The 56,609-nt window shown below is 71.5% G+C and carries 49 protein-coding genes and 1 tRNA gene (2 of these 50 only partly in view); 18 read left to right on the top strand and 32 right to left on the bottom strand.

Features of this window, described 5'->3' with window-relative positions; all coding sequences use genetic code 11:
- Nucleotides 1-1,002: the end of a transglycosylase domain-containing protein gene (locus ACOKM3_RS22965; protein WP_426902926.1), read on the top strand. The gene continues 1,248 nt to the left of window position 1, outside the view; the window shows 1,002 of its 2,250 coding nt (coding positions 1,249-2,250); its start codon lies beyond the left edge, outside the window; the stop codon is at nt 1,000-1,002.
- 130 nt (nt 1,003-1,132) lie between these two features.
- Here ACOKM3_RS22965 and ACOKM3_RS22960 read toward each other — a convergent pair whose 3' ends face one another.
- Nucleotides 1,133-1,597: a GatB/YqeY domain-containing protein gene (locus ACOKM3_RS22960; protein ID WP_426902925.1), complete on the bottom strand. Its 465-nt coding sequence runs from the start codon at nt 1,595-1,597 to the stop codon at nt 1,133-1,135.
- A gap of 77 nt (nt 1,598-1,674) precedes the next feature.
- Between ACOKM3_RS22960 and ACOKM3_RS22955 the strand changes: the two genes are divergently transcribed.
- Nucleotides 1,675-2,628: a metallophosphoesterase gene (locus tag ACOKM3_RS22955; protein ID WP_426902924.1), complete on the top strand. Its 954-nt coding sequence runs from the start codon at nt 1,675-1,677 to the stop codon at nt 2,626-2,628.
- A 111-nt stretch (nt 2,629-2,739) separates the two neighbouring features.
- Nucleotides 2,740-2,813, top strand: a tRNA-Pro gene (locus ACOKM3_RS22950).
- An 89-nt stretch (nt 2,814-2,902) separates the two neighbouring features.
- Here the strand turns inward: ACOKM3_RS22950 and ACOKM3_RS22945 are convergent.
- The 3 genes from ACOKM3_RS22945 to ACOKM3_RS22935 form a co-directional block, all read right to left on the bottom strand.
- Nucleotides 2,903-3,463, bottom strand: coding sequence for a hypothetical protein (locus ACOKM3_RS22945; RefSeq protein ID WP_426902923.1), 561 nt, complete (start codon nt 3,461-3,463; stop codon nt 2,903-2,905).
- A gap of 174 nt (nt 3,464-3,637) precedes the next feature.
- Nucleotides 3,638-4,051 (bottom strand): DUF5994 family protein, encoded by a 414-nt coding sequence (locus ACOKM3_RS22940; protein ID WP_426902922.1) that lies wholly within the window; start codon nt 4,049-4,051, stop codon nt 3,638-3,640.
- A gap of 62 nt (nt 4,052-4,113) precedes the next feature.
- Nucleotides 4,114-5,115, bottom strand: a complete 1,002-nt coding sequence (locus tag ACOKM3_RS22935; RefSeq protein WP_426902921.1) for an acyl-CoA desaturase — start codon at nt 5,113-5,115, stop codon at nt 4,114-4,116.
- Between the two features lie 1,245 nt (nt 5,116-6,360).
- Between ACOKM3_RS22935 and ACOKM3_RS22930 the strand changes: the two genes are divergently transcribed.
- The gene (locus ACOKM3_RS22930) at nt 6,361-6,750 is read left to right on the top strand and encodes an STAS domain-containing protein (RefSeq protein ID WP_426902920.1); all 390 of its coding nucleotides are present in this window, start codon (nt 6,361-6,363) and stop codon (nt 6,748-6,750) included.
- A gap of 7 nt (nt 6,751-6,757) precedes the next feature.
- Here ACOKM3_RS22930 and ACOKM3_RS22925 read toward each other — a convergent pair whose 3' ends face one another.
- From ACOKM3_RS22925 to ACOKM3_RS22885, 9 genes are all read right to left on the bottom strand, one after another.
- Entirely contained in the window at nt 6,758-7,468 is a 711-nt protein-coding gene (locus ACOKM3_RS22925) for an ANTAR domain-containing protein (RefSeq protein WP_426902919.1), read from the bottom strand.
- Nucleotides 7,469-7,544: 76 nt separating this feature from the next.
- Nucleotides 7,545-8,288, bottom strand: coding sequence for a GAF and ANTAR domain-containing protein (locus ACOKM3_RS22920; protein WP_426902918.1), 744 nt, complete (start codon nt 8,286-8,288; stop codon nt 7,545-7,547).
- A gap of 139 nt (nt 8,289-8,427) precedes the next feature.
- Nucleotides 8,428-9,228 carry a bestrophin-like domain gene (locus ACOKM3_RS22915; protein WP_426902917.1) on the bottom strand — a complete coding sequence of 267 codons (801 nt, stop codon included), beginning with the start codon at nt 9,226-9,228 and terminating at the stop codon, nt 8,428-8,430.
- A 270-nt stretch (nt 9,229-9,498) separates the two neighbouring features.
- Nucleotides 9,499-9,750 (bottom strand): chaplin, encoded by a 252-nt coding sequence (locus ACOKM3_RS22910; RefSeq protein ID WP_403846686.1) that lies wholly within the window; start codon nt 9,748-9,750, stop codon nt 9,499-9,501.
- Nucleotides 9,751-9,845: 95 nt separating this feature from the next.
- A complete protein-coding gene (locus ACOKM3_RS22905; protein WP_426902916.1) occupies nt 9,846-10,493 on the bottom strand; it encodes a vitamin K epoxide reductase family protein in 648 nt (215 codons plus the stop codon).
- Entirely contained in the window at nt 10,490-10,993 is a 504-nt protein-coding gene (locus ACOKM3_RS22900; RefSeq protein ID WP_426902915.1) for a DUF5949 family protein, read from the bottom strand. Before ACOKM3_RS22900 ends, ACOKM3_RS22905 begins: the two co-directional genes overlap by 4 nt.
- A 157-nt stretch (nt 10,994-11,150) precedes the next feature.
- Nucleotides 11,151-11,438: a hypothetical protein gene (locus tag ACOKM3_RS22895; protein ID WP_266711536.1), complete on the bottom strand. Its 288-nt coding sequence runs from the start codon at nt 11,436-11,438 to the stop codon at nt 11,151-11,153.
- A gap of 192 nt (nt 11,439-11,630) precedes the next feature.
- Entirely contained in the window at nt 11,631-11,870 is a 240-nt protein-coding gene (locus ACOKM3_RS22890) for a chaplin (protein ID WP_426902914.1), read from the bottom strand.
- A gap of 367 nt (nt 11,871-12,237) precedes the next feature.
- Nucleotides 12,238-12,648 carry a rodlin gene (locus ACOKM3_RS22885; protein ID WP_426902913.1) on the bottom strand — a complete coding sequence of 137 codons (411 nt, stop codon included), beginning with the start codon at nt 12,646-12,648 and terminating at the stop codon, nt 12,238-12,240.
- A gap of 281 nt (nt 12,649-12,929) precedes the next feature.
- On the opposite strand from ACOKM3_RS22885, the gene ACOKM3_RS22880 reads away from it, so the two are divergent.
- Together ACOKM3_RS22880 and ACOKM3_RS22875 are read left to right on the top strand one after the other, a co-directional pair.
- Nucleotides 12,930-13,340 carry a rodlin gene (locus ACOKM3_RS22880; protein ID WP_426902912.1) on the top strand — a complete coding sequence of 137 codons (411 nt, stop codon included), beginning with the start codon at nt 12,930-12,932 and terminating at the stop codon, nt 13,338-13,340.
- Between the two features lie 262 nt (nt 13,341-13,602).
- Complete coding sequence (locus ACOKM3_RS22875) at nt 13,603-14,010, top strand: rodlin (protein ID WP_426902911.1); 408 nt, start codon at nt 13,603-13,605, stop codon at nt 14,008-14,010.
- Nucleotides 14,011-14,148: 138 nt separating this feature from the next.
- Here the strand turns inward: ACOKM3_RS22875 and ACOKM3_RS22870 are convergent, their stop codons facing one another.
- From ACOKM3_RS22870 to ACOKM3_RS22845, 6 genes are all read right to left on the bottom strand, one after another.
- On the bottom strand, nt 14,149-14,421 hold the full coding sequence (locus ACOKM3_RS22870; RefSeq protein WP_426902910.1) for a hypothetical protein: 273 nt from the start codon (nt 14,419-14,421) through the stop codon (nt 14,149-14,151).
- 149 nt (nt 14,422-14,570) lie between these two features.
- Nucleotides 14,571-17,900 carry an ATP-binding protein gene (locus ACOKM3_RS22865; protein ID WP_426902909.1) on the bottom strand — a complete coding sequence of 1,110 codons (3,330 nt, stop codon included), beginning with the start codon at nt 17,898-17,900 and terminating at the stop codon, nt 14,571-14,573.
- 97 nt (nt 17,901-17,997) lie between these two features.
- Nucleotides 17,998-20,916 carry an FG-GAP repeat domain-containing protein gene (locus ACOKM3_RS22860; protein ID WP_426902908.1) on the bottom strand — a complete coding sequence of 973 codons (2,919 nt, stop codon included), beginning with the start codon at nt 20,914-20,916 and terminating at the stop codon, nt 17,998-18,000.
- A 2-nt stretch (nt 20,917-20,918) separates the two neighbouring features.
- The gene (locus tag ACOKM3_RS22855; RefSeq protein WP_426902907.1) at nt 20,919-23,495 is read right to left on the bottom strand and encodes a S8 family serine peptidase; all 2,577 of its coding nucleotides are present in this window, start codon (nt 23,493-23,495) and stop codon (nt 20,919-20,921) included.
- Nucleotides 23,496-23,630: 135 nt separating this feature from the next.
- Nucleotides 23,631-24,665 (bottom strand): murein hydrolase activator EnvC family protein, encoded by a 1,035-nt coding sequence (locus tag ACOKM3_RS22850; RefSeq protein WP_426902906.1) that lies wholly within the window; start codon nt 24,663-24,665, stop codon nt 23,631-23,633.
- Nucleotides 24,666-24,915: 250 nt separating this feature from the next.
- On the bottom strand, nt 24,916-28,752 hold the full coding sequence (locus tag ACOKM3_RS22845; protein WP_426902905.1) for a DUF7927 domain-containing protein: 3,837 nt from the start codon (nt 28,750-28,752) through the stop codon (nt 24,916-24,918).
- A gap of 386 nt (nt 28,753-29,138) precedes the next feature.
- On the opposite strand from ACOKM3_RS22845, the gene ACOKM3_RS22840 reads away from it, so the two are divergent.
- The 6 genes from ACOKM3_RS22840 (at nt 29,139) to ACOKM3_RS22815 (ending at nt 35,928) form a co-directional block, all read left to right on the top strand.
- Complete coding sequence (locus ACOKM3_RS22840; protein WP_422476238.1) at nt 29,139-29,726, top strand: TMEM165/GDT1 family protein; 588 nt, start codon at nt 29,139-29,141, stop codon at nt 29,724-29,726.
- 94 nt (nt 29,727-29,820) lie between these two features.
- Complete coding sequence (locus tag ACOKM3_RS22835; RefSeq protein WP_426902904.1) at nt 29,821-30,423, top strand: TetR/AcrR family transcriptional regulator; 603 nt, start codon at nt 29,821-29,823, stop codon at nt 30,421-30,423.
- Nucleotides 30,420-32,084 (top strand): FAD-binding dehydrogenase, encoded by a 1,665-nt coding sequence (locus ACOKM3_RS22830; protein ID WP_426902903.1) that lies wholly within the window; start codon nt 30,420-30,422, stop codon nt 32,082-32,084. Before ACOKM3_RS22835 ends, ACOKM3_RS22830 begins: the two co-directional genes overlap by 4 nt.
- Nucleotides 32,081-32,881, top strand: coding sequence for an SDR family oxidoreductase (locus ACOKM3_RS22825; RefSeq protein WP_426902902.1), 801 nt, complete (start codon nt 32,081-32,083; stop codon nt 32,879-32,881). Before ACOKM3_RS22830 ends, ACOKM3_RS22825 begins: the two co-directional genes overlap by 4 nt.
- 370 nt (nt 32,882-33,251) lie before the next feature.
- The gene (locus ACOKM3_RS22820) at nt 33,252-35,066 is read left to right on the top strand and encodes a S9 family peptidase (RefSeq protein WP_426902901.1); all 1,815 of its coding nucleotides are present in this window, start codon (nt 33,252-33,254) and stop codon (nt 35,064-35,066) included.
- Nucleotides 35,067-35,133: 67 nt separating this feature from the next.
- Nucleotides 35,134-35,928: an SURF1 family protein gene (locus ACOKM3_RS22815; RefSeq protein ID WP_426902900.1), complete on the top strand. Its 795-nt coding sequence runs from the start codon at nt 35,134-35,136 to the stop codon at nt 35,926-35,928.
- A gap of 370 nt (nt 35,929-36,298) precedes the next feature.
- Here ACOKM3_RS22815 and ACOKM3_RS22810 read toward each other — a convergent pair whose 3' ends face one another.
- The 7 genes from ACOKM3_RS22810 to ACOKM3_RS22780 form a co-directional block, all read right to left on the bottom strand.
- Nucleotides 36,299-37,387: a hypothetical protein gene (locus tag ACOKM3_RS22810; RefSeq protein WP_426902899.1), complete on the bottom strand. Its 1,089-nt coding sequence runs from the start codon at nt 37,385-37,387 to the stop codon at nt 36,299-36,301.
- Complete coding sequence (locus ACOKM3_RS22805; protein ID WP_371590805.1) at nt 37,384-38,067, bottom strand: SigE family RNA polymerase sigma factor; 684 nt, start codon at nt 38,065-38,067, stop codon at nt 37,384-37,386. Before ACOKM3_RS22805 ends, ACOKM3_RS22810 begins: the two co-directional genes overlap by 4 nt.
- A 306-nt stretch (nt 38,068-38,373) precedes the next feature.
- The gene (locus ACOKM3_RS22800; protein ID WP_426902898.1) at nt 38,374-39,444 is read right to left on the bottom strand and encodes an aspartate-semialdehyde dehydrogenase; all 1,071 of its coding nucleotides are present in this window, start codon (nt 39,442-39,444) and stop codon (nt 38,374-38,376) included.
- Nucleotides 39,444-40,730 carry an aspartate kinase gene (locus tag ACOKM3_RS22795; protein WP_266711572.1) on the bottom strand — a complete coding sequence of 429 codons (1,287 nt, stop codon included), beginning with the start codon at nt 40,728-40,730 and terminating at the stop codon, nt 39,444-39,446. Before ACOKM3_RS22795 ends, ACOKM3_RS22800 begins: the two co-directional genes overlap by 1 nt.
- Nucleotides 40,731-41,000: 270 nt before the next feature.
- On the bottom strand, nt 41,001-41,738 hold the full coding sequence (locus ACOKM3_RS22790) for a DUF5063 domain-containing protein (RefSeq protein WP_426902897.1): 738 nt from the start codon (nt 41,736-41,738) through the stop codon (nt 41,001-41,003).
- The gene (gene recR, locus ACOKM3_RS22785; protein ID WP_385763237.1) at nt 41,731-42,330 is read right to left on the bottom strand and encodes a recombination mediator RecR; all 600 of its coding nucleotides are present in this window, start codon (nt 42,328-42,330) and stop codon (nt 41,731-41,733) included. Before recR ends, ACOKM3_RS22790 begins: the two co-directional genes overlap by 8 nt.
- 71 nt (nt 42,331-42,401) lie before the next feature.
- Entirely contained in the window at nt 42,402-42,746 is a 345-nt protein-coding gene (locus ACOKM3_RS22780) for a YbaB/EbfC family nucleoid-associated protein (protein ID WP_426902896.1), read from the bottom strand.
- Nucleotides 42,747-43,094: 348 nt separating this feature from the next.
- Here ACOKM3_RS22780 and ACOKM3_RS22775 point away from each other — a divergent pair, with 348 nt between their 5' ends.
- Nucleotides 43,095-43,859, top strand: coding sequence for an SLATT domain-containing protein (locus tag ACOKM3_RS22775; protein ID WP_426902895.1), 765 nt, complete (start codon nt 43,095-43,097; stop codon nt 43,857-43,859).
- Nucleotides 43,860-44,171: 312 nt separating this feature from the next.
- Here the strand turns inward: ACOKM3_RS22775 and ACOKM3_RS22770 are convergent, their stop codons facing one another.
- The 3 genes from ACOKM3_RS22770 to ACOKM3_RS22760 form a co-directional block, all read right to left on the bottom strand.
- Nucleotides 44,172-44,822 (bottom strand): hypothetical protein, encoded by a 651-nt coding sequence (locus ACOKM3_RS22770; RefSeq protein ID WP_426902894.1) that lies wholly within the window; start codon nt 44,820-44,822, stop codon nt 44,172-44,174.
- 125 nt (nt 44,823-44,947) lie between these two features.
- Nucleotides 44,948-45,631, bottom strand: a complete 684-nt coding sequence (locus ACOKM3_RS22765) for a GntR family transcriptional regulator (RefSeq protein ID WP_426902893.1) — start codon at nt 45,629-45,631, stop codon at nt 44,948-44,950.
- A 903-nt stretch (nt 45,632-46,534) separates the two neighbouring features.
- Nucleotides 46,535-47,890 carry an aspartate aminotransferase family protein gene (locus ACOKM3_RS22760; protein WP_426902892.1) on the bottom strand — a complete coding sequence of 452 codons (1,356 nt, stop codon included), beginning with the start codon at nt 47,888-47,890 and terminating at the stop codon, nt 46,535-46,537.
- Between the two features lie 155 nt (nt 47,891-48,045).
- Between ACOKM3_RS22760 and ACOKM3_RS22755 the strand changes: the two genes are divergently transcribed.
- The 3 genes from ACOKM3_RS22755 to ACOKM3_RS22745 are packed head-to-tail and all read left to right on the top strand — an operon-like array spanning nt 48,046 to nt 50,575.
- Entirely contained in the window at nt 48,046-48,552 is a 507-nt protein-coding gene (locus tag ACOKM3_RS22755) for a hypothetical protein (RefSeq protein ID WP_426902891.1), read from the top strand.
- A gap of 53 nt (nt 48,553-48,605) precedes the next feature.
- Nucleotides 48,606-49,304, top strand: coding sequence for a response regulator transcription factor (locus tag ACOKM3_RS22750; RefSeq protein ID WP_426902890.1), 699 nt, complete (start codon nt 48,606-48,608; stop codon nt 49,302-49,304).
- Nucleotides 49,304-50,575 (top strand): sensor histidine kinase, encoded by a 1,272-nt coding sequence (locus ACOKM3_RS22745; protein ID WP_426902889.1) that lies wholly within the window; start codon nt 49,304-49,306, stop codon nt 50,573-50,575. Before ACOKM3_RS22750 ends, ACOKM3_RS22745 begins: the two co-directional genes overlap by 1 nt.
- A gap of 170 nt (nt 50,576-50,745) precedes the next feature.
- Here ACOKM3_RS22745 and ACOKM3_RS22740 read toward each other — a convergent pair whose 3' ends face one another.
- The gene (locus tag ACOKM3_RS22740) at nt 50,746-51,546 is read right to left on the bottom strand and encodes a polyphosphate polymerase domain-containing protein (RefSeq protein ID WP_426902888.1); all 801 of its coding nucleotides are present in this window, start codon (nt 51,544-51,546) and stop codon (nt 50,746-50,748) included.
- Entirely contained in the window at nt 51,543-52,229 is a 687-nt protein-coding gene (locus ACOKM3_RS22735) for a DUF4956 domain-containing protein (protein WP_426902887.1), read from the bottom strand. Before ACOKM3_RS22735 ends, ACOKM3_RS22740 begins: the two co-directional genes overlap by 4 nt.
- Before the next feature lie 216 nt (nt 52,230-52,445).
- On the opposite strand from ACOKM3_RS22735, the gene ACOKM3_RS22730 reads away from it, so the two are divergent.
- Nucleotides 52,446-54,221 carry a serine/threonine-protein kinase gene (locus tag ACOKM3_RS22730; RefSeq protein ID WP_426906873.1) on the top strand — a complete coding sequence of 592 codons (1,776 nt, stop codon included), beginning with the start codon at nt 52,446-52,448 and terminating at the stop codon, nt 54,219-54,221.
- A gap of 93 nt (nt 54,222-54,314) precedes the next feature.
- Here ACOKM3_RS22730 and ACOKM3_RS22725 read toward each other — a convergent pair whose 3' ends face one another.
- Nucleotides 54,315-55,598 (bottom strand): adenylosuccinate synthase, encoded by a 1,284-nt coding sequence (locus ACOKM3_RS22725; protein ID WP_426902886.1) that lies wholly within the window; start codon nt 55,596-55,598, stop codon nt 54,315-54,317.
- A 262-nt stretch (nt 55,599-55,860) separates the two neighbouring features.
- Here ACOKM3_RS22725 and ACOKM3_RS22720 point away from each other — a divergent pair, with 262 nt between their 5' ends.
- A protein-coding gene (locus tag ACOKM3_RS22720) for a diacylglycerol kinase family protein (protein ID WP_426906872.1) crosses the window boundary here: on the top strand, nt 55,861-56,609 show its 5' portion. 22 nt of this gene lie beyond the right edge of the window; the window shows 749 of its 771 coding nt (coding positions 1-749); the start codon lies at nt 55,861-55,863; its stop codon lies off the right edge, out of view.

Genomic DNA, 56,609 nt, shown 5'->3' with positions numbered 1-56,609 from the left:
AAGCCGTTCGTGGCGGCCGCGGCCCTGGAGAAGGGCACGTCGGTGACGAAGCAGTACCCGGCGCCGTACCAAATGCCGTATCCGAGCCGGGTCCAGACGTGCAGCGGCAAGCCGTGGGTCAACGACGGCGGCTACAAGCTGGAGAACGAGAACGAGTCGGAGGTCGGCCCGTACCGCCTCAAGGAGGCGATGGCCAAGTCCATCAACACGTACTTCGTGCAGATGATCGGCGACATCGGCATGTGCCCGGTCGTGAAGATGACCGACAAGCTGGGCGTGGTGCAGGGCAACGGCAAGAAGGTCGACGAGGTGCCCTCGTCCATGACCCTCGGCTCGACCGGCCTCTCGCCGCTGACGATGGCCTCCGCGTACGCGGCGTTCGCCAACCGCGGCACGTACTGCACGCCCGTCGCCATCGAGTCGATCACCGACCCCAACGGCAAGGCGCTCGACGTGCCGAAGTCGAAGTGCTCGCGCGCGATGTCGCAGTCGACCGCCGACAAGATCAATACGCTGCTCAGCGGCGTGATCGACTCCGGTACGGGCAAGGCGGCGGGCCTCAGCGGCCGGGACAACGCGGGCAAGACCGGTACCACCGACGCCCGTAAGAACGCCTGGTTCGCCGGCTACACGCCGAACCTGTCCGGGGCCGTCTGGGTCGGCAGCGCCATGCAGAACGTCCCGATGACCAACATCACCATCGGTGGCCAGTACCACGACAAGGTCTTCGGCGCCGATACGCCGGGGCCGATCTGGCGGGACGCGATGACCGGCGCACTGTCCGGCAGGGACGCGCCCACCTTCAACAAGGTGAACATCCCGGACCCGGACAAGAAGAAGGACAAGGGCAAGAACAAGGGCGACAAGCCCGAGCCCGGGGACGACGGGGGCAACGGCGACACCGACCCGCTGCCCGACATCTCGATCCCGCCGGACCTGATCGGCGGCAACGGGAACGGAAATGGGAACGGGAACGGACACGGGGGCGGCTGGGGCCGCTGAGGCCTCCGCGGGCCGGTAAGGCCAGCACCCCTACGTACCCCCTGACACGACGAAGAAGAGGGCGCACCCCGCAAAGGGATGCGCCCTCTTCTTCGTCTCTTCTTCGTCTCTTCTTCGTTCCTAGCGGTGCTCAGCCCGCCAGGAGGCGCTTGACCGTGGAGGCCACGCGGCCGCCCTCGGCGCGGTCCGCGACCTTCGGCTTCACGATCTTCATGACCTGACCCATGGCCTTCGGCCCCTCGGCGCCGGCCGCCTTCGCCTCCTCGACCGCCTGCGCGACGATCTGCTCGAGCTCGGCGTCGGACAGCTGCTGCGGCAGGTACTCGGCGAGCACCACGCCCTCCGCCTCCTCGCGGCTCGCGGACTCGGCGCGGCCCGCCTTCTCGAAGGCCTCGGCCGCCTCGCGGCGCTTCTTCGCCTCCTTGGCGATCACCTTCTGCACCTCGTCGTCCGTCAGCTCACGCTTCTCCGTGCCCGCGACTTCCTGATTGGTGATCGCGGAGAGGGTCAGCCGGAGCGTCGAGGAGCGGAGCTCATCGCGCTCCCTGATCGCGGCGTTGAGGTCGTCCTGCAGCTTCGACTTGAGCGTGGTCATGACTTGATTGTCGCAGGTGCCCGAGGCCCCACGCCCGCGGATTTCCGGGGCAGGGCGGGTCTGACACGATGGGACCCATGCGCGCTCGATACGGGACTCCCCTGAAGGCCTCTCTGAAGGTGACGGCAGGTATCGCGGCGGTGGGCGCCGCCGGGCTGATCTACTCGGCGGGCTTCGAGGCCCGCTCCTTCCGCCTGCGACGGGTCACGATCCCGGTCCTGCCTGCGGGAATGCGCCCGCTGCGGGTGCTCCAGGTCTCCGACATCCACATGGTGAGCGGCCAGAACAAGAAGCGCCGCTGGCTCCAGTCGCTGGCCGGGCTCCGCCCCGACTTCGTCATCAACACGGGCGACAACCTGTCCGACACGGAGGGCGTCCCCGAGGTCCTCGACGCGCTCGGCCCGCTGATGGAGTTCCCCGGCGCGTACGTCTTCGGGTCCAACGACTACTACGGCCCCAAGCTCCTCAACCCGGCCCGCTACCTGAAGCAGCAGATCTCGGGCAAGCACGGTCTGAACGGCAACGCGCCCATCGTCGGCGCCATCCACAACCCGTGGGAGGACCTGCGCGACGGCTTCGACGCGGCCGGCTGGCAGAACCTCACGAACACCCGGGGCTCGCTGAAGGTGGCGGGCGTGGAGATCGGCCTCACCGGCCTGGACGACCCGCACATCAAGCGCGACCGGTACGCGGAGGTGGCCGGCGGCCCCCTGGAGGGCCCGGACTTCTCGATGGGCGTGGTGCACGCCCCGTACCTGCGCACCCTGGACGCCTTCACCGCGGACGGCTACCCGCTGGTCCTCGCGGGCCACACCCACGGCGGCCAGCTCTGCATCCCCTTCTACGGGGCCCTCGTCACCAACTGTGACCTGGACACGGACCGCGTGAAGGGCCTGTCCACGCACGAGGCGGCGGGGAACACGTCCTACCTCCACGTCTCGGCGGGCTGCGGCACCAACCGCTACACCCCGGTCCGCTTCGCCTGCCCGCCCGAGGCGACCCTGCTGACGCTGGCGCCCGTGGCCGCCTGAGGCCCCGCCCGAGCGCCCGCCGAAAACCGGATTTCGTCTCAGGCCGACAGTCCGCTAAAGTAAACGACGTCGCCGCGACCTGCAGAACAGCAGAGACCGGAACAACGACATCGGGGTGTGGCGCAGCTTGGCAGCGCGCTTCGTTCGGGACGAAGAGGTCGTGGGTTCAAATCCCGCCACCCCGACAGCTGAAACAGCAGGTCAGGCCCGGTACTGAGGAATCAGTACCGGGCCTGTTCTGCGTTCGGGGGTGCGTACCGGGCCGCACGTGGGTTCACGGAGTGAGCAGCAGGACGCGGTGCGGGTTCCATGAGGGCAGGCCGTGAGGAGGGCCCGCGGGCTCCTGCCAGCCCCAGGCCTCCAGCGCCCTGAGGCCCCGCAGGTCGGAGCGGTCGATCGAGATGAGGCCGGTGGCGTGGCCGTGGTCGTCCAGGAGGCGTCGCTGGAGGCGGCGGGCCAGGTTCCAGTCACGGTTCGTGAACTGTTCGCGTACCCGGCGCGGTACGACCATCTCGCGTATCTCGAACAGTCCCGGGCTCCGGGGATATCCGTAGGCGCAGGCCGTCGTCGTGTCGTTCTCCGCGATCAGCAGGGCGAATCCGGGGCGTCGCAAGTCGATCACGAGCCGGTGCAGGAACGTCCGGCTCAGCCGGTTCCACTCCAGGGGGCCGGCCCCGGACGTGGCGGCCCGTAGCGCCCCCAACTCCACCATTCGGTCCGCGATCTGACAGCGGGTCAATTGCCGGATGTGCTCGGCCTCCCACGGGGAGGGCGCGAGATGCCGCACATGGGGGTACGGGGGCGCGTCGGCCGGCCGGGACGCTTGTGCTGTCATGTGGCGGACCCTGTCCCGGGCGCGGTCGCGGCGGACCCGGCGTCGTCGCTCGCCGAGAGCGGCGCGGGCACGGAGCCGGTGCACGGAGAACCCTCGGTCCTTCCACGGTACTCCGGGCCGGGGCGGCCACCGCCGAGGAGCCGCACCCGGGCATCCGCTCCCGTCCCGTGCCCGTCAGGCGGGGTGGCGGAGGTCGTCGACGCCCGATGCCCCCGCCATGATCGGTTCCGCCTCCTCCTCGGGCGTGTCCGGCGGTACGACGAGCAGGTCCCAGCGTCCGTGGCCGGGGGCGACGAGGACGACGGTGTGCAAGGGAGTGACCGCCAGGCTCCTGCGCAGGCGGACGACCTGGTCGGCGACGAGCATCCGGCCCGGTGTGGCCGGCCACGCGGCCCCGTCGAACAGGACGCTGCTGATGTGACCCCAGGTCCGCGGCAACCCGGCGAGCAGCGTGGGGAGTTCGGAGACCAGGTCGTACGAACGCGGCCACCAGGCCCCGTCGATGGCTCGGGGCCCGCCGGCGTGCGGGGCCAGACGCAGGCGCAGCAGGGGCTGGGAGGGAGGCGGAAGGTGCGGTGCGAGGGTCATGAGGGGTGACTCCTGCCGGCTGCGTGCGCGGGTGAGTGGGTGAGTGGGCGACGGGGCGCGCGTCAGATGCGGCGGGCGGCGACGCGGTCCGGCGTCGGCCAGCGCACGTCGTGTGCGAGGCCGAGGCGTTCGAGGGCCCGGATGACCGCGGCCGACGGGTCGACCTGGCCGCGCTCCACCCCGTGCCGGGCGCTGGTCGGGTCGGCGTGGTGGAGGTTGTGCCAGCTCTCGCCGAAGGAGAGCAGGGCGAGCGGCCACAGGTTGGTGGCCCGGTCGTGCCGACGGGTACGGAACGGGCGCTCGCCGATCATGTGGCACAGCGAGTTCACGCTCCAGGTGACGTGGTGGAGCAGCGCGATGCGGACGAGTCCCGCCCACAGCAGGGCGGTCACCGCGTGCAGCCAGCTGCCGCCGATCGCCCAGCCGAGGCCGAACGGCAGGGCGAGCGTGAGCAGACACAGGACCGGGAAGGCGCGGGAGACCCCGCGGATGTCGCGGTCGGCCAGCAGGTCGGGGGCGTAACGCTCCGGCTCCGTACGGTCGTTGCGGAACAGCCAGCCTATGTGCGCGTGCAGCAGACCGCGCAACTGGCCGCGCAGATGGGTGCCGTAGCGGTACGGGGAGTGCGGATCGCCGGGGCGGTCGGTGAAGGCGTGGTGGCGGCGGTGGGTCGCGACCCAGCCGACGACGTCGCCCTGGAAGCTCATCGACCCGGCCACCGCGAGGGCGATGCGCACGGGACGGACGGCCCGGTAGCTGCCGTGGGTGAGACCGCGGTGGAAGCCGACCGTGACTCCGAGGCCCGTGAGCACGTACAGGGCGAGCCCGAGAACGATGTCCGCGGGATGGATCAGCCGCCCCCACAGCAGCCATCCGGCAGCGCCGAGCCCCACGAACGGCAGCACCACGATCACCGCGGTCACCGTCACGTACAGCCGCTCTCCGCCGTCCCGGGCAGGTGGCGAACCATCCGGCGGGAAGGGCGAGTTGCCGTCGTAGGGCGTCGGCGGCGCGGCGGTGTCCGGCGAGCGGGCGAGTGTGTGCGCGGCGGGCTCCGGGGACATGTGCGGGCTCCTCGACTGGTGAGCGGCGGCGCGGCCGGGGTCGAGGGCAGCCCCTGAGTGAGCGGCGGGGAAAGGGAGCATGGCGTTGCGCGGTGACCGGACACCGCCATCCGAACGCCCCCGCCTTCTTGCACCGTACTCCTGCGCGGCCGGAAACGGCTCCCTGGTGCCGCGTGGGCGGCAGATGCCGTGAGGAGGCGCGATCGGCCCTCTCCGGGCGTAGGCTGAACACCGGAAATGCCTTCAACTGGGCAGTCCGTAAAAGGACTTGGGACGGCCGCCGCCGATCAAGTGACCGGGGCGGCCGTCGGGCGCGAGGAGCAGTGGCTCCCCCATCCGCTCCTCGCGCGGGGCCCAACTGCGGCAGCGGGGCGCGGGAGTTCCCCGCTGCGATCACGCAGGAGGGCAGGGGCTGGAGTCGCGCCTCGTCGGCGATGCGCGACTCCAGCGGGCCCGGGACACGTGCGCGCCGAGGCGGGGCCGGCAGCCGGCCAAACGGAGCGTACTGCGGCCGTCACACTGATCGGTAGGGCGCGCAGATCGGTGGTCCCGGGCCTGCGGCCCGTTCGGGCCACGCCTGGTCGCGTCCTGTCCACCGCAGGAAGCCGGGCTGCCCCGCATGTCCGGATGCCCTACTGGATTCGGCGCAGCCAGACTCATCCTGGTGGCCGGTGTCGCTGCCCCGTCGGCAGGACTAGCGTGAATACGGCACTTAGCGCAGCCGCCGACGACAACGAGCGGCTACCAGGTCCCCGGCCCCGGACCCCCAGCACTCCGGCCTCCGCCTTCGAGAAGTTCGAGGAGGTCGGGTCGCGGTCCGTGCTTCCGCGTCGCGACCTGACGTTCCTTCCTCCTTTCCTTGTCGATCTCCCTGTTGATCTCCTCGTTGATCCGTTTCCCTCCTGATCCGTCGTCCTTGTGGGGCGGTCCTTCGCCCGCAAGGACGCGCCGGGTGTGTGTTGCCGACGCACAGGCCCGGCCTGCCCGCGCGCGTCGCACTTGTGCAGGGGGACACAGCGACGCCGCTGCGAGGGCCACCGCCGGCCCGGCCACCCGGCCCGGCGGCGGCCCTCGCTCCACCACGAACGAATGACGGCGTGTGACAACCCATCACCATCGTGTGCGTAGGCGTACGTTGGGGTCGCCGAGGGCACGTCGTACGCCGGCATCCGCGCGGGTCTCGTCCCCGGTGAGCAACGGCATCGGGGACGACCGTTCGCGTCGCTCCGAAGACGGGTCCGCGTCATGGCAGCGAGCACCCCGCCCCGTCCGGGTCAGCAGGGCAGAGGGCTGCGGCTGACGCTGGAGCGGACCCCCGTCACGCCCGGCCACTTCATGACCCTGACCGTGGCCGGGGAGCTCGACACCGGCAGCATCCCCGCGCTCTGTGAACTCATGTCCCAGGTCCTGGGCGAGGGCAGCCGGCACCTGATCGTGGACCTGTCCGAGGTGACCCGCTGCGACAACGCCAGCTTCTTCACGCTCCTCGGCATCCGTGAGGCCGCCCATCACGCCGGCGGCAGCCTCACCCTGGCCGACCCCAGCCGCTGCGTCCGGCTCGCCCTCGCGCACAGCGTCCTGCGTGATCTGCTCCCCTTCCACGACCTCCGTGCGCAGGAGCCACCGGACACCTGAGCGGCGGTCAGCGCGACGTGTCCCCGTTGTCGCCGAGGCGCAGCCGACGGGCGAGTACGTCACGGGCGACGTCGAGGAGGGTCCTGTCGTGGCTGAAGGCATGGCCGCGCAGCCGGATCAGGGCGTGGTCGCAGTCGACGTCGAGCTGGGCGGCGAGCATTCCGGTGGCCTGGTGGACCTCGGCGAAGTAGAGCCCGGGCTCGTCCAGCAGCGCGGCGTACGTGAAGTCCGCGTGCGCCGCGGTGGCGATCGTGAGCTGGGCAAGGGTGTCGGTCAGGCCGAAGGCGTCGGTCAGCTGATCGGTGGACATCGGCCCGGGGCGGATGCGGTGGCCGGTGAGCGCGCCGAGTCCGATGACCCCGATACGCAGAGGGAAGGAGAACACGGCGTGCACGTCGAGCGCCTCGATGGCGGCGGCAAGACCCGGCCACCGGCTGTCGGTGAACTCGGTGACACGGGGCACCAGCAGCAGGGCGCCGTGCCGGGCCGCATCCAGGCTGGGCCCCTGCCCCTGAACCTGCTGCAGATCCTCCAGCGCGGCGGTGCGCTCGCCGTGGGACTGCACGAGCTGGGCCGGGCCACCGGTGGGCGACAGCAGCAGGGCGAGACCGTCCAGGTCCAGCATGTCGGCGAAGGCCTCCAGCGGCAGGGGCGCCATGCCCGGGCCGGTGTGCGAGCTGAGGGCGCGCAGATAGGCGGTCATGACCGGATGAGTCACCGCTGCCGCCCCCTTCCGGGCGAGGTGCGGGCCCGCCGGAGGGCAGTCCGCTGATCCCTGTCGGTGCAGGGGCCTCTCATCGACCGTGCCGTCGCAGCAGCGACGGGTCCGCCGTGCCCCGCAGCACGTGCCGGGCGACCTCGGTGAGCCGCAGGTGGTTGCTGCGCGCGTGGCGGCGCATCCGCGCGAAGGCGTCCTCGACACCGATGTCGAGACGGTGCGCGAGATACCCCTTGGCCTGCTCGATGACGATGCGGCTGTCCAGGGCCGCCTGCAACTGCGCGGTCACCGTCATCTGCTCACTCACCGCCCGTTGTTGCAGGACGCCGACGGTGGCCGTGTCGGCCAGCGCCTGCGCCAGCCGCAACTGGGAGGCGCCCAGAGGCCCCGGGCTGTCCCTGAAGAGGTTCAGCGATCCGATCACCTGGTCGTGCAAGCGCAACGGGCAGGCCACGACCGAGGTGTGGCCGAGCTCCACGGCCCGCGGCGCGAACTTCGGCCACCGGTCCCGCGCGGCCTTCGTGTCCAGCGCGACGTCGGCGACCTGCCGCTTCGTCCGGTAGCAGTCCTGGCACGGGCCTTCGTCCCACTCGACGCCGGCCAGCTCCAGCGTGCGGGTGCGCTCGTCGGAGGCGGCCGCGTCCACGAGCCGGCCGCTCGGCGTGGCCAGCAGGACGCCGGCGGCCGCCACATCCAGCAGGTGCACGCAGTGCTCGGTCAGCATGTGCAGGAAGTTGATGACGTCGAAGTCCTGCCCCAACGTGTCGGCGAGGTCGACGAATGCCGCCGCCAACTGCTCCTCGTGCGGCAGTTCGGCCATGCCTGCCCACCTCCCGGGGTGATTCGGCCATCACCCTCCCACAGGCCGTCCACCCGTGATTGCCCCCACTCTCCTCCTCGCCGCACGGTGTGGCCAGGACGTTTGCCGAGTACAGACGGACGGAACAGCGGGGCCGGGGCTACTGCGTCGCGCGGTTGCCCTTCTTGTCGCAGGGGAGGTCCGAGAGCTCGCTGTGGGCGAGGAAGTCGCGGGTCGCCTGCTTCTCGACATCGGAGATGGCGGTGGGCTGTACGTCGATGATGCCGCCGAAGGGGCGGTCGACGTCGCGGATGATGCACAGCGTCGCCGTCAGCATCACGGTCACCAGGGTCAGCGCGGCCAGTTGCCCGCGGTTGTGCTTGCGCGGCAGGCAGAGGCCGAGGGCCGCCACCGTGACCGCGAGCACCGCCAGCAGGAACCAGAGGATGGCGCCGGGGATGCTGGCCGTCGCCTGGGTGAGGCGCTCCTCGCGCTCCTCGGAACGCTTGTGGTCGGCGCTGACGAGCATGCCGAAGACCGGTTCGCCCTCCAGGGCACGGAAGGTGTGGCGCAGGTCGGTGGACCACACGCTGGGCGCCGCCGAGCCGTTTCCGTCGGCCATGGCGGGCCACTCCTGGGTGCGGACGGCGCGGGCGTAGCAGACGGCGTCGGCCTGGACGGCCGCCCGCTGCTTCGCGGGGGCGTACTCGGCGGTCTCGACGAGCTGGTCCAGGGCGCGCGCCTCGCCGCGCGAGGCCACTTCCGCCTTTCCGTACGAGCCGTTGGCGGTCACCAGGACGAACGCCAGCAGCAGGACGGTCAGGGTGAGCAGGGGGCCGACGAGGTCCTTGACGGCCATGCCGGTGTCGTCGTCCTCGGTCAGCAGCCTCGGCCGCAGATATCGGTTGGCCGCGATCCCCGCGATCAGGGCGAGGGCGGCGACGACGATGGCGATGACCACGAGCGAGTACCTCCGGGAGACAGGAAAACGGTGCCTCCTGTCGTGGGGCACCGTGATCTTGTCCTGACCGTCCCCGCCCTCCGGATACGGCGGACGGGCCCACTCACCCTCTATCGAGCGACAGGCCTTCCGCCGGAAAGCGGTGGTGGGGGCCGGTGAGCGGCCGACCGGGCCGGTGACGAGAGCCGGTGACAGTAGCCGGTGACGGAAACAGCGCCCGGGACGGCCGAAGCCGTTCCGGGCGCTGTCGTCCGAACGCGAGCCAGGTGACTAGCTGTTCGCGCAGGCGTTGCCGGCCGCCGGGTTGAGCGCGGCGATCAGGTTGAGCGAGTTGCCACAGGCGTTGATCGGGACATCGATCGGAACCTGGATGACGTTCCCGGACAGTACGCCGGGGCTGTTCTGGGCCACACCGGTGGCGCTGGCGCCGTCGGGACCGTCCACCGCGGAGGCCATGGCAGCGGATCCCATGACAGCGGTCCCGGCCAGCACGGCCGCGGCCGCGAAGGTGCGAAGACGCATCGTTGCTCCCTAGAGAGGTGAGGGAATATGACTCGCCAATCACACCGCCGGACCGCACCAAACCGGGAGAATTGCGCCATCGGGGGGCGTGTCCGTCAGCTCGTCCAGAAATCCCACCAGCGGGTCAGGACCAGCACACCGACGACGCCGATGTGGGCGGCGGTCGGCACCCAGGGGAAGTCCGTGAAGAAGGCCCGTACGCCCCGGGATGCCGGGAGGAAGCCGCTGCTGACGTTGAACGCGGCCAGGTGCCAGAACAGGGCGATGGTGGCCGCCCAGGCCAGGCAGCACCACAGGCACAGCGAGTTGATCCGGTACAGCGACTGGAACTGCAGCCAGGTCACGAACCCGACGCCGAACAACGTGCCCGCGTTGAAGGTCAGCCAGTACCAGCGGGGAAAGCGGGCCCCGGTCAGCAGACTCACGCCGACGCCGACCACCAGGCCGTACGCGACGAGCCCGAGCATCGGATTGGGGAAACCGAACGCGGCGGCCTGCTCGCTCTTCATGATGTTGCCGCAGGAGACCACCGGATTCAGGCTGCACCCGGGCGTGAAGTTCGGGTCCTCAAGCAGCTTGAACTTGTCGATCGTGATGACCCACGACGCGAGCACTCCGGCGGCGCCCGTGACGACGAGCAGCCAGGCGAGTGTCGTTGCGCCCCCGACGCGGGAGTCCGCTCTCGAACTTCCGGTGCTGCGGTGCCGGTTGACCGGCCGGTGCGCGGCAGGGGCGGTCGTCACGCGCGCACGCGCCGGATGGGCAGCAGGCAGTGCGCGGCGGCCATGAGGGTCTCCTCGGAGCCCGCGAACTCCTCCAACTCCTTCTCGGTGACCGCGGATCCCGGCGTCGCGGTGGGCCACACGCGCGTGGTGAACAGGAAGTACGCGCTCCCCCGGGCCTCCGCCGCCGCCAGCCACTCGGGCGGCACGGGGCACTGGGCGTTCAGGAGCGGCATGGTGACGACGGCCTGGCCGGCCTCGACCAGCAGGGACACGGGGAAGCTGGGACGGCCCGACGCGTCGTGGACGGTGGTGCCCACCGTCAGTCCGTTGGTCTCCAGGAGGCCGCGCACGGCCACTTCCGCGGCCTCGGGTCCCGCCGGGGAATCACCCATGGAGTAGGCGAGGAGAAAGGGAATGTCGCCCTGCCCGTCGGGGTGTTCTCCACTCCAGGCGATGACCGCCAGAGTTCCCAGATCGACTGCTCGAAATGCCGGGCCACTGCTCACAGTTGAAGTCATCGAAGAAGCCTAGCCAGGCCCGTCCGGCGCACCGGCCACGGTTCACACGTTTGGCGGAACGCATTCCGTGGAGGAAATACCGAAGGCTGATCCGGGAACCCTGGGTCCCGAACCAGCCTTCGACGAATGGCTCGACGTACGAACCTGACGTACGGACCTACTGACCGACGGGGAGACCGCCGAGCATGCTGCCGGCGCCGGAGCCGGAGCCGCTCTCGTTCAGCCCGTCGACGGCGCCCTTCACGGTGCTGACGGCGCCCCCGTCGTTCTTCGGGTCGAGCAGGTTGCTGTCCACCGGCGAGACGTCCAGCGTCGGCTGGCTGGTGATCGTGTTCACCGCGCCGTTCAGGCTCATCGGCGTGAGGTCCGAGGCAAATGCCGGAGCGGCGGCACCGACAATCGCCATCGATCCGGCGACAACGGCAGCGGTCTTCAGAACCTTCATTGTTTATGCCTTCCCTCGACGACTCGCGTCGTCGGTCTGGAAAATTCGCTTCTGCTTGCTCAACGAGCGTCTCGACCTCGGGGTGTGCGTCATTGCGCCGAAACCCGAAGGAGCCGCACAACGAAAACAGCCGCACAACGGAGCAGCCGCCCCTCGGGGAGGGGCGGCTGCGGAAGAGTCGGGCCGGGCCCGTCAGTCGTTGGCGCAGGTGTTGCCGAACGCCGGGTTCAGCAGGCCGATGACGTCGACGGTGTTGCCGCAGGCGTTGACCGGCACGTGCACGGGAACCTGCACGTTGTTGCCCGAGATCACGCCGGGGGAGTTGGTGGCAGCGCCCTGCGCGCCGGAGTCGGCGGCGGCGACGCCGGCCGAGCCGGCCATGGCAGCGGCGGCCATTGCGGAAAAGACGACTGCCTTCGCGGTACGCGACATGAAGCATGCTCCTTGGAGGTCGTTCTGTTCGGCCAGCGCGGGTGCCTGGCACGTGGTGCAACGGAGCGGCCGTACAAGGGGTTGCGGCTCCGAACGGGTGACTGGCCGTCGCGGCGGCCCCTTTGGGGTGACGTCGTCAGCGAACGGGTGAACCGGTTCTTGCGGGGCGACGGGCCGGTGGTCCACTGGGGGCCGTCATGAGATCGGCCGTGCCGCCTTCCTGTCAGCCGTCGGCTCCACGCCGTTGGGAGGGCGGCCCCCGACCCGGGCGCCCCGTGACTCCTCCGGCCCGGCGCCCCATGACAGAGCTCGGGCCGCCGGCGAATGAGGAAAGCCGGCGGCCCGAGCCGTGTGTGCGTTCGGCCGATCAGCCGTTGTGCACACCGTTGCCGGACAGGACCGGGATGTCGTCCAGGACGTGCGACAGCGGCTCGTCGCCCTTGGCCTGGGTGGAGTTCTCGGTGCACTGCTGGTTCTGCGGCGCCGACAGGATCGGGATGTCCTGGACCGCGACCGGCACGAGGCCGACCAGCGAGCCGACGTTGCCCTTGACGGGCAGGCCGACGCAGGGCTTGTTCAGGGAGCCCTGGACGAGACCGAGCTGGGGGCTCAGGTCGCCCGCGGTGGCGGAGTTGCCGTAGCTCTGCGACGAGCCGTTACCGCTGGTCGAGGTCGTGCCGTGGTCGTCGCCGATGGCGAGCGCCTGCGGAGCGGCTGCGGCGGAGACGCCGACGACGGAGACGGCGACCGCTGCGGCGGCCATGGCCTTCTTGAGCATGGTTCTGTTTCCTTTTCTGACGGGCACCGGTTACTGCACTGAGCGCAACTGCGAAGAGCGGAAATGGTTCCGCATATCCACCCGATCGGACAGACATCGAAACCCGATCGATCATCCGTGCCCCCGCCACACGGCCCGCACTGGCGAGATTTTCATTTCATCGAACCTGGACCCCAATCGGAATCGATCAGGTCCACGTCCGAGTGAACGTGAGCAACCGATGGCGAGCTGGGGAGTTGATACAAGTGCTCCCAGACGGAAATAAGAAGGGGAATTTCCTCATGCTGAAGAAGGCCATGGCTGCCGCGGCGGCCACCGCTTCTCTCGTCGGTATCGCGGCCGCCGCCGCCCCGCAGGCCCTGGCTGTCGGCAACGACGGTGGGACCACGTCCGAGAGCGGCAACAACGCCTCGCAGACGTACGGCAACTCCGCCACGTACGGGAACATGAGCCCGCAGATGGCGCTGATCCAGGGCTCCCTGAACAAGCCCTGCATCGGCCTGCCGGCCAAGGCCAACGTCGGCTCGCTCGTCGGCGTCGTCCCGGTCTCCGTCCAGGACATCCCGATCCTGTCGGCGCCGCAGAACCAGCAGTGCACCGAGAACTCCACCCAGGCCAAGGGCGACGAGCCGCTGTCGCACGTCCTGGACGACATCCCGGTCCTGTCCGGCAACGGCACCGGCAACAACTGAGGATCCGTTGCATGAATCGGGCCGTCGCTCCGGCGGCCCGGTCTGCTGTTCCGGCGCCGGCCGGAAATTCAGGTAGCTGTACGAGCCTTTTGATCCGCCGCATCCGGATGTTCGGGAGGTCGCGCACAGTGCCGAATTTCCTGCGATTGGCTCGCGCGGGAATGGTCCGAACGGGTTTCGGTCCGCAACTGCCCGGAATGCAATCCAGTTGACCACACGTAGCTCCTCATCCGGAGCGCGCGTATCGAAAGGGAACCACCCCATGAAGAAGTTCTTCGCAGCCGCCACGATCGCTGCCTCCGTCGCCGGTCTCTCGGCCGTGGCCGCCCCGCAGGCGCTCGCCATCGGCGACGACACGGGCACGACGTCCACCAGCGGCAACGGCTCGTCGCAGACGTACGGCAACTCCGCCACCGCCGGTGACATGAGCCCGCAGCTCGGCCTCGTCCAGGGCTCGCTGAACAAGCCCTGCATCGGCCTGCCGGCCAAGGCCAACGTCGGCTCGCTCGTCGGCGTCGTCCCGGTCTCCGTCCAGGACATCCCGGTCCTGTCGGCGCCGCAGAACCAGCAGTGCACCGAGAACTCCACCCAGGCCAAGGGTGACGAGCCGCTCTCCCACATCCTGAGCGACATCCCGGTTCTCGCCGGGAACGGCACCGCGAACCACTGAACGGACTGAGGGGCGGTCGCCGGGACGCGCGACCGCCCCTCCTCCGTACGGTGTTCCGTACGCCAGGCACGCCAAAGGCGGTGGACCGAATTCCGGTCCACCGCCTTTGTCCTGCGCTCTCGCGCTACTGGCTACGGGCTACTGGATCGCCGGGAGCAGGCCGGTGACCGGGGCCACGAGGTCGGTGGCCTGGTGCAGGTCGTTCAGGTGGTTGAGCCCGTTGAGCCCGGAGAGCTGTTCCGCGGTGCTGGGGAGCTGTGCCTGCTGGTCCTCCGGGGTCGCCATCGCGGTCAGCGAGTCGACGGTTCCGGTGGGGGAGATGGGTTCGACGGCGTGGGCCGCGGGGGTGGCGGCCGCCGCGGCTCCGACGGCGAGGAGGACGGCGCTGAGGGCGCGACGAGTTGAGATCATGCCCGGCTAACGGTGGGGCCGCGGGGGCGGACACGGGGTTCACGGCGGGCCCACCCGTGAGGGCCAACTGTTCGACCAGTCGCCGTCCCGGTGAGGTCGATGGGTGCCCACGTCTCGGGGCTCTGCCCCGGACCCCGCGAGTCTCGTCCCTAAGCGGGGCTTGAATCGAGCAGGGTGTGGACCTCCGCTGCCCTTCGCAGGCCCGCCGGGTACGGCAGTGACCGCGCCAGGTTCGTGGCGTGGGTCAGGGCGTGGGTGGCCTGGTCGGGGGCGGCCAGGTGGGACAGGGCCGCCGCGTGGGCCAGGTGGGCTTCCACCTCGGCCAGGCGTTCGCCGGTGCGTGCGGCGCGGGTGGCCTCCGCTGTCGCGAGTTCCAGGGCCAGCCGGGGGCGGCCCGCGTGGAGTTGGGCCCAGGCCGTCAGGGACGGCGCGGCGTCGGGGCAGTCGGCGAGGGCGCGGAGGGCGGCCTCCGGCTCGCCGGTGCGCAGGGCGAGTTCGGCGCGGGCGGCGCTCACCTCGTGGCGCGCCTGGCGGTCGCCCAGGTGGTCGGCGGCGGGGGCGGCGCGGTCCAGGAGGTCCGAGGCCGCCGACGTGTCTCCCGTACGGAGCCGGACCAGCGCCAGCGTCGCGAGCGCGTACGGCAGGCACCAGGCGCCGTCGCCCTCCGCGAGCGCCACGGAGGCCTCGGCGAGGGCGGTGGCCTCGTCGAACTCCTCCAGCAGGAGGTGGAGTTCGGCGAGGTTCAGGCGTTCGAAGGAGGCCGCCGTCGGGTTTCCCGAGCGGTCGGCGAGGTCGAGGGCGCGTTCGCCGCTCGCCACCGCCTCGCGCAGCCGGCCGTGGCGGCGCGCGTTCTCCCGCAGGGTGGAGAGGACCGTGCCGAGCAGCGTCGGGTCGCCGTACGCCTCGGCCGGGGCGAGCGCCCGGTCGCCTGCCTCGCGGGCCTCGCCGAGCCGGCCCGAGAGGCCCAGGTTGGTGGCCTGGAGGGCGTAGGAGCGGGCGAGCAGGCCCTGGCCGTGCGGTCCCGGGACCTGTCGCGCGGCGTCCAGGGCCCGGCGGGCGGCGGCGTGACCGTCGTCGTACGCGCCTTTGACGCTGTGCAGCATGGCGCGGGACAGGTGGTGCACGGCGAGGGGTTCGGGGGTGGTCCGTGGGGCGGCCGGGTGGGCGCGGAGCGCGTCGGCGGCTGCGTCGAGGGCGCCGGTGCGTACGAGGGACTCGGCGAGGCGGGCCGCCGTGAGCACCGCGTCGTCGTGGGCGCCGCGGCGGACGAACTCGGCGAGGGCCTGGCGCAGCGCGTCCGCCGCGGCGCCGAAGTGGCCCATGCGGGCCAGGACTTGGCTGTGGGCGAGGCGGGCGCGGGCCGCGTCGACGTCGAGGCGGGCGACGAGGTCGCGGTAGTAGCGGTCGGCGGTGTCGTTGGCGTAGAGGGCGGCGGCGCGTTCGGCGGCGCGGCGCAGGTACTCGGCGGCGCGTGGGTCGTCGGCGCGGGCGAAGTGCGAGGCGAGCGCGTCGACGGCGTCGGGGCGGCGGGCGAGGACGGCCCGCGCGAACGCGCCGTGCAGTTGCCTGCGGCGGACCGCGGTCAGCCGCTCGTAGCAGGTGAGACGGACCAGCGGGTGCCGGAAGGCGAGCCCCGGTTCGGGCCGTCCGGCCACCACGACCTGCCGCTCCTCCACCAGCGTGGCCGCGATGGCCCGCTCGACGCCGTCGGCGGCCGCGGCCCCGGTCACCGGCGGGCGCAGGCCGCGCTCGGCGACGTCGAGGAGTTCGGACAGGGCCGCCTCTCCCCCGGCCACGGACAGCGCCTCGACCAGGCGCCGCGCGTCGGGGTCGAGGCGCACGAGCCGGTCCGCCACCAGCTCCCGCACACCCTGGGGTGCCCCCGCGCCTGCCGGGCCCTCGGCCGGGCCACGGGCGAGTTCGACGGCGAACAGCGGGTTGCCGAGGGAGAGTTCCCACACCCGCTGCTCCTGCCCGGGGCGTGGCGCCGCGTCGCGCGCCACCGCGAGACACGCCTCCCGGTCGAGCAGCCCCAACTCCTCGCGCACAGCGAGCCGTTGGCGTACGAGGAAGCTCAGAACGGTGCGCCGTGCGTCGGCCTCGGGGAGTTCCTCCTCGCGGTACGTCACCAGGAAGCGCAGCCGGATCCCGCGGTCGGCCGCGCGGCGGGCCAGGTGGCTCATGAGCTGGTACGAGCCGGTGTCGGCGGCGTGCAGGTCGTCGAGGACCGCGAGCACCGGACGGGCGGCGGCCAGGTCCCCGAGCAGCGCGGCGCTCGCCCGGAACAGCCGGTCGCGCTCCTCCTCGGGGCTGCGTTCGCCGGAAGTCCGTATCTGCCCCAAGGACGGGAGGAACACGGCCAGTTCGGGGTACTCGGCGCCGACCCGGGCCCGCTCCGCCGCGTCGTGCTCGGCCAGCCACCCGTCGAGCGCCTCCGCGAACGCCCCGTACGGCGTGTGCCCCTCCGCGTCCTGGCCGCCGCCCCACAGCACGGCCGTGCCGGACGCCGCGGCCCGCCGCGCCACCTCGCCCACCAGGCGCGTCTTGCCGACGCCCGCCTCGCCGGTGAGCAGCGTGACCGGCGGCCCCTCGGTGGCGAGCAGCCGGTCGAGCACCGCGTCGCGGCCGTGCAGCGGGGTGGCGGGGGCGGCCCGCAGCGGCGACGGCAACGTTGTCGTGATCGGCACGGGCGCGGGCGCCGCCGCGAGGGCGGCCCGGTGCAGCTGCTCGGTTTCGGGCCCGGGGCGCACGCCGAGTTCGGCGTCGAGCGCTTCGCGGCAGGCGTGGTACTGGTGCAGCGCGCGCCGCCGCAGGCCTTGGCGCAGGGAGGCGTCGATGAGGACGCGGTGGGCCAGTTCCTCGGCGGGGCTGGTGGCGAGGACCTGCTCCGCGGCTGCGGCCGCGTCCGCCGCCGCGCCCTGCGCCAGGCGGGCCCCGGCGAGCGCGAGCAGCAGCCGCTCCCGCAGCCGCGCGAGCCGCCCGCGGCGTTCCTCGGCCCAGCCCACGTACCGGTCCTCGGGGAGCAGTTCGCCGGTGAAGTGGTCGAGCGCGCGGGCGAGTCGGTCCGTCCCCTTGTCCGCGAGGGCGGACTCCGCCGCCGTCTCCGCCTCGTCGGCGTCGATCCACACGGTCGCCGGGTCGAGGAGGAGCATGCCGCCGTCGGACAGGAGGTACGACGACGCGGCGCGCGGGGCGAGTTCGGGTTCCAGGGCGTGCCGGGCGGCGTGCAGGGCGACGCGCAGGCTGCCCGCCGCGGACCCCGGTTCGGCGTCGGGCCAGCAGATGTCCATGGCCTGCTCGCGGTGCAGGCGGTGTCCCGGGACGACGGCGAGGAGCTTCACCAGGGTCCGGGCGCTGGGCCGCGGCCAGCGCTCGGCAAGCGGGGACCCGGTGTCACGGGTCGCGCTGAACCCACCGAGAAGGCGCAGACGCAGCAGTGGAGCGGCGGGTTCCGTCCCGTTCGTCTGACGTGTGCTCATGAGGGCGACACTGTAACCGAGCACGCCACGAACCCCCTGGGCGAGGCCCGGGGGGTTCGGGTCGGTCAGGCCGGCTGCCGGTCGGCTGCGCGCCGGCTCAGGACAGCTTGTACGTGGTGACCTGGTGGATGCCGTTGTCCTGGAGCAGGTAGCCGCCGCCGAGGTCCTGGGCCAGCCGGTTCAGACCGTAGTCGTCGCCCTGGAGCGAGAGGACCTCGTCGGTGCCGTCGCCGTCGAGGTCGGCGGCCAGGAAGTTGCGGGCGCCGATCAGGTCGGCGTCGCCGAGGGACGACTGGAAGGAGGTGCCGCTCTCGAAGAAGTCCGCGTCCCCTGCGTAGGCGGCGATGGAGCCCTCGCTGCCGGCGATCAGCACCTTCCGGCCACCGGGTCCGGTGGCGAACGCGCCGCTGTAGGTCTGCCCGATCACCGACGCCACGGCGTCCTCCGTGCCCTCACCGGAGAACCTGCGGAAGGTCGAGGTGCCCGCCTGGTACAGCTTGCCGTCGTCGGTGAAGAAGCCGCCGTGCGTCCACAGGCCGCCCATGGTCGTGGAGTGCACGACCTCGCCGGTGCGGCCGTCGCGGATCTCCATGTACGTGTGCGGGCTGGAGGCCTCGGTGGAGCCGACGCCTGCCTGCGACTGGATGTCCCAGGTGTAGACGACCGCGTGGCCGTCCGCGTACGGGATCTCCGGGGAGGCGAAGGTGCCCTTGTAGGTGAGCGCGGCGTGGATGACGCCGTCGGTCGACGCGTCGGGGACCTTCGGCGTGACGCTCCACTTCGCCCTGCCGCTCTTGGCGTTGAGCGCGACCGCGTTCGCCCCCGGGTCGGCCAGGTCGATCGAGTCGGCCTTGGAGTACGAGGTGTAGACCTTGCCGTCCTGGACCGACGGGTCGGAGAAGACCACATCGCCGAGGTCCTCGGGCGCCGCGTACGACCAGATCTTGTGGCCGTCGCCGTGGTACGCGTTCAGGGTGTTCGTGGGGACGACGATGTCCTGCTCGCCGTCGCCGTCGAGGTCGGCGAGCTTCACGGAGTGGACGAACCGGCCGCCGCCGTCGATGGTGGCGAGCGTCTTGCCGTTCTGGGCGTTGAGGACGACCACGGCGGAGTCGGCGGCGACGACGATCTCGTCCTTGCCGTCGCCGTTGACGTCGCCCTTCCGCATGTCGTGCACCGCGCCGGGGACCGTGGCCCGCCACAGCTTCTCCGGCTTGCCGTTCAGCAGCGAGGGACCGGAGTAGGCCCACACGCCGTTCGACGAACCGGCCATCACCACATCGGGCTTGCCGTCCTTGTTCACGTCGGCGGTCTGCGCGTAGGACATGTCCGCCTGGAGCGGCGTGATGCCCTCCTGCTTTCCGTTGGTGAGCTTGAACGTGCGGATGTTCTGGCTCTGGTCGATGACGCGGACGTGGGTGCCCGCGGCGTCGGTGAAGACGTCCTGGTACATCGGCGCGCCGGTCAGGCCCTTGTTCTGCCAGACGACGGCGCCCTTGCCCGAGTACACGGTCGTCGCGGCGAAGCGGCCGCCGCCCTGGTTCTGCGCCTCGAAGATCTGGCGGTCGTCGTCGCCCGCGGCGATGAGCCTGCCGCCGGCGACCTGGAGGCGCCAGGTGTTCGGCCCGTTCGAGTTGTTGTCGGCGTCGCGCTTGGTCGTCCGCGACCACAGCAGCGTGCCGGGGTCGGCGCCGTTCAGCACCCGCACCGTGTTGGCGTTCACCTGGAGGTAGTTGTCCAGGGAGGACTCGGCGACCGCGTACTCGTCGCCCGCCTTGGCGGTCAGGTCGCCGACCGTCAGGGCGGTGGGCAGCACGTTGACGCGGGTGTCCAGCGTCGTGCGGTTGCCGTTCTTCAGGTCGTACGCGGCGATCTCGTACTTCACCGCGTCGTTGACGTCGGCCTGCTCGACGGCGACGAGCCGCCCCCGGCCCGCGTCGACGCGGAGCTGGCGGCTGTAGAGCAGGCTGTCGGTCTGCCAGGTGACCGAGCCGTCCGCCACGTCCAGGACGAGGGTGCGGCCCCGGCCCTCGACGGTGTCGGTCCTCGCGCGGTCCCAGGAGACGACGACCTTGCCCTTGCCGAGGTCCTGGATGTCGCCCCAGGCGGAGTCCCCGGTCTCCTTGGTGTCGTACGTCCACGTCGACGACGGGGTCAGCTTGCCGTCCGCGGACGAGAAGCGGATGCCGGTCAGCTTCGTCGTGTCGGCGGCCGGGGAGTTCATGTTCAGGCTGGGCACGTCGGCGACGAGCAGCGTGTCGTCGACGATCTTGACGTGGGTGACGTAGTCGTACAGCTTCGACCACACCGTGTCGCCGGTCCTGCCGTCGAGGATCGTCACGAACGTGCCGTTGGGCAGCGACGAGCCGGGCGAGGTGAACGGGCGGTAGGACGAGATGCCGACGCTCGCCGAGAAGACGATGTCGTCGACGCCGTCACCGGTCAGGTCGCCCGTCGAGTAGCCGGAGTCGGAGGAGGGCGTGAACGGCGAGACCGCGTTGAAGCCCATCAGGATCCGGATCGGGAACGGCTCCTGCATCCACACGCGCTGCGGTTTGACCTGCCAGTCCTCGTAGTACGAAGTGTTGCTGCGCTCCCACTTGGACTCGCCGTCGGCGGAGTGCAGTTGCACGTTGCCGCGGCTGTGGACGGTGAAGTAGTCGCCCTTCTTGCCGGCGGGCACGGTGGCGCCCATGCCGAGGACGCCCTCCATCGTGGACTTTCCGGTGAAGGTGACCGGGTCGGTGGCGGCCGCGGTGGTGGCCGGCTTCTTCGTCGGGTCGACCGCCTCCGGTGAGTCCTCGGAGGCGGGGCTGACGGTGGCCTTGTCGGCGTCGCCGTACGGGTCGAGCCGGACGTCGGCCGTGAGCTTCTTCTCCTGGGCCTCGGTCAGCTTCATGACGCCGCCGTCACCGCCGTCGGCGGCCATGACCGCCGGGGCGGAGCTCAGGCAGAGCCCGGCGGCGACGAGGGCGGAGGCGAGCCGGAGGCCGCGCCGCGCGTGGGTGGGTCTCATGATCAGGCTCCCTGGGTGAAGCGGATGGCCGAACCGTCGGTCACGACCGACTGGTCGAAGGAGTACTGGAGGGCGTCGGTGCCGGCCTGGTTCTGGATGCCGACGGTGGCGCTCGCGCCCTTGTCCGCGACCGTCTTGTACTGGAGGGTCACGGCGCCGGATGCCTCGTCGAGGACGACCTCGAAGGTGGCGCGGCCCGAAGTGCCGTTCGCGTAGGCGGCGTTGTTCCACACGACGGCGAACTTGCGCGCGCCCTTCGTGCCGGTGGTCGCCGTCTGCACGGACGACTTCTTGTCGAGGACGAGGTCGTCCCAGAGCGGCGCGACGAACCCGTTGGGGTTGTACAGGGTGGGCAGCGCGGTGTTCGCGTAGTCGCCGACGCGCGGTGCCAGGAAGTTCAGCATGCCGTTCGTGGTGACCGAGGTGGTCGAGTACGAGACGCCGTAGTGCTTGACCGGGAACGGCAGCGAGATCGTCTTCGCGTCCTCGTCGCCGGTCAGGGCGACCTTCTGCGAACCCGCGATCCACGAGTACGTGGCCGGGGCGCAGCTGTTGCCTGTGGCGTCGGTGCGGGCCGGGACCCGGACGTTCTTGGTGAGGTCGGCGGCGACGGTGAGCGCGCCGCTGTAGACCCCGTTGCACAGGACCGGCGCGGCGGGCTCCACGCTCAGCGAGTAGGCGCCCTCGGCGACCTCGGGCAGCGTGTACACGCCCTTGGCGTCGGTGGTGACGGGCGGCACCGGGGAGCCGGCGACCTCGACGGTCGCGCCCGCCAGGGCCTTGCCGGAGACGTCGAGAACCGTGCCGGTGACCTTGTGCGAGACGGCCCCGGTCAGGGCCACGTCCTGGGTGAGGCTCTTGCCCTCGCCGATCTCCACGCCGGTGGTCCTGGACTCGACGTAGCCGTAGCCGCTGACCGTGAAGTCGTACGTGCCCGGGACGAGCGAGATGCGGTAGCCGCCGTCGGTGTCGCTGGTGATCGTGCGGGTGCCGGTGGCGCCTGTGGCCTTGACGGTGATGCCGGTCAGCGCCTTGCCGGTCGCCTTGTCGGTGATCTTTCCGGTGACGGTGCCCGCGGTGTGCGGGCCCTTGTCGATGGAGGCGAGGATGTCGAGCTTGCCGTCGCCCCACACGTTGTTCATCGCGGCGGTGCCACCGCAGTGGGTGTCGTCGACGTCACGCGCCCCCTCGTCGAGGAGCGCGCGGGTCTCGTCGATCTTGCCGATGAGCGAGGGGGCCGCCGACCACAGCAGGGCGACGGAGCCCGCGACGTGCGGAGTCGCCATCGACGTACCGCTGATGGTGTTGTACGCCGAACCCGGCCACGCGGACCGGACGTCGACGCCGGGCGCCGAGATGTTCGGCTTGGCCGAGCCGTCGATCCGCGAGGGGCCGAACCCGGAGAACTTGGCGATCTTGCCGGCCGAGTCATAGGCGCCGACGCCGTAGGACGAGACCTGCGCGCCGGGCGGGTCGGTCGTCGAACAGGCCGTGCCGTTGCCCGCGTTGCCGGCCGCGAACGCCTCGAAGATGCCCGCGGCGTCCCAGGCGGCGAGGATGTCCTCGTAGAAGGGGTCGGTGCCGCCCGTGTCGCCCCAGGAGTTGTTGACGATGTTCGGGGCGAGGTCCGGGCGCGGGTTCTGCCCGTTGCGGTCGGTCGGCGCGAGGATCCACTGGCCGGCCGCGAGGAGTTCGTCGTTGTAGCAGGCGTCGGAGGTCGCGCAGCCCTTGGCGGCGATCCACTTGGCCTTCGGCGCGACACCGATGCCGTTCCTGCCCGCCATCGTGCCCATGACGTGGGTGCCGTGACCGGAGTTGTCGCACGGGGTGCTGCTGGTGGCGCACGTACCCGTGGCGTCGTAGAAGTTGTAGTCGTTCGTGAACGTGCCGTCGCCGTTGTTGCCCCGGTAGTTGTCCACGAGGTCCGGGTGGTCGAACTGCGCGCCCGAGTCGACGCTGGCGACGACGATGCCCTCGCCGCGGTCGTCGTACTGGTCCCAGACCTGGTCGGCCTTGACGTCGGCGACGCCCCACTCGGGGGCCCCGTCGCCTTCGGCGGACGCGCCGGACGCCGCCGGCGCGGTGCGCGCCTCTGCGACCTTGGCGTCGGACGTCTCGATGTCGTCGAGCTTGAACTTCCGTACCTTGACCAGCTGCTCGACGTCGTCGCGCTTCGCCAGCTCCGCGACGAGGTCCTGGTCGCCGGTGACGCGGACGGCGTTGGCTATCCAGAAGTCCTTGTGGCCCACCTTCTCCTTGTCGAGGAAGGAGTTCAGGGAGCGCTGCGAGTCCTTCGCGTGGGCGCGCAGCTCGTTGTAGGCGGTCTTCGCCTTGGCGGCGTGCGTGCGCTGCTTCTTGGCGCCGGTCAGGTCGGCCCGGTCCTTCAGGACGACGAAGAACGCGGCCTCGTCCCCGTGCGCCACGGCCTTCTCCAGCGCGGAGTCGACCTTGGCGGGGCGGGGAGCGGCGGCCGAGTCGGCGACGGCGGGCAACGGACTGCTGAACAGGGCGGCGGTCGCGGTCAGCGAGGCCGCCGCCCACACGGCGCGTCTGCGCCGGGGCGGTCGGGGCAGGTGCATCGGGTGCGCTCCTCCGGGACAGATGACGGGGAGGATGCACGCTAGGAAGGGGCCGTTACTGCGCCATTACTGCCGCCTGCGGCTCCCGGCACGGCACGGTGCGGAGCAGGGTAGGGCGCACGGCGAACGCCCTGGTCACACCCCCACCCCCCGCGCCCGCAGCCACGGCAGTGGGTCGATGGCCGAGCCGAACTGCGGCGTGATCCGGACCTCGAAGTGCAGATGCGGGCCGCTGACGTTGCCGGTCGCGCCGGAGAGGCCGAGGACCTCGCCCGCGTCGAGGTGGTCGCCCGTAGAGACACCGATCCGGGACAGGTGCGCGTACTGCGTGTAGTAGCCGTCGGCGTGCCGCAGGACCACCTGGTTCCCGAAGCCGTCGCCGCACCCGACGTATTCGACGGTCCCCGCGCCGACCGCGCGCACCGGCGTCCCGGTGGGCACGGCGAAGTCCTGGCCGGTGTGCGTGTGCGCCCACAGGTGGCCGCCCGAGCCGAAGCCCGCCGACAGCGTCGCGTGGCTCACCGGCTTCACCCAGGTCCGCCCCTTGCCGGCCCGCTCGTGCCCGCCCACGTCGCCGCGCGCGCAGTTCCCGCCGCCCGTCGGCATCGGCCCGGCCGCGAGGACCCGCGCACGGGCCCGCCGCACCTCCGCCTCGGCCTTCGCCAGTTTCGCCTCGATGTCGTCGCGGGCGGCCGACCGGCGCTTCTCCTGCGCCTTGAGCCCCTTCACCAGGCGCGCGGACTCGGCGCGCCGGTCGGCGACCCGGTCCCGGGACTCGGTGACGCGGTCGGTGAGCTGCCGGGCGGCGCGATCGCCGCGGCTCGCGCGGACGGTGGCGTCGAGGGCCCGCTGCGGGGAGGAGGAGGTGAGCAGCGGCAGCATCGTGCCGAGGCCCGAGGCGCCCTGGTACTCGCTGCGCGCCTGGCGGCCGAGGGTTGCCCTGAGCGCGTCGAGCCGGCGCTGCTCCGCGGCCTGCCGCCGGGCGACGTCGGCGAGCCGGCGCTCGCCCTCGCGCACGGCGTCCCGTGCCTTCTCGTGCGCCGCGACGGCGTTCGACGCCTCCCGCATCAGCCGGTCGGCGCGGGCCGAGAGCCGTCCGATGCCGGGGCCGTCGTCCGCGGACGCCGGGCCGGTGCCGGAGGCGAGGAGCGCGGCGATCGCCGCGGCCACGCATGCGGCCGCCGCCGTACGCCTCGTTGCGTTCCGTCGTACACATCGCATCGACCGAATGTCGCAAAAAAGACAAGCCGGACGGCTGGACGTCGCCGTGTCGCGCGTCCGGAGTCCATCGGACGCACTACACGCGACGGTGTTACCCGCAGACACCCCGAGAGGGGCGCCCGGAGATACCTGAACGGCCGTGGGCCGGTCCTGATGGACCGGCCCACGGCCGTTTCCTGTGCGGGTGCCCGATCGGGCGTCAGGTCCTCCTGCGGCTCCGGCGGGCGGCTGCCAGGACCAGGGCGCCGAGCCCGAGGGCCAGCGCGGCGGCCGCGGCCAGGAGGACGGTCACGTCGTCGAAGCCGGTGTCCGGCAGATGGCCGCCGCCGGGCTCACCGGGCTTGCCGGGCGGGTTGTCGGCCGGGGTGTCGGGGCCGTCCGGGTTCCCGGGAGTCGGGGGCTCCGGGCTCGGGTCGGGGCCCGGCGGCGGGACCTCGGCCGTCGTGGTGCAGTCCGCCGCGCACGTGGAGCCGGGCGGGCCCGTGACCGCGTTGGTCAGCGTCCGGTCGCCCCTGACCGGGTCGTCGACGGTGACCGAGTACGTGACGGTCACCTTCTCCCCGGCCGGAACGGTCCCGGACCAGCTCAGCCTCGGCTCGTCGTAGGAGACGTCACCGGCACTGGCCTCGGCGTCGCCGTTGTACGCGGCGTCGTCCAGCACCTCGGTGAGGTCGTCGGTGAACGCGGCGCCCATGTACTCGGCGCCGCCGCTGCCGGCGACGGTCACCGTGTAGGTGACGGTGTCCCCCGGCTCCGGCGCGCTGGTCGAGGCGGACTTGGTGAGCTCCAGGTGGGCCGGCTCGACGCGGACCATGTGGTCCTCGACCTCGCCGGGCCCGCCGAAGCCGGTCGCCGTGACGGCGTGCGTGGCGGCGCGGGTGCCGGCCCTCTTGGCGGCGGACAGCTCCTCGTCCCCGAAGAGCCGCAGCCGGGCGAAGCTCTCGCCGGGCCGCATGTCCTGCAACCCGTGCCAGGTGAGCGTGGCCTCGGTGGCACCGTCCGGAACGTCGGCGGTGACCATCTCGCCGCGGTCGAAGGCGCCGTTCTCGTCGGCGTCGATCCAGCCCGCCAGCGTGGCGTCCCTGCCGGTGGTGTTGGTGACCGGGATCCGCGCCGTGTGGCTCCCCTGGTGCTGATGGAGCGTCACGGCCGCCATGCCGTCGTCGTCGCTGTCGTCACCGGCCCTGCTGTGCGGCTCACCGTCCCGCTCGGGCGCGACGGACCGGCCGATGCGCAGCCCGTCCACCATCTCGTGGAACGCGCCGCCGCTGGCGCGCCGCGTCTTGTACGTGTCGGGGGCGTCACCGAAGTCGTAATCGGGCGCCGGGAGCACCGTCGTACAGTCCGGATCGGTTTCGCCCTCCGGGCAGTTGGAGTCGGGCGGGCCGACGACGCCGTTCACGAACCTGCCGTTGCCCGCGTCGGTGACGGTGAACGTGTAGGTCACGGTCGCCGTCTCGCCCTCGGCCAGATCACCGGTCCAGGTCAGCTCCGGCGCGGCGTAGGAGACGCGCCCGGAGTCGGCGGCCGCGTCACCGTTGTACGTCGCGTCGTCGAGGACCTTGGTGAGGTCGTCGGTGAACGTGGCGCCGGGGTAGCCGGCGTGGCCGTCGTTCGTCACGACGACCTTGTAGCTGAGGGTGTCCCCTTCCTTGGGGTTCCTCGGCGCGGCCGTCTTCTTGATCTTCAGAGAGCGGAGGCCGACGTCCGTGCCGCAGTCCGGGTCGTCCGACCCTGCCTGGCAGTTGCTGCCCGGGTCCTGCGAGACCACGGTGTTGGTCAGCTTCTTGTCGCCGCCGGGCGGGGTGGCGACGGTGACGGAGTACGTGATGCGCGCCGTCGCCCCGGCCGCGACATCGCCCTTCCAGGCCAGCTCGGGCGACTTGTAGGAGACGGTGCCTGAGGTGGCGTCCGCGTCCTCGTTGTACGTCGCGTCGTCGAGGACCCCGGTGAGGTCGTCCGCGATCCTCGCGTCCTTGTAGGCGGCCTTGCCGGTGTTGGTGACGGTGACCGTGTAGGTCACCTTGTCGCCGGCCTTGGCCTCGGCCTTGTCCGAGGTCTTCTCGATGTGGAGCGTTCCGACCGGGGTCTCGGTCGTGCAGCCGTCGGGGCAGTCGGAGCCGGGCGGTCCCGTCACGACGTTGCCGAGCACCTTGTCGCCGGTGTCCGGCGCGTCGACGGTGACCGAGTACTTGATTTTCACCGTCGCCCCGGCCGCGACATCGCCCTTCCAGGACAGCTTCGGCGCCTCGTAGGAGACGGAACCGGAGGTCGCGGCCGCATCCTTGTTGTACTTCGCGTCGTCGAGGACGTCGGTGAGGTCGTCCGTGACGGTCGCGTCCTTGTACGCCTTCTTGCCCTGGTTGGTGACGGTCACGGTGTACGTGACCTTGTCGCCGGGCTTGGCGGCCGCCTTGTCGGAGGACTTGGCGATGTCGAGCCGGGGGACGGTGACCTCCGTCGTGCAGCCGTCCTCGGCGCCGGTGACGCAGTTGGACGCGCTCGATCCCTTGACGACGTTCTTCGCGACGCCGTCCCCGGTGGCCGGGTCCTTCATCGTCACCGAGTACGTGAGCGTGGCCTTCTGCCCCGCGTCGAGCGTCGGTGACCAGGTGAGACGCGGGGACGTGTAGGCGGGGGCGCCGGCGGTGCCCCGCGCGTCGCCGTTGTACGTCGCGTCGTCGAGCACGCCCGTCAGGTCGTCGGTGACGGGCGTATCCATCCGTGTCGGCCCCGTGTTCTCCACGACCACCTTGTACGTGACCTTGTCGCCCGGCTGCGCCTCGGCGCCGGAGGCCGGGGACGAGGTCTTGGTGATCCTGTAGCCGGGGTCCGAGAAACGCACGGTGGCGCACTCGGTGGGCGGCCGCATCCCCGACAGGTCGCCGACGTTCTCCGGGCAGTTCTTGTACTCACCCGGTGCCGCGGTCACGTCCACGCTGAGCGTGCAGGACTCCTGCCCCTCGGCGAGGTCGCCCTTCAGCCCCACGGATCCGCCGCCCGCCGTCGCGCTGACCGAGCCGTTGGCGCAGGTCGTCCTGGTGTTCCCGGGACCGGCGACGGTCAGGCCCGCGGGCAGGTCGTCCGAGAAGGACCAGCCCTTCTTCGTCCGCAGGTCCGAGGTGTTCGTGACGGTGAACGTCAGCGTCGACGTGCCGCCCGCGGCGGCGTGGACCGGCGAGAACGCCTTCTCCACCCGCGGGGTGACGTCCATGACCTCGATGTCGTCGAACGCCGCGTCGTTGCCCGCGTTGCTGCCGTTGCCGTTCACCATCCGCACACCGAGCGCGTCGCCGTCGAACAGCACGGGGGCGTCGCTGGTCGTGTGCACCGCCTTCGCGCTCCTGCCGCCGACCGTGATGGTCCGCGCGTCGCGGTCGGTGCACGGGTTGACCGGCTTCGCCGACGCGGGGATCGCCGTCGCCCCGTCCATCAGGAAGAACTTCAACTGGGGCCCGGAGACATGGCAGTTGAAGGCCGCCGAGGAGGCCGCGAACGTGTAGAAGCGGCCGGGCGTGACGGAGACGGGCCGCTCGGTCTCGAACTGCACCGAGTTCGCCGCGGGGGCGGTGACGGTGAAGGCCGCGACCGCGTGGTTGGCGTCGGGGTCCGCCGAACCGTTCAACTGCCCCAGCGCGCCCGCCAGATCGCGGGTCGAGTTCCACCACGTGCCGCAGTCGGCGGTGCCGGGCGCGTAGCCGGCCGAGTCGGCCTTGTTCAGCACCCACCCGTTGCAGCCCTTGAGCCAGCCCGGGTGCGCCGTGTACGTCATGTTCCGCGGCGGGGCGCCGGTGTAGCCGTCCAGGAGGGTCGGATCACCGGTCAGGTACTCGAAGTCCTCCTTGTAGACCACGGTCGGATCGGCCGGCGCCGCGGCCCTCTCCGTCCGCCCGGCCGCCGGTGCCTGCGCGGCGCCCGCCGCCACCGCGGGCAGCGGCGCCGCCACCATCGCGAGCGCGGCGCCGAGCACCACCCCCGCCGCGGACGCGCGCCGTGGCACCCACCATCGCCGCAACCACTGCCTCGGGCCGCCCATCACTCCGCCTCCGTCACGGAAAGTAACCAGGAATGACAGAAAGTTCACACGCCGCTTATGTGACGAACGGCACATGGTCGGCTAGCGGCCCGATTCCACCCGTGCGGCCCAAGAAAGATCGAACAGGCATCCGCCCCGAACCCGTGTACCCTTGACGTGCAAGCGAAGGGGAGTAGCCCCGCGAACCGGTCGTCGACACACTGGAACCCCCGGGTTCCCGGTGGCCGGGCCCACATCGCGCAGATGAGGGCGGGCGAGACCTTCGACCAGGCAGAACACTGCACACGTACGCATCCCGCTACGTGTGTCCGCTGCCGGGTCGAGTGGTCCTCCCTACGCAGCGGGGCGGGGTTCACATCGGCCCGGCCCGCACAGAAAGCGTCCCCATGGACCTCGATCCCCTGGCGATCGTCACCGCCTTCGGGCTGATCTTCCTCGCCGAACTCCCGGACAAGACCATGTTCGCCTCACTGGCCATGGGCACCCGGATGAAGCCGCTCTACGTGTGGTTCGGCACGTCGGCCGCCTTCCTCGTGCACGTCGCGATCGCGGTCGGCGCGGGCTCGCTGCTCGGCCTCCTCCCCGGCTGGATCGTGAAGGTCGTCTCCGGCCTGATGTTCCTGTTCGGCGCGTTCATGCTCCTCAAGGGCGGCGACGACGAGGACGACGAGGACTCGGCGGGCCCGAAGACCGTCACCGGTTTCTGGCCGGTCTTCGGCACGGCGTTCATGGCCGTGTTCATCAGCGAGTGGGGCGACCTCACGCAGATCACCACCGCCAACCTGGCAGCCACGAACGGCACTTGGTCGACCGCCATCGGCTCGTGGGCGGCCCTGATGTCGGTGTCCGCGCTGGCCCTGGTCGCCGGGCGCTTCATCGCCAAGCGGGTGCCGCTGAAGACCGTTCAGCGGGTGGGCGGCTTCTGCATGCTGGCGCTGGCGATCTGGTCGTTCGTCGAGGTGTTCACCGGCTGACGCACCGGCCGCGCACCCCGGCACACGCCGGCACACCCCTTGTGGATACACGAACGTATCGAATACGTTCGCGTATCCAACCGGGGAGGCGAGGATGCCCGTCACCAAGCGGCGTGCGCGGACGCGGCAGCGGCTGCTCGACGCCGCGCTCGACGTGTTCGCCGAGGAGGGCTTCGGGCGCTCCACGGTCGAACAGGTCTGTGAGCGCGCGGGTTTCACCCGCGGCGCTTTCTACTCGAATTTCTCCTCCCTCGACGAGCTGTTTCTCGCCTTGTGGGAGGAGCGGTCCGCGCGGATGCTCGATGATGTGCGGACCGCCCTCGCCGGTGTCGACCCGGACGATCCCGAGGCCGCCGTGCGGGCGGCGATCGACGCCACCCCGGTCGACGACGCCTGGTTCCGGATCACCGCCGAGTTCACCGCGCACGCGCTGCGCAATCCGGGCCTGCGCCGCGTGATGGCCGCCCGCGAGGAGGCCATCCGCGACGCGATCCTGCCGGTGTTCGTGACCGCGCTCGGCCGGCTCGGGCGGCGGGTCACGGACGAACGGGCCCTGGGCGACGCCCTGGTGGCCGTGCACGACGGGACCGCCGTGCAGGTCCTGCTGCAGCCGGACGACGCGGCCGTACGGGCCCGTCGCGAGGCTCTCTTCATGAACGTACTGGACGCCTACAGCACACCGTTGGAGAGCGCATGAGTGACACCACTGCCGATGTCATCGTCGTGGGAGCCGGCCTCGCCGGGCTCGTGGCGACGTACGAACTCACTCGCGCGGGCAAGCGAGTCGTGCTGGTCGACCAGGAGAACGAGGCGAACCTGGGCGGCCAGGCGTACTGGTCGCTCGGCGGTCTCTTCATGGTCGACAGCCCCGAGCAGCGGCGGATGGGGATCAAGGACTCCTACGAGCTGGCCCTCGCCGACTGGCTCGGCTCCGCCGGATTCGACCGCGAGGACGAGGACCACTGGCCGCGCAAGTGGGCCGAGGCGTACGTACGGTTCGCGGCCGAGGAGAAGCGGGACTATCTGCAGGGGCTCGGGCTGAAGGTCACCCCGAACGTGGGGTGGGCCGAGCGCGGCTCCGGGACCGCGACCGGGCACGGGAACTCCGTGCCGCGCTTCCACATCACGTGGGGGACGGGCCCCGAGGTCGTGCGGGTCTTCCGTGAGCCGGTGCTCGCGGCCGCCGAGCGCGGGCTCGTCGACTTCAAGTACCGGCACCAGGTCGACGAGTTGATCGTGGAGGACGGCGCCGCCGTGGGCGTGCGCGGCTCGCTGCTCGAACCCTCCGCCGCGGCGCGCGGCGTCGCCTCGTCCCGCGAGACCGTCGGCGACTTCGAACTGCGCGCCAAGGCCGTGATCGTGACCTCGGGCGGCATCGGCGCGAACCACGAACTGGTCAGGAAGAACTGGCCCGTTGAGCGCATGGGGACCCCGCCCGAGTCCATGGTGACCGGCGTCCCCGCGTACGTCGACGGGCGCATGCTGGAGATCACCGAGAACGCCGGCGCCTCCCTCGTGAACCGCGACCGCATGTGGCACTACACCGAGGGCCTGAAGAACTGGGACCCGATCTGGCCGGGCCACGGCATCCGGATCATCCCGGGCCCGTCCTCGATGTGGCTGGACGCCGAGGGCAAGCGGCTGCCCGCGCCGCTCTTCCCCGGCCACGACACCCTCGCCACGCTCAAGCACATCACCGGGACCGGGCACGACCACACGTGGTTCATCCTGACCCGCGCCATCGTGGAGAAGGAGTTCGCGCTCTCCGGGTCCGAGCAGAACCCCGACATCACCGGCAAGGACCTGAAGCTGGTCCTGCAACGCGTGAAGAAGGGCGCGCCCGGACCGATCCAGGCGTTCCTCGACCGTGGCGAGGACTTCGTCGTGCGGCGGAACCTGAAGGACCTCGTCGCCGGCATGAACAAGCTGACACCCGAAACGCCCGTCTCGTACGAGCAGGTGGAGCGCGAGATCGTCGCGCGCGACCGGGAGGTCGACAACGGGTACTCCAAGGACCTCCAGATGATGGCGATCCGCAACGCCCGCTCGTACCTCTTCGACCGCCTCACCCGCGTCGCCAAGCCGCACCGGCTCCTCGACCCGGCGCAGGGCCCGCTGATCGCCGTCCGCCTGCACGTCCTCACGCGCAAGACGCTCGGCGGCCTGGAGACCAACCTCGACTCGCAGGTCGTGCGGCCCGACAAGTCCGTCTTCGAAGGCCTCTACGCGGCCGGGGAGGTCGCCGGGTTCGGCGGTGGCGGTGTCCACGGGTACAACGCGCTCGAGGGCACCTTCCTCGGCGGCTGCATCTTCTCCGGTCGCGCCGCCGGGCGCGCGCTCGCGCGGAGCCTCGCATGAGTACGCGGGGCACGGCCCTCGTGACAGGGGCCTCTTCGGGCATCGGGGCGGCGGTCGCGGCGGCGCTCCTGCGGCGCGGCTACAAGGTGTACGGGACCAGCCGGGACCCCCGGAAGGTCGCCTCCCCGGTGCCGGGCGTGGAGTACCTGCCGCTCGACCTCTCCGACGAGGAGTCCATCGAGACCCTCGCGCGGTCGGTCGGCGAGGTCGACGTGCTCGTCAACAACGCCGGGGAATCGCAGAGCGGCCCGTTCGAGGAGCTGCCGATGGACGCGGTGCGGCGGCTCTTCCAGCTCAACGTGTTCGGGGCGGTGCGGCTCAGCCAGCTGCTGCTTCCGGGGATGCGGGAGCGGCGGCGCGGCCGGGTGGTGATGGTCGGCTCGATGCTGGCCAGCTTCCCGCTCGCGTACCGGTCCTCGTACGTCGCGTCGAAGGCCGCGATCAAGGGCTTCGCGCACGCGGCGCGGCGCGAGTACGCGCCGTACGGCGTCGGCATCACGACGGTCGAGCCGGGCTCCATCGCGACGGGCATCAGCGAGCGCAGGACGCAGTACGTGGGGAAGGACTCGCCGTTCCGCGCCGCCTACGACACGATGCTCGCCGCCCTCAACTCCAATGAGGCGCACGGGATCTCGGCCGAGAAGGTCGCCGCGAAGGTCGTCTCGGCGATCGAGGCGGGGCGGCCGAGGCCGCTGTACGCGGTGGGCAGCAACGCGCCCCTCGTGTTCGCGCTGCGCCGGGCGCTGCCCCGCTCGGCGACGGAACGGATGGTGGCCAGGAGGCACGGGCTGAAGTAGCGGCGGGAGCTGAAGCGGAGGTTTCGGCGGTCGCGGGCGCCTTGGACGCGGCCGGCGGAACCGCTCCCACGGATGTGCGTGAGGACTGTTCCTGGGCGGGGCACTCGGGCGTACATTCGGTTCACCGTCGCAGCACGCACGGTCGCCCGGATGAATTGCGTCGGTGCTCTTCATCCGTCGCTCGCGCGCTGCCGGAGGCGGAAAGCAGGCGCAAGCCAGCGGGAGCACCTGCGAAGGCCGGCCCGGCCACTCCCCTCGGAACGCACATTCCGGTCGGGTCGGCTTCTCATGCGCTCACCCGGCGTCGCGGACTCGGGGCGCTGCCCCGGACCCCGCTGCCCGATCGCCGCAGGGGCTTATTTTGGGGGGCATGACTGACAGCAACGCCACGCCCGCCACCGAGTCCATGCCCGACTGGGAGAAGCGGTTCCGGGCGCCGCGCGTCTCCCTGCCCGACTGGGCCGAGGACGCGCCCGACCGCTCCCTGTTCGTGTCGAACGCGACGGGCACGTACGAGCTGTACGCGTGGGACCGGGCCACGGGTGAGCAGCGGCGCGCGACGGACCGGGCGAACGGGACGACGGACGGCGTGCTCACTCCCGACGGCGCGTGGATCTGGTGGTTCAACGACACGGACGGCGACGAGTTCGGGACCTGGCTGCGGCAGCCCTTCGGCGGCGGCGAGGACGTCGAGGCGGTGCCCGGCCTCGCGGCCTCCTACCCGGCGGGCCTCGCCCTCGGCCGCGACGGGCACACCGCCGTCATCGGCTGCTCCACGGACGACGACGGCACGACGATCCACGTCGTACGACCCGGTTCCAACTCCCCCGCCGAGATCTACCGGCACCGCGAGTCGGCGGGCGTCGGCGACCTGTCGTACGACGGGACGCTGATCGCGATCGAGCACACCGAGCACGGCGACGCGATGCACGGGGCGCTGCGCGTGCTCCGCCTCGACGGTTCGACGGTCGCCGAGCTCGACGACTCCAAGGGCGGCACCGAGGAGCTCGGCCTGGAGGTCCTCGGCTTCGCGCCCGTCGAAGGCGACACCCGGCTGCTCGTCGGGCATCAGCGGCGTGGCCGCTGGGAGCCGATGGTGTGGGACGTCGCCACCGGCGAGGAGACCGACCTGGCGCTCGACCTGCCCGGCGACGTGTCCGCGGAGTGGTACCCGGACGGCTCGGCGCTGCTCGTCGTGCACGAATTCGAGGCGCGCGGTGAGCTGTGGCGCTACGAGTTCGCGACGGGCGCGCTGACGAAGGTCGACACCCCGGTCGGCTCGGTCTCCGGCGCCACCGCGCGGCCCGACGGCAGCGTCGAGTACCTGTGGTCGTCGGCCGCCGAGCCGTCGGTCGTCCGCTCCACCACGGGCGAGGTCGTCCTCGACCCGCCCGGCATGAAGGCCCCGGCCTCCGTGCCCGTCGAGGACGTGTGGGTGGAGGGCCCCGGCGGCCGTATCCACGCCCTCGTACAGAAGCCGGCCGATGCTCCCGCCGGGCCGCTGCCCACCGTGTTCGAGATCCACGGCGGGCCGACCTGGCACGACTCCGACGCGTTCGCGGCGGGCCCGGCGGCCTGGATCGACCACGGGTACGCGGTGGTCCGGGTCAACTACCGGGGCTCGACCGGCTACGGCCGTGAGTGGACGGACGCGCTCAAGCACCGCGTCGGCCTGATCGAGCTGGAGGACATCGCCGCCGTGCGCGAGTGGGCCGTCTCCTCCGGACTCGCCGACCCCGCGCGGCTCGTCCTCGCGGGCGGATCCTGGGGCGGGTTCCTGACGCTGCTCGGCGTCGGCACGCAGCCGGACGCGTGGGCCGTGGGGCTCGCCGCGGTGCCGGTCGCGGACTACGTGACGGCGTACGAGGACGAGATGGAGGCGCTCAAGGCCCTGGACCGCACGCTGTTCGGCGGCTCCCCGGAGGAGGTCCCGGAGCGGTACGAGGTGTCCTCCCCGATCACGTACGTCGACGACGTGAAGGCGCCGGTCTACATCTCGGCGGGGGTCAACGACCCGCGGTGCCCGCTCCAGCAGATCCTCAACTACGTCGACCGGCTGAAGGCGCGCGGCGCGACCCACGAGGTGTACCGGTACGACGCGGGGCACGGTTCGCTCGTCGTCGAGGAGCGCATCAAGCAGGTCGCGCTCGAACTGGACTTCGCGAAGCGGCACTTGCCGAGCTGACCGGTGCCGCGGGGCGAGGGAGGGGCCGGTGCGCGGGTCTTTACTTCGGACCCCGTACCGTGGGGGTGTGTACCGGTTCCTCCTGACCCCGCGCTGGTGGGGGATCAACATCTTCGTCCTGCTCGCGATCCCCGTGTGCATCTTCATGGGCTCGTGGCAGCTCAGTCGTTTCGAGGACCGGGTGCAGGACCACAAGACCGCGTCCGAGCAGACGAAGGTGAACGAGACGGCGGCCCCCGAGCCGCTCGCCTCCGTGCTGCCCGTGGACCAGAAGACATCCGGGAAGCGGACCACCGCGACCGGTCACTACGGCAAGCAGCTCCTCGTGCCGAACCGGGACCTCGACGAGCGGAGCGGCTTCTACGTCGTGACGCTCCTCAAGGTCGAGGGAACCGGCAAGGCGCTGCCCGTCGTACGTGGCTGGATGCCCGGCAAGGCGTCCGCGGCGAAGGCGCCGGCCGCGCCCAAGGGGGAGGTCACGGTCGTCGGGGCGCTTCAGGCCTCGGAGTCCGCGACCTCGAACGGGGTGACGGCCTCGGGTGGGCTTCCCTCCGGGCAGGTCGGCGTGATCAGCGCGGCGTCGCTGGTGAACCTGGTTCCGTACGAGGTCTACGACGGGTGGGTCACGCTCGACAAGGCGGACTCCGGGATGACGGCGGTTCCGGCGACGGCGCCGGAGGGAAGCGGGCTCGACCTCAAGGCGTTCCAGAACCTCGGGTACACGGGTGAGTGGTTCGTGTTCGCGGGGTTCGTGGTGTTCATGTGGTTCCGGCTGGTACGCCGCGAGGCGGAGGCCCTTCGGGATGCGGAGCTGGGGATCACGGAGCCGGTGCCATCGGCGGAGACCGGGGCGTCGGTCTAGCGACCCCGCTCGTTTCCGCCCGACCGTCCTTACGCCACGGGGCTCCGCCCCGGACCCCGCGCCTCAAACGCCGGCGGGGCTGATATTGCCGAACCGGCGTTACGGACTCGGGGCTCCGCCCCGGACCCCGCGGGCTCTCGTCCAAGAGCGGGGCTGAAAATGCCCACCCGCCGCAGGGGCCTGATGTGCCCCGCCCACCTCCCACCGCCCGCCCCCTCCGGGGGCGTCGCCCCGCCCGGGGCAACTTGCCGCGCAGGCTTACGGGGAGCCGTCACAGCCTTGGGCAATCTGCCGCCTTGGGCGGCAGGGTGGGCAAGGCGGCACCCCGGTGCCGCGTGCCAGTCGACGGTGGCGTTGGCCGCGGGGCCGGCTACGACGCGGGGAGCAGGCCCGTGCGGTAGACCGTGCCCTCGCAGGCGTTCGAGATGGTGGTGGCGGCCACCGGGGCGCCCGGTTCCGCCGTGTGGGACACCGCGACGCTGCCTTCGTCGCCGCCGTCCGAGCCGAGCTGCGTCGTCGTCTGGGGGTCGGAGCTGGTCGTGGCGTCACCGGTGTCGGTGCCGTCCCCGGTCGGCGAGGGCGAGGGCGTCGGATCGCCGCCGCCACTGCCCCCGCCGCTGCCCCCCGTCGCGGAGCAGGACGCGGACGGCACCCACGCGAACCGCACCTCGTACGCCTTGCCCGGTTCGAGGATCACCTGGCTCGGCTCGGTCGACGGGTCGGGCAGCCCCGAGCCGTCGCCCGACGTGTGGTCGACGACGCTCACCTTGGCCGGATCGGCCGCGCCCTGCGCGACGGTGACCACGGACCCGGCGCTGTCCACCGTGCAGTTGGAGCCCGAGACGTTCGAGACGCGGAACGAGCCGTAGACCTTGCCGCCGCCGTCGGGCGCGCCGACGGTCGCCTGCGGATTGCCCAGCGCGCTCGCCTCACAGGTGGGCGAGGTGGCCGCCGCCGTGGAGCCGGGATCGGCCCCCGCGGTGGCGCCGCCCGTGGCCCTGCGCTCGCCGCCCTTCTTGTCCTTCTTGGCGCCCTTGCCCTTGTCCTTGGCGTGCGACGGCTTGCCCGATTCGCCCTGCCCCGCGCCGCCGGACGCCGTGCCCGAGGTCGCCCCGCCGTGCGTGGCATCGCTGCTGTTGCCCGCGATGGCCGGCCGCTCGCCGGTGGGGTCGGGGTTCGTCACGTGCAGCACCGCGGGCACCGCCATCGCCGCGAACACACCCACGGCGATCGCGCCCACGGCGGCCTGCCGCTTGCGCGCGCGGCGTGCGGGCACCGCACGGTGCAGCTCGTCGAGCGCCTGCTCCGACGGCTCGAGATCCGCGACGGCCTGCCGCATCATCCGCCGCACCGCGAGCTCGTCGTCACCGAGGCCGGGGCCGCCGGGTTCGGGAGCGTCAACAGGCTCACTCACTTCGTCGGCCGCCCGGCCCGGGCCGCCGTCGAGATGGTGGTTCATGCCGGCTCCTCCATGGCGACGCGCAGCGCCGCGATACCTCGCGATCCGTAGGCCTTGACCGAGCCGAGCGATATCCCGAGCGACTCGGCCACCTGCGCCTCCGTCATGTCGGCGAAGTATCGCAGGACGAGGACCTCCCGCTGACGTCGCTGCAGCCCGCGCAGCGCCTTCTTCAGGGCGTCCCGCTCCAGGAGGTCGTACGCGCCCTCCTCCGCGCTCGCCATGTCCGGCATCGGCTTGGTGAGCAGCTTCAGGCCGAGGATGCGGCGGCGCAGCGTGGACCGCGAGAGGTTCACGACGGTCTGGCGCAGATACGCGAGCGTCTTCTGCGGATCGCGCACGCGCTTGCGCGCGGAGTGCACGCGGATGAAGGCCTCCTGCACGACGTCCTCGCAGGAGGCGGTGTCGTCGAGGAGCAGCGCCGCGAGCCCCAACAGGGAGCGGTAGTGGGCGCGATAGGTCTCGGTGAGATGGTCGACGGAGGTACCGGCTTCCGTCATCGACTCGTCAGCACCCTGTGCCTGTGCCGGAATGCGCGCCGGTCCCGCCGCTGGCATGGGCGCGATCACCGGCATGCCACCGGCCGCGCGCACGCGACGGGTTCCAAGGGGTGCGAGAGTCGGACGAAGGGCTGCTGCGCCCGTCGCCCGTACCGCTGTGAAGTCCAGTACTTCTGCCACGCCTGTTGGACAAGCTTCCCCCCGTCAAGGTTGTACGCGTCAGGCGCCCCATTTGCGACAGGCCTCGTCATCCCCACCGATGACGGCACCTCGAATGCCGACATGCGCACCACTCTTCCCCTATGCCCCGTAGTCCGATGCCGGTCGGCTCCCCACCAGGGCGACCGCAAAGACGCTCCCCGCCCTGCGCACGGTTGCAGGACGGGGAGGGAAAACCCGCTTACACAAAACTCACACAGAATCTTATGAGCGGAACCACGCTTGGGAAGGGGCATCCCGCATCGCGGGCACCGAAAGAGCCGCAGCTCACATGGCGGAGAGCTCCGCCGCGACCAGTTCGGCGATCTGCGCGGTGTTCAAAGCTGCGCCTTTGCGCAAATTGTCCCCGCATACGAAGAGTTCGAGCCCGGCCGGATCGTCGAGCGAACGCCGTACGCGGCCCACCCACGTCGGATCGGTTCCCACCGCGTCGGCCGGCGTGGGGAATTCACCGGCGGCCGGATTGTCGAAGAGCACGACGCCCGGCGCGGTCGCGATGATCTCGCGCGCCCGGTCCACGGTGACCTCGTTCTCGAAGCGGGCGTGGACGGTGAGTGAGTGCGTGGTCACGACCGGCACCTGGACGCAGGTGACGGCGACCTTCAGGTCCGGCAGGCCGAGGATCTTGCGGGTCTCGCCGCGCACCTTCATCTCCTCCGAGGACCAGCCGTCCTCGCAGAGCGTGCCCGACCAGGGCACGACATTGAGCGCCACCGGCTCGGGGAAGGGGCCCGTCCGATCGCCGACGGCCCGCCGCAGGTCACCGGGGGTGGTCCCGAGTTCGGAGCCGGACACGAGGGAGAGCTGCGCCCGCAGCGTCTCGACCCCGGCGCGGCCCGCCCCGCTCACCGCCTGATAGCTGGACGCGACCAGCTCGCGCAGCCCGAACTCGGCGTGCAGCGCCCCGATCGCCACGATCATCGACAGCGTCGTGCAGTTGGGGTTGGCGATGATGCCGCGCGGCCGCACGCGCGCGGCGTGCGGATTCACCTCGGGTACGACGAGCGGCACATCCGGGTCCATCCGGAAGGCGGGCGAGTTGTCCACCACCACGACGCCCTTGGCGGCGGCGATGGGCGCCCACTGCGCGGACACCTCGGTCGGTACGTCGAACATCGCGACGTCGACCCCGTCGAAGACGGACTCCTCCAGAGCGACGACCTCGACCTCCTCGCCGCGCACGGTGAGCTTGCGCCCCGCCGAGCGCGAGGAGGCAACGAGCCGGATCTCGCCCCAGATGTCCGCGTGCTGCGAAAGGATCTGCAGCAGAACGGCGCCGACGCTCCCGGTCGCTCCCACGACCGCGAGCGTCGGACGCCGCACGGGTGCCTCGGCCATCAGCGGCCGGTGCCTCCGTAGACCACGGCCTCGTCGGAGTCCGAGTCGAGTCCGAAGGCGGAGTGCACGGCGCGCACCGCCTCGTTCACGTCATCGGCACGCGTGACGACCGAGATGCGGATCTCGGAGGTCGAGATCAGCTCGATGTTCACGCCCGCGTCGGTGAGCGCCTCGAAGAAGCCGGCCGTGACGCCCGGGTTCGTCTTCATGCCGGCGCCGACGAGGGAGATCTTGGCGATCTGGTCGTCGTAGCGCAGCGAGTCGAAGCCGACCGCGTCCTTCTGCTTCTCCAGGGCGTCGATGGCCTTGCGGCCCTCGGTCTTGGGAAGCGTGAAGGAGATGTCGGTCAGGCCCGTGGACGCGGCCGACACGTTCTGCACGATCATGTCGAGGTTGATCTGGGCGTCCGCGACGGCCCGGAAGAGCTTCGCGGCCTCGCCCGGCTTGTCCGGAACTCCGACGACGGTGATCTTCGCCTCGGAGGTGTCGTGCGCGACACCGGAGATGATGGCCTGCTCCACGCCCTTTTCCCCTTGCTGGTTCTTCTCGATCGGCTCGTTGCTGACCCACGTGCCCTTCAGCCCACTGAAGCTGGAGCGGACGTGGATCGGGATGTTGTACCGACGGGCGTACTCCACGCAGCGGTGGAGCAGCACCTTCGACCCGGAGCTCGCGAGCTCCAGCATGTCCTCGAAGGAGATCCAGTCGATCTTCCGCGCCTTCTTCACGACGCGCGGGTCGGCCGTGAACACGCCGTCGACGTCCGTGTAGATCTCGCAGACCTCGGCGTCGAGCGCGGCGGCGAGGGCGACAGCGGTGGTGTCGGATCCACCACGACCCAGGGTCGTGATGTTCTTGCCCTCCTGGCTGACGCCCTGGAACCCGGCGACGATGGCGATGTTGCCCTCGTCGATCGAGGTCCGGATGCGCCCCGGGGTGACGTCGATGATCCGTGCTTTGTTGTGGACCGAGTCGGTGATGACACCGGCCTGACTGCCCGTGAACGACTGGGCCTCGTGACCCAGGTTTTTGATCGCCATCGCCAGCAAGGCCATGGAGATCCGCTCTCCGGCGGTCAGCAGCATGTCGAATTCGCGCCCTGCAGGGATCGGAGATACCTGCCCGGCGAGATCGATCAACTCATCCGTCGTGTCACCCATCGCGGACACCACAACGACAACCTTGTTGCCGTTCTTCTTGGCGTCGACGATCCTCTTGGCGACCCGCTTGATGCCCTCGGCATCTGCAACGGAGGAGCCTCCGTACTTCTGCACGACAAGGCCCACGTGCGCTCCTCGCTCAGTCCGTCTGTCACCGCATGTACGTATGCGCACTGCGGTCGGCTCAGTTTAACGAGCGGCCGAAATCCGCCCCGGCTATATCACATCGTGAGATGTCCCGCCCACGACCTGATCACCCAGGTTTCCGTTTGCCGACGTCCGGCCGCTCGGACAGTCGCATGCCCGTGTCCTGCCGGGGTAACCGGGAACGTGGGGCGGGTCACATTCGTGTGGCGGTCGGCCGGGGTTGGCGTGCGCAGTTCCCCGCGCCCCCAATCACTTCACCGGGCGGAGGCCCAAGGGGCCGGCGATCTCTTCTGCCATGACCTGGCCGGCCTCTTCCTCCAGCGTGCCTTCCGCTGCTGACAGCTCCTCGTCGGTGTCGAGGCCGTCGAGGTCGTCGAGTGGCTGGTTCAGGCGCACGTGGGCGACGAGGGACTGCAGGGCGCGCAGCGTCGCGGAGGCGGTCGACCCCCAGTTGGAGAAGTACGAGAACTGCCACCACCACAGCGCCTCGGTGATCCGGCCCGCGCGGTAGTGCGCCATCCCGTGCCGCAGGTCGGAGACGACGTCCGCCAGATCGTCCGAGATCCGCGCGGCGACCGGCGCCTTGCGCGGCTCGTACGGGTCGAAGACCTCGGAGTACACGTCGACCGGGTCGAGCATCACGGCGAGCCGCTCGCGCAGGTCGTCCATGTCCGGCTCGGCGCCCAGGTCCGGCTCGTAGCGCTCGTCCGGGAGGATGTCCTCGTGCGCGCCCAACCGGCCGCCGGCGAGCAGCAGTTGGGAGACCTCTAGGAGCAGGAAGGGCACGGCCGAGTCCGGCTCGTCGCCCTTGGCGATCTCGGTCACGGCCACGATGAACGACTCGATCTGGTCCGAGATCTGGACGGCGAAGTCGTCGGGGTCCTGGGTGGTGGAGTGCAGCGTGACCGCGTCGGGCGTCGACGGCTGCGGAGCCTGCGACGACTTCTGCGGCGTCGGCGACTTCTGTGGCGTTGGCGTCTTAGACATCTAGGAGTCTTCTCCCCTCGAAGGCGCGGCCGAGGGTCACCTCGTCCGCGTACTCCAGGTCGCCCCCGACGGGGAGGCCGCTGGCCAGGCGGGTGACCTTGAGGCCCATGGGCTTGATCATGCGGGCGAGGTACGTCGCTGTGGCCTCGCCCTCGAGGTTCGGGTCGGTGGCGAGGATGAGCTCGGTCACCGTGCCGTCCGCGAGGCGGGCGAGAAGCTCCCTTATCCGCAGATCGTCGGGACCGACGCCCTCGATCGGGCTGATCGCGCCGCCGAGCACGTGGTACCGCCCGCGGAACTCACGGGTGCGCTCGATCGCGACGACGTCCTTGGGCTCCTCCACGACACAGATGACGGAACCGTCCCGCCGCTGGTCGCGGCAGATGTTGCACAGCTCCTCCTGCGCGACGTTGCCGCACGTCGCACAGAAGCGGACCTTCGCCTTGACCTCCATCAGGGCCTGCGCGAGCCGCCGTACGTCGGTGGGCTCCGCCTGCAGGATGTGGAAGGCGATCCGCTGCGCGCTCTTGGGACCGACGCCGGGCAGCCTGCCCAGCTCGTCGATGAGGTCCTGGACCACGCCTTCGTACACGGATTGCCTTCGCCTTCAGGTCGTCGTCTGTGGATGCTGCGTCTTGGTACGTACGGTAGTTGGCGGCGGGGTCAGAAGGGGAGACCCGGAATGCCGCTGCCGCCGCCGAGTCCCTGGGCGAGCGGGCCGAGCTTCTGCTGCTGGAGGTTCTGCGCGTTCTCGTTGGCCGCCGCGACCGCCGCGACCACCAGGTCGGCGAGGGTCTCGGTGTCCTCCGGGTCGACCGCCTTCGGGTCGATCACGAGACCCCGCAGCTCACCGCCGCCGGTCACCGTCGCCTTGACGAGACCGCCGCCCGCCTGGCCGTCGACCTCGGTCCGCGCCAGCTCTTCCTGAGCCTTCGCGAGGTCCTGCTGCATCTTCTGGGCCTGCTCGAGCAGCTGCTGCATATTGGGCTGGCCACCACCGGGGATCACGATCAGCTCCTGTTCCGGTCCGCTTCCGGTCCGTCCACGTCGTCGGGGCGGGGCGTATTTACGCGACGGATGTCCGCCGATGCCCCTGGATCCGAGCCTACGTGGTCGGGGGGCCGCCCGCCCCGGTGACCTGAAGCCTCCCGGGGCATGCGCGGCCGCATTTCCGGTCTGCACTCTTTCGAGTGAGATGGGTTGCTTTCTATACCTGATGCGGGACCACTTCCGGGCGGAGATCCGGTGAAAACTGGGGTTCGGCCACCCGTTGGGCGGTAGGAAGATGCTGCACATCAGGCCCTGACGACGAGTGCGGGGCCTCGCCCCAGCCGTGATCTGTCGAGGGAGTTCCGGGTGAGTCAGCCGGAGATGCAGCCCGAAGGTGCGCCCCAGGAGGGGGCGGGCGCGGGCGAGGACGGCGACCGGGGCAGCGGCGGCAAGAGGGTTCCCCGGCAGGGCGATCTCACCGGCCGGGCGCTCCCGCTCGGCGACTGGAGCGAACCCGCCGAGCGGCTCGACGAGCTGTACCGCTGGGTCGAACAGGGTGCTCTGCGCACGGCGGACTGGTACCTCTCGGACCGGGTGTGGAAGCGGCGGGCCGCGCGGGCGCTGCGCGGCGGCACGGTGCTTGGGGCGATCTGCGGCGGGGTGCTGCCGCTGCTCGACCTGACGGGCGTCCTCGGCGGCGCGGCCCCCTGGGGGTATCTGTCGCTGCTGCTCGCGGTGGCGTGCGTCGCGTGCGACCGGTATTTCGGGCTGACGTCCGGCTGGATACGGGATGTGGCCACGGCGCAGGCCGTGCAGCGGCGGTTGCAGGTGCTGCAGTTCGACTGGGCCTCGGAGAACGTACGAGAGGTGCTCGGGCCGACCGAGGGCACCGCCAGTGAGGCGGCCGAGCGGTGTCTCGGGGTGCTGCGGCGGTTCTCGGACGACGTGACGGAGCTGGTGCGGGCCGAGACGGCGGACTGGATGGTGGAGTTCAAGTCCGGCCCCGCGCCCTTGACCATGCAGGCGTCCGTCCCGGCCTCCCGCCCGGCCGACCAGCCGACCAACCGCTTCCCGCTGCCGCCCGGCACCCGCCCCAACATGCCGCGACAGCGTCCGCCGGAGCCGAGGTAGCGGGGCGGGAGCACGGGGTGCGCGGCACCGGGGCTCCCGAGGGGTACCGGGGCCGACGCCCGCAGGTCCCGTTGCGCGGCACCGGGGCCGACGCCCGAGGGTTCCGTTGCACGGCACCGGGGTGCCGCCTTGCCCACCCTGCCGCCCAAGGCGGCAGATTGCCCAAGGCGGGGGCGGCCGACGATTGCCTGTGGGCGGGACGACAATACGAGCCCTGCGGCGGGTGGGCATTTTCAGCCCCTGCGGCGATTGAGCAGCGGGGTCCGGGGCGGAGCCCCGGGGCGTAGGGGCGGTCGGCCGCGACCATTCCGGTCAGCTGAAGATGAGCATGGAGCTCTGCGCCAAGCTGCGGGTGGCCGCCTGGTGGAGGCCCAGCCAGACGTGCCGCTCCCGGCCGAACGGACCGTCGTCCAACGGCACCGCCGCCGCCGGCTCCTCCAACGACGTCGGCGCAACCGGCGGAGCCGGCGGCCGCGGCGGATTGGCCGGATCGATCCCGATCGCCGGCGCCACGAACTCCAGCTCCCGCAACAGCGCATGGCACGACCCCAACGGACCGCCCCCCGCCAGGAGTTCGTCGTTGGACAGCGGCTCGGGAAAGTCCACGGGCACGTACGCGCCCGCATGGTCGTAATGCCAGACCAGATGGGAACTCTGGGCCGTCGACTCGAACATCTCCAGCAACTGCTCGTAGTCACCGCCCAGTTCGTCGACCGGCGTCACGGCGAGGCCACAGATCTGCAGGAGGTAGGCCCGGCGCAGGAAGTGCAGCGCGTCGTAGTCGAAGCCCGCGATCGGGGCCACGTCCCCGGACAGGCCCGGCATGTACGCGTGGACCGGAACCGGCGGCAGTCCCGCCTCGTTCAACGCTTTGTCGTAGAGCGCGAGTTCGTCGGCGAACGGATTCTCGGGGCTGTGGCACAGCACGTCGACCAGGGGGACGAGCCACAGGTCACAGGCCAAGGGGGCTCCTCAGTGCTCCGGATCGCTCCGGCGCGTTGGACGGTATCGGCGTCAGAACCAGGGTAGTGCGACGCGGGTCAGGGTTGACCTGTCTTGCGGCTACCCGTTGTCCCCGCTCTACCCGCTCAGTTGCCTGTCAGAGCCTCGATCAAGGAAAGCGAGTCGTCGTTGTACGAGGCGATGAGCGCGTGCGCGGCGTCGGGGTCGCGGGCCACGAGCGCGTCGACCAGTTCGCAGTGGCCGGACCACAGGCGGCCCCTGAGGTCGCCCGCGGCGCGCAGGTGCGGGACCGCGCACATCCAGGACTGGACCCGCAGGCGGTGGAAGAAGTCGGAGAGGTACGGGTTGCCGAAGAGGGCGGAGAGCTCGCGCCAGAACCGCAGGTCGTAGCCGATGAGCACGTTCAGGTCGCCCGCTCCCGCCGCGCGGGACGCCTCCTCGCCGCGGCGGCGGACCCCGGCGAGGTCGGCGGCGGTCTGCGGGGCGCGCGACGGGTCCTCGGCGAGGCCGCGGAAGATTCCGTCGGCGACGAGGCTGCGGGCCTCGATCATCGCCCGGTAGTCCGCGAACGAGTACTCGTGGACGCGGAAGCCGCGGTGCTGCGCGGAGTCGAGGAGGCCCTGGGCGCTCAGGTCGACGAGGGCCTCGCGGACGGGGGTGGCCGACACCCCGTACCCCTCGGCGATCTCCTTGACGGTGAACTCCTCGCCGGGGCTGAGGCGGCCCGCCAGGATCTCGTCGCGCAGCGCGTCCGCGATCTGCTGGCGCAGGGTGGAGCGGGTGACGGCGGGGCCGTCGGATACGGGCACGGGTCGGGTCCCCCGGTTCGGCTGGCGTGGTCGTGCGGTGTGGTGTGGCTGGTCAGGTTACGCCTGCGGGGGTGCGGGGCGGTTCGTGGCCGACGCCCACGGCCGCCGGTGCACGCCACCGGAGCCGAGAGCTGCGCCGGGGCCGGCGCCTGCGGTGCTGGTTCACGGCACCGCCCCCTTCCCGGCTGCGCCGGGGCCGGCGCCTGTGGTGTCGGGCGCGCGGCACCGCCCCCTTCCCGGCTGCGCCGGGGCCGGCGCCTGTGGTGTCGGGCGCGCGGCACCGGGGGCCGCCTTGCCCACCCTGCCGCCCCAGGCGGCAGATTGCCCAAGGCGGGGGCGGCGTCGACCGCCAGGGCGGGGAGCGGTGGTCGGCGACAGACCGCCCAAGACGGGGGCGGCGTCCACCGACAGGGTGGGGAGCCGTGGTCGGCGACAGACCGCCCAAGACGGGGGCGGCGTCCACCGACAGGGTGGGGAGCGGTGGGGGTACTTGCGGGCGGGTGTGGTGGAGGGCGGCCGGTGTCGAGCCCGTCCGGCGTTTGAGGACAGAGGGGTCTGGGGGCGCAGCCCCCGGGGCTCAACCCCGGTGCCGGTGGCGGGGACCAAGGGCCGGGGGCTCCCAACCTGAGCCCCCGGAGGGGGCGGGCGGGTGGGAGGTGGGCGAGGAAACCGGGCCGAGCCCCGGCACCCGATCAAGCCTCCGCCCACCGCCGGTCACACCCCGCCCCTGGGCCACACCCACACCCGACCCCGGCCCCGGCCCTCGGCCCCCGGCCCGGCCCCGGCTCCCCGGTCCAAGTCACCGATCGCCGGTCACCGGCCCCTGGCACCGGTCCTCGGCCCCGGTCCCCGGCCCCGGTCCCCGGCCCCCGGCCCCCGGCCCCCGGCCCCCGGCCATCCGGACTACGCCACGTGTTCGTCCGCCGCAGCCAGTGCAACGTCCAGCGCCGAAAGGCCCTCCTTGGCCTCCGACTCCGTGATGTTCAGCGCCGGCACCACGTGCGTGCGGTTCATGTTGATGAAGGGCCACAGGCCGTTCGCCTTGGCGGCGGCGCCGAACGCCGCCATCGGGGCGTTCGCCTCACCGGCCGCGTTGTACGGGACCAGCGGCTCGCGCGTGGAGCGGTCACGTACGAGCTCCAAGGCCCAGAACATGCCGACGCCGCGCACCTCACCCACCGAGGGGTGCCGCGAGGCCAGGTCGCGCAGGGCCGGCTCGATGACCTCGGAGCCGAGCTTCGCCGCGTGCTCGACGATGCCCTCCTCCTCCATCACGTTGATGGTGGCGACGGCAGCCGCGCAGGCCAGCGGGTGACCCGAGTACGTCAGACCACCCGGGTACGGCCGCTTCGCGAACGTCTCGGCGATGGCCCCGGAGATGGCCACGCCGCCCAGCGGGACGTAACCCGAGTTCACGCCCTTCGCGAAGGTCATGAGGTCCGGCGTCACGTCGTACAGGTCGGCCGCGAACCACTTGCCCGTACGCCCGAAGCCCGCCATGACCTCGTCGAGGATGAAGACGATGCCGTAGCGGTCGCAGAGGTCCCGGACCCCGGCCAAGTAACCCGCCGGCGGGAGCATGATGCCCGCCGTGCCCGGCACCGTCTCCAGGATGATCGCCGCGATCGTCTGCGGGCCCTCGAACTGGATCGTGGCTTCCAGGTGCTCCAGGGCGCGGGCGCACTCCTGCTCCTCCGTCTCCGCGTAGAAGCGCGAGCGGTAGAGGAACGGGGCCCAGAAGCGGACGACCCCAGCGGTGCCGGTGTCGCTGGCCCAACGGCGCGGGTCGCCGGTCGCGTTGATGGCCTGCTGGGTGCCGCCGTGGTACGAGCGGTACGCGGAGAGCACCTTCGGGCGGCCCGTGTGCAGACGGGCCATCCGCAGCGCGTGCTCGACCGCGTCGGCGCCGGCGTTCGTAAAGAAGATCTTGTCGAGGTCGCCGGGAGTGCGCTCGGCGATGAGGCGTGCGGCCTCGGAGCGCGACTCGATGGCGAAGGCCGGGGCGAAGGTCGTCATCTTCCCCGCCTGCTCCTGGATCGCCGCGACGACCTTCGGGTGCTGGTACCCGATGTTCGTGTAGACGAGGCCGGAGGTGAAGTCGAGGTAGCGGTTTCCGTCGTAGTCCCAGAAGTAGGAGCCTTCGGCGCCGGCGACGGCCAGCGGGTCGATCAGCTCCTGCGCGGACCAGGAGTGGAAGACGTGCTTGCGGTCCGCGGCCTTCACGGCGGCGCCGACCTGGGGATTCGGCTGAGGGGTCATGGGGCCGAGGGTAAAGGGGCGCCGCACCGGGACACCATCGGCGTCCTGTCTGTGGGACGCCGCCGAACCCGACAACCTGTCGCCCCACCCCCTCCGGCCTCCTCCTGAGCTGCTTTTAGCGTGGCGTTAGGAAACCGTCGGGCAGGCTGGTCCGCATGAGACAGCCGATCGCGCACCGCTGGCGCAACGTTGCCGTGACCGCGGCCTGGGTCGCCGTGGGAACGGCCGCGGGCGCCCTCGGCGCCTGGCAGCTCGCGGGCACCGACGCGAACGCCGGAACCGGCACCCACGGCCATCCGCTCGACGACGCCGCGGTGCACCGCGCCCTGGCGTCGGCGCAGGCGACGACGCCGCGCGCCGACACCTCCTCCGAAGCCCCGGCCCCCGCCGACCAGCGCCGCACCCTCCGCTTCACGGGCGGCTCGGCGACGGTCGAGTGCGGGGCGGACGGCAGCGTCTACCTCGTGTCGTGGAGCCCGTCGGACGGCTACGAGATCGATGACGACGACGTCGTACGCGGACCGGGCCGCGTGGCCCGCCTGGAGGCGGAGCCCTCCGACGACGATGACGGGCCCGACCGGCACTACGAGATCCGGTGCTCGGCGGGCTCGGGCACGCCCCGCGCCGTGCAGGTCCCCGACCACGACGATGACGACGACTGACGCCGAAAGGACCCGGCCGGGGGCCCTCCGACGCACCCACTTACGGTGATCGAATGCCCCATCTCCTCGTCGTCGAAGATGATCCCGCCCTGCGGAACGCCCTGGTCCGCGCCCTGCGCGACCGTGGCCACGCCGTCGCCACCGCGGCCACCGGCATGGCCGGCCTCGACGCCGCCGTCACCGACCGGCCCGATCTGGTCGTGCTCGACCTGGGCCTGCCCGATGTCGACGGCGCCCAAGTTCTGCGGATGCTGCGCGCGGTGAGCGACGTACCGGTGATCGTGGCGACGGCCCGCGACGAGGAGGGCGAGATGGTCGCGGTGCTCGGGGACGGGGCCGACGACTACATCGTGAAGCCGTTCGGTGCGGCCCAGTTGGACGCCCGGATCAAGGCGGTGCTGCGCCGCCTCGGGCTGCCGGGCGACGTCGACGAGCCGCTCACGGTCGGCGGCCTTGTGATCACTCCCGCCTCCCGGGAGATCACGCTCGACGGGCAGCCGCTGGATCTGACTCCGCGCGAGTTCGATCTGCTCGCCTATCTCGCCAACCGGCCAGGCCAGGTCGTCTCGCGCCGCGAACTGCTCGCCGAGGTGTGGCAGCAGCCGCTGGGCGGTGCCGACAAGACGGTGGACGTCCATCTGTCGTGGCTGCGAAGGAAGTTGGGCGAATCGGCCCAGTCGCCGCGCTATCTGCACACCGTACGCACGGTGGGTGTGAAGCTGCTGGCCCCCGAGGCCGGGGACGCCTCGTAATGCGTCGCACCCTGCTGCTGCTCACCGCCGCCACCACCGCCCTCGTCCTGACCGCGCTGCTCGTCCCGCTGACCCTGCTCACCCGCAGCCACGCCGCGGATCGGACGACCGCCGAGGCGACCGCCCGCGCCCAGTGGGTGGCTGCCGCCATGGGCCCCACGCTGCACAGCCCGGACGAGCGGGCGGGCGCGGAACAGGCGGTGGAGAGCGTCAACTCGCCCTCCCAGCCCGACACTTCACTCGTCTTCGCCGACGGCAGGGTGATCGGCGCGCCGACCGCCGTCACCGACGCCGTACGCCTCGCGCGGGCGGGGCGCGCGTTCACGTACGAGCCGCCGGGTGGCGGGCGGCAGGTCCTGGTGCCGGTGCAGGGCGCGGAGGGCGGCACGGCCGTCGTCCAGGTCAGCCTGACCAGCCGGGAGCTGTACGACGGGGTGCTCTCGTCGTGGCTGACGCTGGCCGGGATCGGGCTCGGCCTCGTGCTCATCGGGCTGCTGCTCGCGGACCGTCTCGGCGCGCGGCTCGTCGGGGCGACGCGCGCGCTGGCCGGGACGGCGGACCGGCTCGCCGGCGGCGATCTGACCGCCCGCGCCGAGCCTCAGGGGCCGCCGGAGCTGCGCTCCGTTGCCGCCGAGCTGAACCACCTCGCCGCCCGCATCGACGAGCTGCTCACCGCCGAGCGGGAGAACGCGGCCGACCTCGCGCACCGGCTTCGCACCCCCGTCGCGGCGCTCCGCCTCGACGCGGAGGGGCTGCGGGACGCGGAGGAGGCCGAGCGAATCGCGGCGGGGGTCGCGGCGCTCGAAATGGGCGTGGACGAGGTCATCCGCAAGGCCCGCAAGCCGCTCCGCGGGGTGGCGGGGGCGGATCTCGCGGCGGTCGCCCGTGACCGGGCCGCGTTCTGGGAGCCGCTCGCCACGGACCAGGGGCGAGAGCTTGGCGTCTCCGTGCCGGACGCGCCGGTTCCGGCGCCCGTGCCGGAGGACGAACTCGTCGCGGCGCTCGACGCGTTGATCGGCAACGTGCTGGACCACACCCCGCAGGGGGTCGGCTTCCGGATCTCCGTCCGGGCGGAGGGCTCCGCCGTGGAGCTGGTGGTCGCGGACGACGGGCCCGGGATACCGCCGGAATCGGAGGAGCGGGGCTCCTCCGGTGGCGGCTCCACGGGGCTCGGTCTCTCGATCGTGCGGCGCACGGCGGAGGAGTCCGGGGGGACGGTCTCCTTCAGTTCCGGGGGGCCGGGGGCGACGGTCACGTTGCGGTGGCATTGACCCAGGCCCCATTCAAGCCCCTGCGGCGATTGAGCAGCGGGGTCCGGGGCAGAGCCCCAGGGCGGGGGACGGTCGCACGGGGGCGCGGACTCGGGGCTCCGCCCCGGACCCCGCGCCTCAAACGCCGGCGGGGCTGGATTTCCCCAGCCCCGCCGGCGATCGCAGCCACGTCACGCGGCCGAAGGCCTCGGGAACGCCTCCCGGACGGACCGGGACCAGCGGTTGACCCCCAACTCCGGGCGCAGCGCCGCGAAGCCTCCGCAGTACTTCGTGAACTCCGCCGCCCGCACCCCGAACCGGTGCAGCATGCGGTCCGCCTCGGTCAGCGACCCCCGCGTCTTCGTCTCCACGAGGACGAGCCCGCCGTCCGCCCGGACCGTGCGGCCGTCGGAGAGGTCCCGGACCACGAGCCCCGCGTCACACGTGATCCGCTGCCCGTCGGCGACGAACGTGGCGCGCTGGTAGTCCGTGACCAGCGAGGGCGCCAGGCCCTCCGGCGCCTCGATCCCGTACGCCCCGCCGAGCACCCCCGCGAGAAAGCCCTGCTGCGCGGCGTCGAGCGGACGCTCCTCGCCCTCCAGCCTGCGACGGTGCTTGACGGTCTCGCCCCGCCCGTTCTTGAGCTTGATCTCGAACTGCCGCTCCCCCGTGTCCTGGTAGGTGCGCTCCCGGATCTTGTAGCGGAGCCGGCGCCCCTGCCGGTGGTCGTGGTACGTGCTCAGGTCGGCGGTGTCGTAATAGGTCGATCTGTACGAGAACCAGCGCCGGCCGTTCACGGACAGCGAGCGGAAGGGGCCCTCCGCGCGCCGCGGGTCGGTCAGCAGCGCCGCGAAGTCCTCGAAGACCTCCACCGGCACCAGATAGCTGTTGTCGTAGCGGGCCAACAACTCTGCCCTGTTGTTCAGTTCGTCCAGCGACAGCGGCTTGGCGGCGAGTGCGGCGCGCCCGATGGCGCGTACGGCGGGGATCACACGGTCTCCTGGTGATAGGCGGCTGCGGTCTTCGTCGTACTGCGAGGCTCATGACGGTCATGAGCGCCCCTGTGGGTACGAGAGGTACGTATGGGCGCCTCCGATCGTTCCCGTGCCTCCGGCTGGCGGAATCGAACTTCCACGACCATCAAGTCGCGTACGTAGTCGATCTCCTGCACGGTCCAACCATGGGGCTGTCCCACGCGCCTCGCCAGTTCGGCCCGCAGCGCGTCCTCGTCGACGTACACGGCGTCGAGGGTGACGACGGCCCTGCGGTCACGGGCGTAGAGGCGCGGATGGTCGGCTGTGTAGACGACCACGAGCAGCAGCGCGGCGAGCGCGGCGGTCACTCCGAGGCCGAGTGCGCGCAGCCCGCACAGCAGCCCGAGGACCAGCGTGACGAAGTAGTACGCCACTTCCTGGTGCCGCAGCGCGTCCGAGCGCAGCCGCACGATCGACAACACCCCGAACAGGCCGAACCCCAGGGCGAGCCCGCCACCCTTGCCGACCTCGCCGAGCGCGGCGACGACCGCGAACAGGGCGACGTTCAGCGCGAGATACGCGGGCACGAGCTCGCGCCTGCGATGCCGCGGGTAGAAGATGCCGAAGGTCAGCAGGGTCACGGCGATCAGGTCGAGGCCGAGATGGGCGCCGAGCTCCGCCGCAGGTGGGATGTTGTCCATGCCCCAGACGCTACGAACGGCCGGGTTAACGCCGCGCTTGGTGACGGTTAACGATCCCCGCCGACGTATCCGCGTCACGTGTCCCGTCACGTATCCGCGTCAACGTACGTCGACGAACGGAACCGTTGAAGCCGCGGGGCCCCTCTCTGTCGTATGTCCGCATTATTCTCAGTTAGTTGCACACATACCGGGGGAGGGTGGCGCGACATGGAGGGTATGCAGAGGATCGGCGCGTATCGACTGCTCGGCCGGCTCGGCGCGGGCGGCATGGGCGAGGTGTATCTGGCGCGCTCGGAGCGCGGTCGCACGGTCGCCGTGAAGGTCGTACGTGAAGAGCTCGCCGAGCAGGAGGAGTTCAGGAACCGGTTCCGGCAGGAAGTGGCGGCCGCGCGGCGGGTCGGCGGCGCGTGGACGGCTCCGGTGCTCGACGCGGACACCGACGCGGAGATTCCCTGGGTGGCGACCGGGTACGTGGCGGGGCCCAGCCTCCAGCAGGTCGTCTCGCACGACTACGGCGCGCTGCCCGAGCGCTCGGTGCGCATCCTCGCGGGCGGCCTCGCACACGCGCTCAAGGACATCCACGCGGCGGGCATCATCCACCGCGACCTCAAGCCGTCGAACGTGCTGATCACCATCGACGGCCCGCGCGTCATCGACTTCGGCATAGCGCGCGCCCTGGAGACGGTGACCGACGGCGGGCTCACCCGCACCGGGGCGCTCGTCGGCTCGCCCGGTTTCATGGCGCCCGAGCAGGTGCGCGGCGACCGGATCACCCCGGCGTGCGACGTGTTCTGCCTCGGTTCCGTCCTCGCGTACGCGGCGTCGGGGAAGCTGCCGTTCCGTACGTCCACCAGCGGGGTGCACGCCCTGATGTTCCGTATCGCGCAGGAGCCGCCGGAGCTGGACGGGCTGCCGGAGGGGTTGCAGGACCTCGTCCGCGACTGTCTGCACAAGCGGCCCGGCGACCGCCCCACGCTCGACGAGATACTCGAACGGACCGGAGTGGACGACGCGTTGGGCGACGAGGGCCGCACCCGCGACCCGTGGCTGCCGGGCGCCCTCGTCGCCCAACTCGGGCGGCACGCCGTGCAGTTGCTCGACACGGAGAACCCGGAACACACGGCGCACACGGCCCGGACTCCCTCGCCCGCACCACCACCCGACACTCCGACCGTCCCCGACCCGGCGCCCCCACCACCCGGCACTCCCGGCGGGGACTCGCTGAACCACCTGCCGACCGTGGTCTCCCACGAAGCCCCGCCGCCGCCCGCACCCGCGCCGCAGTACGGCTACCCGCACCCTCCCCCGCTCCCGCAGCCGCCCGCCCACGGCCATCCGTCCGGCGGTTGGGGGCAGACTCCGCCCTACGGCCCGCCGCCGCCCGAGCCTCCGCGCCGCAATCGCTCCACCCCGGCGCTCATCGTGGTCGCGCTGATCGTGGCGCTCGGGGCGGGCGGTTCGGTGTACGCCTTGATGAACGGCAAGGACAAGCCGTCCGGCCGGACGGACGCCAAGGTCTCCCCCACGTCCGCGACCTCCGCCCCGACGACCCTCGGCTCCCCGATCTCACCGACCTCCCCGACCTCCCCGAGCCAGGAGGCGTCCTCGCCCCGGGAGGAGACCCCGCAGTCCGCCGCGGGTGACATACCGGCCGACTTCCTCGGCACGTGGGAGGGCGCGATCGACAACGCCAACGGCCACCACACGCGCAGCATCACACTCCAGCAGGGCGCGTCCGGCGACACGGTCTTCTCCCTCACGGCGGACGGCTACCAGAAGGACGGCTCCCCCTACCACTGCGTGTTCCAGGGCCAGTTGGAGTCGGCGACGTCCTCCACGGTCCGGATCGGCCCCACCGACCCGACGATCGCCCAGCCGAGCGGGGCCTGCGACCCGGGGCAGCCAAGCACGATCTCCCTCACCGAGAGCGGCGGTCTGACCCGCGCCATGTCGGGTGGCGAGGCCCCGCTGACGTACGACAGGACGGGCTGAGGACGGAGGGGACGGAGGGGACGGAGGGCGGGGGCGGAACGCGAACGCCCCGGCCCGCCGAAGCGGACCGGGGCGCGACAAGCCGGTGAGGGCTTACAGGAACGAGTTGACCTGGATCGTCTCGTCGCGGCCGGGGCCGACGCCGATCGCCGAGATCGGGGCGCCGGACATCTCCTCCAGCGCCTTCACGTACGCCTGCGCGTTCTTGGGGAGGTCCGCGAAGGTCTTGGCCTTCGTGATGTCCTCCGACCAGCCCGGCAGGTACTCGTAGACCGGCTTCGCGTGGTGGAAGTCGGTCTGGGAGTACGGGAGCTCCTCGACGCGCTTGCCGTCGATCTCGTACGCGACGCAGACCGGGATCTGCTCCCAGCCGGTGAGCACGTCGAGCTTCGTCAGGAAGAAGTCGGTGAGGCCGTTCACGCGGGTCGCGTAGCGGGCGATCACCGCGTCGAACCAGCCGCAGCGACGGTCGCGGCCGGTGGTGACACCGCGCTCGCCACCGATGCGGCGCAGGTCCTCGCCGTCCTGGTCGAACAGCTCGGTCGGGAACGGGCCCGCACCGACACGCGTCGTGTACGCCTTGAGGATGCCGATGACGCGGCTGATCTTCGTCGGGCCCACGCCCGCACCCGTGCAGGCGCCGCCCGCGGTCGGGTTCGAGGAGGTGACGAAGGGGTACGTGCCGTGGTCGATGTCCAGGAGCGTGCCCTGGCCGCCCTCGAACAGGACGACCTTGTCCTCGTCGAGCGCGTCGTTGATCACCAGCGTGGTGTCGGCGACGTAGCCCTTGATCTTGTCCGCGTAGCCGAGGAGCTCCTCCACCACCTGCTGCGCCTCGATGGCGCGGCGGTTGTAGAGCTTCGTGAGGAGCTGGTTCTTGACCTCGAGGGCCGCCTCGACCTTCTGGGTGAGGATCGACTCGTCGTAGAGGTCCTGGACGCGGATGCCGACGCGGTTGATCTTGTCCGCGTACGTCGGGCCGATACCGCGGCCGGTGGTGCCGATCTTCCGCTTCCCGAGGAAGCGTTCCGTCACCTTGTCCACCGTCACGTTGTAGGGCGTGATGATGTGCGCGTTACCGCTGAGCAGGAGCTTCGACGTGTCGACGCCGCGCTCGTTCAGACCGCTCAGCTCGGAGAGCAGGACCGACGGGTCGACGACGACACCGTTCCCAATGACCGGCGTGCAGTCCGGGGAGAGGATTCCGGAAGGGAGGAGATGCAGCGCGTACTTCTGGTCGCCTACGACAACCGTGTGGCCGGCGTTGTTGCCGCCCTGGTAGCGCACTACATAGTCCACGGATCCACCGAGCAGGTCGGTGGCCTTTCCCTTGCCTTCGTCACCCCACTGAGCACCGAGCAGCACAAGTGCGGGCACAGGCGTACACCCCTTCCGGGCGGGGCATGTCCAAGGTCAGGGGCTGTGGCCGCGGCTGTGCGGCATGCCTTCGTGAGCCTTGGGGTGCCCCGGAATAGACGAAGCCCCTGGCGCAATAGCGCAAGGGGCTCTTGCACAAAGATGCTACCCGAGGAAGCGAGGCAAGGCCGAGGTGGCGGCTTTGGATCATCCATCTGACCGCGCGGACGACGCGAGCGGGAGGCTGTCGCGGCAGCTTCTGGTGATCGTCGATCCGGTCGCGATGCGTGCCGACGGGGAGTCCGTGCGCATCGCCAAGGACGTGTTGTGCGCGGGTTCGACGGCGAAGGTGTGCCTGCCGGAGGGCCCCGCCGATTTTGCGAAAGCGCTGGCCAAGCGGGGTGTGCGGCGGCCCGTCGTGGTCGGCGACGACCGGGCGCTGCTGCGTGCGGTGTCCTTGCTGCACCGGGAGCGGGAGCTGGCCGGGGCGGTGTTCTCGATGGTGCCGGTGGGGGCGGCGGTGTCGCTCGCGCACTCGCTGGGCGTGCCCGCGGGGACGGTGGAAGCGGCGCGCTCGGCGCTCGACGGGGCGCCGCGGCGACTCGATCTGCTGGTGGACGACAGCGACGGGGTGGTGCTCGGGGGCCTGAGCATCCCGCCGATCGCGGACCCCTCGGCCTCGGGGTCGCAGGACGGGCGGCACTGGTGGCGGACGTGCGGCTCGCTCGTGCGGAACCTCGCGGCGCGCTCGCCGCTCGGTGCCGAGGCGGACGAGGCGCCGGCCGCGCGGTTGCGGATCGAGGTGGACGGGGCGACGCTCGTCGACCTCGACCAGCCGGTGCGGGGGGTTTCGGTGGCGCCGTCCGCCGGGGACGGGCTCGCGCGGGTGGAGGTGCGGAGGGCCGGGGCGGGGCCGGTGTGTGTGCGGGCCCGTACGGTCACGGTGACCGGGGCGGATTTCCGGTACCGGGCGGATCAGGTGACGATCGGGGGGCCGGTGCGGAGGAGGACGTGGTCCGTGCGGGCTCGGGC

The organism is Streptomyces nidicola (assembly GCF_050106155.1).
Taxonomy (GTDB): domain Bacteria; phylum Actinomycetota; class Actinomycetes; order Streptomycetales; family Streptomycetaceae; genus Streptomyces.
Note: the sequence above shows the minus strand (reverse complement) of the source record. Positions and strands in the feature narration are given on the sequence as shown.

Bases quoted from the DNA above. Each gene is read 5' to 3' on its own strand.
- ACOKM3_RS22825 (WP_426902902.1), top strand. From the start codon at position 32,081: ATGAGTACGCGGGGCACGGCCCTCGTGACAGGGGCCTCTTCGGGCATC.
- ACOKM3_RS22800 (WP_426902898.1), bottom strand. From the start codon at position 39,444: ATGGCCGAGGCACCCGTGCGGCGTCCGACGCTCGCGGTCGTGGGAGCG.
- ACOKM3_RS22750 (WP_426902890.1), top strand. From the start codon at position 48,606: ATGCCCCATCTCCTCGTCGTCGAAGATGATCCCGCCCTGCGGAACGCC.
- ACOKM3_RS22885 (WP_426902913.1), bottom strand. From the start codon at position 12,648: ATGCTCAAGAAGGCCATGGCCGCCGCAGCGGTCGCCGTCTCCGTCGTC.
- ACOKM3_RS22730 (WP_426906873.1), top strand. From the start codon at position 52,446: ATGCAGAGGATCGGCGCGTATCGACTGCTCGGCCGGCTCGGCGCGGGC.
- ACOKM3_RS22920 (WP_426902918.1), bottom strand. From the start codon at position 8,288: ATGGCCGAACTGCCGCACGAGGAGCAGTTGGCGGCGGCATTCGTCGAC.
- ACOKM3_RS22845 (WP_426902905.1), bottom strand. From the start codon at position 28,752: ATGGGCGGCCCGAGGCAGTGGTTGCGGCGATGGTGGGTGCCACGGCGC.
- ACOKM3_RS22900 (WP_426902915.1), bottom strand. From the start codon at position 10,993: ATGACTTCAACTGTGAGCAGTGGCCCGGCATTTCGAGCAGTCGATCTG.
- ACOKM3_RS22755 (WP_426902891.1), top strand. From the start codon at position 48,046: ATGAGACAGCCGATCGCGCACCGCTGGCGCAACGTTGCCGTGACCGCG.
- ACOKM3_RS22890 (WP_426902914.1), bottom strand. From the start codon at position 11,870: ATGTCGCGTACCGCGAAGGCAGTCGTCTTTTCCGCAATGGCCGCCGCT.
- ACOKM3_RS22955 (WP_426902924.1), top strand. From the start codon at position 1,675: ATGCGCGCTCGATACGGGACTCCCCTGAAGGCCTCTCTGAAGGTGACG.
- ACOKM3_RS22835 (WP_426902904.1), top strand. From the start codon at position 29,821: ATGCCCGTCACCAAGCGGCGTGCGCGGACGCGGCAGCGGCTGCTCGAC.
- ACOKM3_RS22895 (WP_266711536.1), bottom strand. From the start codon at position 11,438: ATGAAGGTTCTGAAGACCGCTGCCGTTGTCGCCGGATCGATGGCGATT.
- ACOKM3_RS22790 (WP_426902897.1), bottom strand. From the start codon at position 41,738: ATGTCTAAGACGCCAACGCCACAGAAGTCGCCGACGCCGCAGAAGTCG.
- ACOKM3_RS22880 (WP_426902912.1), top strand. From the start codon at position 12,930: ATGCTGAAGAAGGCCATGGCTGCCGCGGCGGCCACCGCTTCTCTCGTC.
- ACOKM3_RS22930 (WP_426902920.1), top strand. From the start codon at position 6,361: ATGGCAGCGAGCACCCCGCCCCGTCCGGGTCAGCAGGGCAGAGGGCTG.
- ACOKM3_RS22945 (WP_426902923.1), bottom strand. From the start codon at position 3,463: ATGACAGCACAAGCGTCCCGGCCGGCCGACGCGCCCCCGTACCCCCAT.
- ACOKM3_RS22745 (WP_426902889.1), top strand. From the start codon at position 49,304: ATGCGTCGCACCCTGCTGCTGCTCACCGCCGCCACCACCGCCCTCGTC.
- ACOKM3_RS22840 (WP_422476238.1), top strand. From the start codon at position 29,139: ATGGACCTCGATCCCCTGGCGATCGTCACCGCCTTCGGGCTGATCTTC.
- ACOKM3_RS22830 (WP_426902903.1), top strand. From the start codon at position 30,420: ATGAGTGACACCACTGCCGATGTCATCGTCGTGGGAGCCGGCCTCGCC.
- ACOKM3_RS22855 (WP_426902907.1), bottom strand. From the start codon at position 23,495: ATGCACCTGCCCCGACCGCCCCGGCGCAGACGCGCCGTGTGGGCGGCG.
- ACOKM3_RS22810 (WP_426902899.1), bottom strand. From the start codon at position 37,387: ATGAACCACCATCTCGACGGCGGCCCGGGCCGGGCGGCCGACGAAGTG.
- ACOKM3_RS22935 (WP_426902921.1), bottom strand. From the start codon at position 5,115: ATGTCCCCGGAGCCCGCCGCGCACACACTCGCCCGCTCGCCGGACACC.
- ACOKM3_RS22870 (WP_426902910.1), bottom strand. From the start codon at position 14,421: ATGATCTCAACTCGTCGCGCCCTCAGCGCCGTCCTCCTCGCCGTCGGA.
- ACOKM3_RS22820 (WP_426902901.1), top strand. From the start codon at position 33,252: ATGACTGACAGCAACGCCACGCCCGCCACCGAGTCCATGCCCGACTGG.
- ACOKM3_RS22960 (WP_426902925.1), bottom strand. From the start codon at position 1,597: ATGACCACGCTCAAGTCGAAGCTGCAGGACGACCTCAACGCCGCGATC.
- ACOKM3_RS22760 (WP_426902892.1), bottom strand. From the start codon at position 47,890: ATGACCCCTCAGCCGAATCCCCAGGTCGGCGCCGCCGTGAAGGCCGCG.
- ACOKM3_RS22860 (WP_426902908.1), bottom strand. From the start codon at position 20,916: ATGAGACCCACCCACGCGCGGCGCGGCCTCCGGCTCGCCTCCGCCCTC.
- ACOKM3_RS22910 (WP_403846686.1), bottom strand. From the start codon at position 9,750: ATGCGTCTTCGCACCTTCGCGGCCGCGGCCGTGCTGGCCGGGACCGCT.
- ACOKM3_RS22865 (WP_426902909.1), bottom strand. From the start codon at position 17,900: ATGAGCACACGTCAGACGAACGGGACGGAACCCGCCGCTCCACTGCTG.
- ACOKM3_RS22875 (WP_426902911.1), top strand. From the start codon at position 13,603: ATGAAGAAGTTCTTCGCAGCCGCCACGATCGCTGCCTCCGTCGCCGGT.
- ACOKM3_RS22735 (WP_426902887.1), bottom strand. From the start codon at position 52,229: ATGGACAACATCCCACCTGCGGCGGAGCTCGGCGCCCATCTCGGCCTC.
- ACOKM3_RS22940 (WP_426902922.1), bottom strand. From the start codon at position 4,051: ATGACCCTCGCACCGCACCTTCCGCCTCCCTCCCAGCCCCTGCTGCGC.